Genomic DNA, 51,086 nt, shown 5'->3' on the forward strand with positions numbered 1-51,086 from the left:
AACAGGTGGTGTATGCCGACGGCGACCGTCGGATTGTCACCATGGACTCAGCCCGTTATGTGGACGCCCGCAACCGGGACACCGATGTGGTGGTGCCGTCTTCGTATCTCGGCGTGTTGCCCGCCCGTCTTATAGCCCCCCACCGGCCCAAGGGCGTGATCGGTCACGACGGCTGTATCGGCAAAGACGGGGCGGGCATCTCCGGGCTGTGGTTCTTGGAGGCGCTGGGCATCCCCGCGGCAACCGCCGACGGGATGAGCGCCGAGTTGGGCAACGGCCTCGACCTGTACGAGACCGGGCTCATCTCCCGGCTCAACATCTACGCCGAGCGGTGCGGGATTGTCGAGGGAATGCCGGTATCAGAGGCGGCCAAGCTGCTGTTGACCAACGATCCCGGCGAAGTGGACGAGGGCACCAAGATTCGCCGGGAGGTCAAAGCCACTTCCGACAGCGGGCGACAGCTCGTGGTCACCGACTCCATCGTGTTCGCCCTGCCCGAGGACTCCCGCAACGTGTTGGTTACCGCCGGCCACACCGGGCGCAGCGGGGCGGATTTCTTGCTGGAGGTGAGCCCCCACGGTTTCATCTGCTCCGACGGGGGCCGCAGCAAGAACGACGCGGGGATCGCCGGTCTGGCCATCACCGAGGCCCACGGACTGGCCGGAGCGTGCTGCGATGCGTGGAGTGCTCCAGTGGGAGATGCCTTCAAGGCTTACGATGAGGGCATCATCAGTGCGTGCAACCAGCCGGCCCGCGACCGAGGCGTCGAGGTGGGCATGTCCGTCCAAGACGCCGCCGCGGCTCTGCTAGAGGATTTGAAGGACTGAGCCAGATGTCTGAGCCGACACCCATCGTCATCACCGGCGGCACGGTGATCGACGGCACTGGCGCCCAACCCCAGCCCGACACAGCGGTGCTGCTGGAGGGCGACCAGATTGCCGCTGTCGGTGCCGAGGCGGAGTCGGCGGCTGCCGACCGGACGGGCGTCAACATGATCGACGCTACCGGCTGCACCGTGATGCCGGGCCTCATCGACGCCCACGTCCATTGCACCTTCGACGACGTGCAGTCCAACGACGAGCTGTTCTTCCACCGCGACCACACCCTGGCCGCACTGATCGCCGCTCAGAACCTCCAGAAGCTGCTCATGGCCGGGGTCACCGGGTTTTGCGACCCCGACACGCTGTTCTCCATGGGGCCGTCGCTGCGCGATGCGGTCGACGCCGGCGTGGTGGAGGGCCCTCGCATGGCCACCGGGGTGCAGGCGCTGGTCACTGCGGTGGGCGGCACTGCCGGGCGGCTCATTCCCGATGCCGGGGTGGTGGGCTACGCGCAGGTGGTGACCACCGTCGACGAGATGATCCAGATGACCCGCCGCCACATCAAACACGGCGCCGACTGGATCAAGATCCACGCCACCGGGTCGATTCCCCGCCACCAGGGCGAGCTGTTGGCCTGGAAGCCCGAAGAGCTGAAGGCGGTGTGCGACACCGCCCACGAACTGGAGACCCCGGTCATGGCCCACGCCCGCTCGGCGGGCAGCACCGAGGCCTGCGCCGAGGCCGGAGTCGACCTCATCCTGCACGCCTCGTTCATGGACGAAGCCGCCTTGGAGGCGGTGATCGAAGCCGGGGCCGCTCTGATGCCCACCTTCACCTTCTTGGCCAACCTGGCTGACTACGGGCATCTGGTGGGGGCCGGGGCGGGCATGCAGGATGTGTTCCGGGGCGAGATCGAGGCCACCGCCAAGATGATGGCCAAGGCCCACGACGCCGGCGTGCCGCTGTTGTGCGGCTCAGAATCGGGGTTCGCCCTCACCCCATACGGCCACTGGCACGCCCGGGAGATGGAGATGCTGGTGGAGTCGGTCGGGCTGAGCCCGCTTCAGGCCATCGCCTGTGCCACCGCCAACGGCGCCATCGCAATGCGCATGGAGGGCGAGGTAGGCACGCTGGCAACCGGCATGGCCGCCGACGTGCTGGTGGTGGACGGCGACCCGGCTGCCGACGTAACCGTGTTGGCCGACCGAACCAACCTGCGCCATGTGATCAGCCGCGGCCAGCTGGTCGACCTGGAACGCCCCTGGCCTAGCCGGGCCCCCATCCCCGGCGAGAAGGTAGCCAACTGGGCCGCTCAGATCCTCACCAGCGACCTGGTCAACTAAGCCGCGAACACCACCGGGTATCGGCCGAAGTAGGGGCGGGTGGTGGATGCGTCCATCTCGGGCGGGTGGCCTGGGTCGGGACGGCAACCGTGGTCGAACAGGGTCTGCACGGCCGCCGGAACCAGGCCGAACAAATGGGCGTCCACATCATCGCCGTCCACAAACGAGACCCCGGAGGCCAGGTCTTGGCCGATGCAGGCGTGCATCCCCTGTCCGAAGCTCAGCCCCCACGGGGCAATACCCTCGGGCAGGGTGCGGTCGGGATTGAAATCGGCCGCGTCGTCGCCGAATACCGACTGGTCCCGGTTCACCGACAGCAGATCCAGCGTGACCCGGTCGCCCTTGGCAATGTGTACGCCGCTGGACAAGTCGATGTCATCTAGCGCCCAGCGCATCCCGGTGGGGCTGGAGGGCTGGAGCCGGATGGTCTCGTGGGTGCACTTCTGCACAAAGAGCCGGTCGTCGCGCACCCGGTGCTCGTCTTCGGGGTTGTCGGCTAGCCAGCCGAAGATGTGGTGCACCACCCGATTGAAGGCGGTGGCCGAAGTGTGGGCTCCCGCCAGCATGTAGAAGGCGATCTCCCGCCGGATGGTCTCGTGGCTCAGCTCCAGGCGGTCTTGGTTGTGCATCAGCACCATCAACACGTCCTTGGGCAGATCATCGGCCTCGATCTCCCCGGCCTCAAGCTGATCCAACAGGGCCTGGCGCCGGCCCATGCCGGGGGAGAGGAACTCGGCGTCGAACGCATCGAGTGCGGCCTCGATCTCGACGACCTTGGCTTCCTTGTCGCCGGTGTAGTGGGCCAGGGTGGCCCCTTCTATGAACGTCGTGAGGTAGTCGTACAGCCGGAAGGTCTCCTCCGGGGTGCCTTGGGGCCGATCCACTCCGGCGGTGAATGCAGCCAGGTTCATCATCAGCTGGTGGCCGAGCTTGACCAGCTCGGCCTTGCCCTCGGCCAAGTGGGGAGCCAGCGTCGCCTCGATGATGGGAGGGAATAAATCCTGCTCGTACAGCGTGAAGGTGTCCCGGCGGAAGAGGCGATTCTCCAACCGGCGCCGATCCCGGTGCTCATCTCCGTGGAGGTTCACCACCACATCGCTCATGATCACCTCGCCCGCGTCGTACAGGGCTTGGCGCAGATGCTTGTTCCGGTAGCACTCCCGGGCATCGGCAAACGTGGTCACGGTGATTTCCGCCATCTCCGGTATCTTGCCATAGCCAACTGTCTGTTAGGGTCCCGAACTTGTGTACGTCCCATCAGTGCACATCCAACCAAGTGGAGGGGAATCCATGTCCAAGCTCTTGAGAGTTCTTGCGCTGCTGTTCGCGGTAGCCCTCGTAGCGGCCGCATGCGGCAACGATGACGACGACGGCGGTGCCGCACCAGCACCGGCAGCAACTGAAGCGCCTGCTCCGGCGGCTACCGAAGCACCTGCCCCTTCCCCGTCTGACGGCTGTGGTTGGGCAACTGACGGCGATGTCCGGGGCGTTGACAAGGAAAACGGCGTGATCACCATCGGTTCGTCCCAGCCGTTCACCGGTCGGGCTGCGGTTGCTGGCGAGGGGTTGATTGCTGGCATCATCATCGCCGTCGAAGAGGTCAACGCCAATGGCGGCATCGACGGATGCACCTTCGAGCTGGTTTGGGAAGACGACCGCTTCGAGATCGAGCAGATGGTCACCAACGTCCGCAAGATGATCGAGCAGGACAACGTGTGGGGTTTTGTCGGCACAGCAGGGTCTCAGGCAATCCCATCCACCTATCCCGATATCGAGGCTGCTGGCACCCCGCTGTGGGGTCCGGTATCGCCCGCCGACCAGGACATCCAACAGGTGTACCTGACGAACCCGACTCGCACTGAGCAGGGACGCATCTGCATCGACCACTTTGCCGAGCAGGGCGCCACCAAGGTGGCCGCCATCGGCCAGGACAACGAGCTGGGCGAGGAGGCATTCAACGCCATCGACATGCAGGCTCCGGTCCACGGCATGGAAATCGTGGCCAAAGAAGAGGTTGAGGTGCTATCCGACGCAGTAGCCCCTGCGGTTCTATCGGTGATCGACTCTGGTGCAGATGCAGTGCTCACCGCGCTCGACGGCACCCAGAACGGCCTGGTGCTCGACCAATTCCATGAGGCAGGCTTCAATCCTCTGGTTTGCTCGGATCAGGGATCAGCAGGTGCTGGCGGCCAGACCACGGTCGGTTTGGCCAACCCTGAGGCCTCTGACGGCTACTTGGGAGCTCTTCAGGGTGCTCTGCCCGATTCCGATATGGAGTTCGTGCAGCATTGGGCTGGTCTGTGGGAGGCCTACGAGGGCCCCGGTTCTGAGAGCCTGGCCCCCAATTTCAGCCTCCAGACCTATTCCATCAGCCGGGCTTTCTTCGAGCTATGGGACCGGTTGGACGGCGACTACTCCTATGAGAACTTCCACGCCACAGCAGAGTCGATGATGGACGACCCCATTCTGATTCCGGCGATGCCGGTGTTGGCCTGCGGGCCGCTTCCTGGCGGCCACAGCTGCGCCTCTGGCGCCGGTATTTCTGAGTACGACTCTGACACAGAGACGTGGACTCAGGTTCGGGACTTCCTCCCGCCAGCGAGCTAAGTCTCTAGTTGGTCCGGGGCTGGCATGTGCTGGTCCCGGACCTACGACTTCTAGGAGCACAGCAGGTGGATCAACTCCTCCAGCAGATTGTGGCTGGTCTTGAGACCGGTTCAAGTTACGCTCTCATCGGCTTGGCCGTCGTGGTCATCATGAAGTCCACCGATGTGCCCAACTTCGCCATGGCGGAGATGGGCCTGGTAGCTGCCTTTATGGCGTGGTTCTTATCGGCCGACCCCGATAAGGGCGGAGTTGGATGGCCTTTCTGGCTGGCCATTGTCTTAGCCCTGGCTTTTGCCGCAGTGTTTGGGGCCATTACCCAGTTCTTCTTGGTACGTCCCCTCACCGGCCTGTCCAATCAGCCTTTGGCCATATTCGCTGCTCTGGGCTTGGGTTGGCTGAGCGTTGGCTTCTTGCGAGACGAGGGTCTTCCCACATTCTTCGACTGGTTCCCCGTCACCGATGAGGGGTTTCCCCTCGGGGTAGCGATCATCTTGGCCATCTTGACGATAGGGCTCACCTACCTCATGATCCGCCACTGGGTAAAGCCTCTTACCAAGGTTGACCACTTCCCGCTGTTGTTGTTGACTATCGGGTTTAATTTCGCCCTCGGCTCTGTCATCGAGAACCTTTGGGGGTCTACTCCCAAGCGCTTCGATGCTCCCTGGTCGGGAGAGACCTTCGATCTTGGCGACACTCGGATTGGCTGGGATCAGGTGGTGACGATTGCCGTCGGCATCGCCATTGCCATTGGCATGGCGTTGTTCTTCTGGTCGAAGTGGGGAGTGCGGATGCGGGCCATTGCCGAAGACGGCGCAACCGCTCGTCTTCTGGGCATAAACGCTGGAATGGTGTCACTCATAGCCTGGGCCATCGGCACATTCGTTGCTGGAGCAGCAATGATATTGAACACCAGCTCAACAGTGCTGGAGCTGGGTAGTGCCGAAGGGTTGATTCTCAAGGGCTTCATAGCCGCGGTGCTAGGTGGATTTACATCTCTCGGGGGCACATTCGCAGGTGGCTTGCTTATTGGGGTCGGCGAGGCCCTCGCTGGCGGCCAGATCAGCACAAGCTTGCAGCCCACCATTGCTCTCTTAGTGGTGGTCGTGGTTCTGCTGGTTGCTCCCGGCGGCTTCAGCAGAACGGCTCGGACGCGAGAGGTGTAGCAAGTGGCTGATCGTGTTGCTACCCCGCTGTATGCGCCGAAGAGCAGATTCCGCCGATCTGTCCCGTCGTGGGCCACCTTCTTAGCGGTATTTGTCTTTCTCGCGTTACTGCCATGGCTTCCCATCTTGGGTTGGACCGACATCTTCGACAGCGGCAACGATTTTGGGAAAGGCAATCTGGCCTTTGTCTTCGCCTTCGCAATAGCTGCGGTGGGCTTCAACCTGCTGGTGGGCTATTCCGGGACCCTCGGCCTCGCCGTCGCTGGTCTCTTTGCGCTTGGGGCATACGGAACGGCGGTTCTCTCCGCCCCTAGCGGGGCCCGTGAGGCTCTGGCGGGCTATGACTGGCCGTTCCTTGTAGCGCTACCGGTGGTTTGCATTGCCGCAGCCATTATCGGAGTCTTGGTGGGATTCCCCGCTGCCCGGCTCAAAGGCTTCTTTTTGGCCATTGCCACCTTGGCATTGGGTGAATTGATCGTCACCATCATCCGCCTGGACGAAAAGGTGTGGGACGGCCTCAAGACCAACGGTGGGACTGGCAAGCAGGTCCCGCAATTCCGAGTTCCCGGGCTTGGACGTGTCGACAGCTATTACATGCTGTCGTTGGGCGCTCTGTTCCTGATGATGGTGGCCTACGTAGTGCTCACTAATCGGAGACTGGGCCGAACCCTCAAAGCCGTGAGAGATATAGACATTGCTACCGGCCCCGTCGGGATCTCTTCGACGTACTACAAGCTCGTGGCTTTTGGAATCTCGGCGTTCGCAGCTGCGTTGGCCGGTGCCATGTGGGCTCAGAACAGCTCCTTTGCCAACCCCGCAGCTTTCCGCACCCGGTTGTTGGTGTTCCTGCTCGTCGTTCTCATTGTGGGAGGGCTGAGCCACAAATGGGGTCCACTCATTGGCGCAATATTCTTCGTTTTCCTGCGCCAGAAGTTGCAGGACACCCAAAAGCTGCTCTTTTTGATCTTGGGTATCACCCTCATTCTGGCTGTGCTTATTCTGCCCAACGGAATTGCCGCTCTGCCTGAGCGCATGCGCGAAAGCCGATGGGTCAAAGACCTTCAACGCCGGCTACAGAGCTTGGCAGGATCCGTGGGGTCGTCAATATGAGCGCCGTCGACACTGCCGCGCCGGGTTCCAGCCCTTCAGAATCTCTTGCTTCGCTGGCCATCGAGGATTTGCATGTGGCCTTTGGCGGGAACCAGGTCTTGCAAGGAGTAGACCTGCAATTCACTCCCGGGTTCAACGGGCTCATTGGCCCCAACGGAGCGGGTAAGACCACGGTGTTCAACGTGATCTCGGGTTACGTCCGCCGCAACGAAGGGTCGGTACGCCTTAATGGAGAGGACATTGCTCCATTGTCACGAACTGGCCGGGTAAAGGCGGGCATCGGTCGAACCTTCCAAGCCCCTCGGCTCATCCTCGACGCCACGGTGATGGAGAACACCCTTTTGGGACGGCATCACCTCTTCCGCTGGGGGCACTTTGCCGAGCTGTTGCTTTGGCCGCCACAGCGCCGGGAGGAGACAGAGGCCCGGCAGATATGCATGGACATGCTGGACCGGTTTGGGCTGGCCGAAGTGGCTCATGAGGAAGCCGGTGCGCTGTCGCTGGGTTCGCAGAAGCTGGTGGAGGTGGTCCGGGCGCTGGTGGCATTTCCCTCAGTAGTGCTGCTCGACGAGCCCGCTGCCGGGCTCGGCGCCGACGACGTAACGGTTCTTTTGCGGGGGCTGCGGGAGATCCAGGCCGAGCGCAACCTCTGTGTGATCATCATCGAGCACGACTTGCAGCTTGTGACCAGCCTTTGCCCCAAGATCAGCGTGCTGCACTTCGGCAAGATCATCTCCGAAGGCAGCCCAGAGCATGTGACCACCGATCCGGTGGTCATCGAGGCGTATCTGGGCCACGGATTCGAAGCCGAGGAAGGCGGTGAGATTCACGAGGTGGAGAGTCCACTGTCTGAGCACCACCACATCGACCACGTCGAAGAAGAGGGCGAGCTCACAGAGGTGTGGACTGAAGACGAGGACGCCGAGCAGGGGGAGCCGTCTTGATGCTGCTCGAGATCAACGATCTGGTTTCGGGCTACGGCCGCCTCGAAGTACTGCATGGCGTCTCCTTGTCGGTGGAAGAAGGCGAGATCGTGTCTGTGCTGGGGGCCAACGGCGCGGGTAAAACCACCTTGCTGCGGGCCATCTCCGGGGTATTGGACACTTGGTCGGGATCAGTGGTGCTCGACGGCGAGACTCTGGGCAGCCTAGCCATCGAACGCCGGGCCATGCGTGGCCTCGGGCATCTGCCTGAAGGACGGGGCATCTTCCAGAACCTGTCGGTGAAAGAGAACCTGGACCTGGGTTTGGGACTGCGCTCTGACGGCGCGGCTGCCATTCGCCGCGACCGTGATCGCCTCTTGGACCTGCTTCCCGCGCTGGCCGAGAAGATCGGCGAGCAGGCCTCCTCTTTGTCGGGCGGCCAGCAGCAGATGCTGGCTTTGGCCCGGGCCATGATCACCCGGCCCAAGTTGCTGATGATTGACGAGCTGTCCTTCGGCCTGGCTCCCAACCTGGTAGACCAGCTTTTCGAGCTGGTAGTCGACCTGCGCGACGAGGGCGGCACCACCTTCTTGCTGGTGGAGCAGAACGCCGGGGTGCTGGAAGTTTCCGATCGCACCTATGTACTGCGCACCGGCAACAACGACATCAGCGGGCCATCTTCTGAGCTGCGGGCTTCCCACGATTTGGTCCGGTCGTATCTCGGCCACTGACAGCTGATGCCGGGTCGGGTTCTGGTGACCGGTGGGGCATCAGGAATCGGTGCTGAGACCTGTCGAGTGCTGGCGGGCGACGGTTGGGACGTGGTGGCGGCTGATCTCACCTCCGCCGCAAATGTGACCTTGCTGGACGTCACTGATGAAGCTGCCTGGGATCGAGTGTTCAACGATGTGGGCCAGCTTGCCGGGTTGGTGAACTGCGCCGGTATCCGCACCCGCGGCTCGATTGTTGAAACCAAATTGGATGATTTTGAGCGCCATTTGCGGGTCAACGTGGTTGGCACTTGGCTGGGCATCCGGGGATTCTTGCGCCGACACCGTCCCAACGCGATAGGTGGCATTGTCAACGTGTCTTCGGTAAACGCTGAGATCGCGGTGCCCGATCAGGCCCACTACGTCGCTTCGAAGGGAGCGGTGTCGGCCCTCACCCGGGCGGCCGCGGTGGAGGCAGCACCGCTGGGGGTGCGGGTCAACGCGGTGGCGCCGGGGCCGGTGCGCACACCGATGACCGCGGAGCGGCTTGGCGATCCCGAGCAGGCGGCCTGGCTGGATGCTCGGGTACCGATGGGCCGGGTCGCCGAGCCCGCCGAGGTCGCCGAGGTCATCTCGTTTCTGCTCAGCGAGAAGGCGTCTTATGTAACCGGCGAAGTTCTATTCACTGACGGAGGGTGGCGCGGCCATGCCTGATTCAACATCCAATTCACAGCATGATGCTCTTCGGGGGCTGGTGCCCCTGGAGGACTTCTATCATTTCGGCATCGTGGTGACCGATCTTGACGCAGCCATGGCCGAGTGGAGTGCCCTCCACGGATTCGAGTGGGCCCCCGTCCAGCATCGGGAGTTCATGGTGCGCCAGCCCAACGGGGTAGTCAAGGCCGATTTCCGGTTCACCTACTCCATTGATGGTCCCCCCCACGTCGAGTTCATCTCGGCCACGCCGGGCACGGTGTGGGACACCTCCACCGCCGGGGGCATCCACCACCTGGGCTATTGGAGCCACGACCTGGTGGCCGACGCCCAATGTCTGGCCGACGCAGGGTACGAGTGGCTGGCTTCCTATGAGGCCTCAGACGGCCGCCCGCTGGGCTTCACCTACCACTGGCTACCCACAACTGGGCTGCGGGTAGAGCTGGTGGACGCGGCCCGCCGCCAAGACTTCCTCAACTGGCTGGCCGGCGCCGACTTCCCCGCCGCCACCGATCGCGGTGGCTGAGCGGCTGAGCTAGTGGTCAATCCGGTGGAGACCGCTGATGTGGTCGTAGTGGGAGGAGGGCCCGGTGGCTCAGCAGCCGCCCTGGCCGCGGCCCAAAGCGGTGCTTTGGTAATTCTGCTGGAGGCAGATGAACTGTTGGGCGGCAACGCGGCCCGCTCCACCGGCTATGTGGCCTTCGCCGAGTTCGAGATGCAGGCTGAAATCGGTGTCGAAGACAGCCCCGAGCAGTACTTGGCCGACATGCAGGCCGAGATCAACCGCCAGAAAGGCCGCTACGGGCTGATCTTCGACGCAGACCTGGCCAGGCGCTATGCCGAGGAATCGGCGGGCACCTACCGGGAACTCACCGAATTGGGCTTCCGGTTCGATCGGTTCCTGCCCCGCCCGGTGCAGCACACAGTGGACCGGATGGTGAGCGTGGCCGATACCGCCATGTTCACCACCTGCTTCGAGTCTGCGCTGGCTGACGCCGGGGTGGACGTTCGCTATCGCACCCGGGCCGTTCGCCTTTTGCGGGACGGCGACCAGATCAGCGGGGTGGTCACCGAGGGCGGGCCTCGATTCGGGGCGGCCGACGGGGTTGTCCTGGCCGCAGGCGGCTATCAGGCCAACCCTGATCTGCGCTCTCGCTTTCAGCCCGAAGCCCAGGCGTCCACCCCCTATCTGGGTACCGATCTCTGTAGAGGTGACGGCCATATCATGGGCTCGGCAGTGGGTGGCGACCTGATCAATATGACCATGATCCCCCCGCTGGTAATGGTGGGTTCTGCACTGGTAGAAGACTCCATCGCGGTCAATCAGCAGGGCCACCGCTTCCACGATGAGGCCGGCCCCTACGACGACCGGGTTGCTGCTCTGGAGGCCCAGCAGGACCAACAGGCGTGGTACGTGTTCGACAACCGAATCGCCCAAGCCAAGGCCCAGTTGGTGGACGAGATGCCCAAGCCGGCCGTCTCCGGGACTACTCCCGCCGAGCTTGCTGCTGCCATCGGATGCGACGCCGATGGATTGGCCAAAACCTTGGACCGCTGGAACCAAACAGTGGTATCGGGCACCGACCGCGATCCCGAATTCGGCCGGGTGATCTTCGGCCACCCCCGAACCGGCATCGTCGAACCGCCCCTGTGGGCCGCGCCCATGGTGGTGGGCATAAATTTCCCCGCGGGAGGCTTCCAGGTGAATGCCGACATGCAAGTGCTCGACGTGTTCGGCGATCCCATTGCCGGCCTCTACGCGGTGGGCGACTGCGTAGGCGGAGTCAGCCCCGCCATTGGCCTCGGCGGAGTGAAGATCACCGCCGCCCTAACCCTGGGCCGCATCGCCGGCCGGGTCGCGGCCAACGGCAGGCGCTGATCAAGTCTGCTTGCGATTGAGGGCGTGTTCGACGGCGATCTGGCCGAAGCAGAAGGCTTCTGACAGGTTGGAGCCGTCGCCGGGGTAGAGCAAACCGGAGGCTTGGCCTAGTTCCCCGGCACCGTAGAGGCCACTGATGGGGTCGCCGAAGGCGTGGAGGATGCGGCCGTGGCGGTCGCGGCGGGGGCCTCCGGTGGTGTTGGATCCCCCGGGCCACAGGGCCACGCAGTAGTAGGGAGGCTCGGATATGGGTGCCATGGTGTCGGCTGGGCGGCCCAAAGGGTCGGGCTCTCCAGTAAGGCAAGAGCGGTTGTAGTCCCCCACAGTGGCTTCTGCTTTCTTGGCGGCTTCTTGTGTCATGCCGGCGGCCATGGCGGCTTCGGCGATGCTGGCACCGGAGGCGATCCAGCCGCGCTCGATCTCCGCAGCGTTGTCGTCGCTCCAGTCGTATAGGCCCACGGCCACCGCGCCGAAGTGGGCGTAGGTGAGGGGTCCGGCGCGCCGCCGGGACTTGTCGAAGAACCAGTAGCACGGCACCCGGGGGTGGGTGTTGGTGGCCGGGTCGTAGGCCAGCAGGTCGTAGTAGAAGTCGTGGCGCAGAAGCGCTTGATTGTGCTCGTTGGCGAAGCGGTTGCCGGCTTGGTCGCAGATCACATATCCGGGAGGGTCGATGCCGATGATGAAGTTGATCGGCTGACCGTCAAGGTCGAAGTGGCCGATGGCCCGGCCGATCATCTGGTTCATGTGCCACATGGAGGCCCCAGCCCCAGCGGCCATGCGCACCCCGTCGCCGGTGTTGTTGGGGTTGCCGTAGAAGTGCACCGGATAGGTCCGCAGGTGGTCGCGCTTGAGGTCTTCGTCGAACTCGTAGCCGCCGCAGGCCAGCACCACGCCGCATCGGGCACCCAGCGCCACAGTCTGACCGTTGCGGGTCGCGGTCAAACCGGTCACCCGCCCGTCTGCATCCTGGACTAGCCGAGAAGCAGCGGTGCCCCACTGAATGGGGATATCCCGCCGGGCCACCGCGGCGGCCAACCCCTCGAACAGCCGGGGGCCGCCCCCAGCCGCCGCTGCCAGCCGCTCGGCCACCCCGCCGGGCTGCACGGCCACGATCGCTGCTGCCCCTTCGAAGCCGGGATGCTCAGCCCCCGCTGAGGCCACCATGTCCAAGCCGCCGATGGCATCCTCGAACCACTGCGACAGGCAAGCGGCCCGCTCGGCCCAGGCGTGGGTTACATCGAAGGGCACCATGCCCGACGCGCATACGTCCAGATAGCGGGCTCCGGCGTCCACGTCGGTCACCGTCATCACCATGCCGCCCGACATCCGGGTTGACGGGGTGTGGCGGTGCTCGGGACTCTTCTCCACCAGCACCACTGAGGCGCCGGCATCGCTGGCGGTGACAGCCGCGGCCGTGCCAGCCGCGCCGTAACCCACCACCACCACGTCGTATGTCTGGTCGAACATCAGAAGTCCCCCCCGTCCAGGGTGACCGTCTGGCGGGTGATCAACCCGTTGGCCACCTCGAAGCGATCGGTGCCCGAGGCGCCGTCGCCAGGGCCGCCCACCAGCTTCCAGCCCACCGCCACCAACCCGTCCTCCAACCGGGGCTCAGCGAATTCCACCAGACCAACGCCCAACCGGGCGGGCACAGTGGCGAAGTATCCGGCAATGGCGTCGCGGCCCTGGTAGACCACATCGCGCACCAGCACGGCATCGTTGGCGTAGTCGGCGGCCATGGCCTCGGGGTCGCCAGTGTGCACCGCGTCCAGGTGGTCTTGAACTGTTCTCAGAGGGTCGCGCATCGGTCACGCATTGGTAATGCCGAGGCTGAGCCCGCCATCAACCGTCAGCACCGAGCCAGTGGCCCATTCGGCGCTGATCAGATACTCGAACGCCTCGGCTATCTCGGTGACGGTGCCGATGCGGCCCAAGGCGTGAGCCGGCCCCAGACCGTCAAGCCGGGCTTTGGCCTCGTCATCGCCCATCAGTCCGGCCCGCTGGTTTATCTCGGTGAACACCGCACCAGGCCTCACACAGCCCACCCGCACGCCCTGGGGCCCCAGCTCGGCGGCCAGCACCCCGGTGAGAGCCTCCAGCGCTCCTTTGGTGGCGGCGTACGGGGCCACTCCGGGAAAGGCACGCTGCGTGTGTACCGACCCCAAGAACAGCACGCACCCCTGGCGCTCCCGCAGATGGGGCAGCCCTTCGCCCACCAGCATCATCCCTGCCACCACGTTGGTGTGGAACACATCGAGCAGGGCCTGCTCCTCCAATTCGTCCACCGGACCCCGGTACATGTTGGCGGCGTTGCTGACCAAAGCGTCCAAGCCGCCGCCGTGCTCCACAGCGGCCTCGATCATCGCGGTGCGGTCGGCGGCCACTGTCACGTCCCCGGCCACAGCCCGACACCCGTCGCCCGACTGAGCGGCGACGGCCTCCACCCGGTCGCTGCGGCGCCCGGTGATGGTCACCCGAGCCCCCCGGCTGGCCAGATGCTGGGCCGCTCCTGCGCCGATGCCCGAGCCGCCTCCGGTGATTAATATGGACATGCCACCGATGGACTTCATCGACTTGCAAACTAATCGGGCATCGGCAACGCCACTAATGTCGTGAGATGGCTTACCGAGTGGAGATCGACCAGGACGAGTGCATGAGCTCGGGGAGATGCGTGGCCGACTATCCCGCCGCATTCGCCTTCGACGACGACGAACTGGCCACCGTGCTTGCCTCCGCGGGGAATCTCACCGATCAACAACTCCTTAGAGCCGCCCGCAATTGCCCCTCCCGGGCCATTCAGGTATTCGACGACAACGGCAGCCTATTGGAATAGCCCGAGAGGCCGAGGTTCACGGCCACCTCCGCTGACTCGCAGGTGGACCACTAAGGTTTGCGCTCGTGGCGAAATCGATGATTGTTACTGGGGCGGGACACGGGATCGGGGCGGAGATCGCCCGGCAGGCGGCGGCCGCCGGCTACCGGGTGGGGGTGCTGGACATCGACGCCGAGGCCGCCGGCCAGACTGCTCAGTCGCTGCCCGATGCGGTGCCCCTCGCAGCCTCCACCATTGACTCGGACGCGATCGAGGTTGCGCTCGATGCCTTCGGCACTCCGGATGCGCTGGTCAACAATGCGGGCATCGTGCGCTTCACCCCCCTGGTCGACCACTCGGAAGCCGATTGGCGGGCGGTGGTCGAAGTGAACCTCAACGGTCCGTTCGTGTGCGGCCGGGCTGTGGCCCGCCGCCTGATAGCAGAGGGACGCAGCGGGGCGGTGGTCAACATCTCATCCATAAACGGCATCGCTCCCGGCCCCAATTCGGGGGCGTACAGCCCGACCAAAGCGGCGGTGATCCAGCTCACCCGGCAGATGGCCATCGAATGGGGCCCGGCCGGAATCCGGGTCAACTCAGTGGCGCCCGGCATCATCGACGACGGTATGTCGGCCCCCGTTCTGGCCGACCCCGAAGTGCGGGCCATCCGTTCTGCCCGCACTCCCAGCCAGCGCCTAGGCACCGCGGAAGATATCGCCAAAGCGGTGATGTGGCTGTGCTCTGCCGACGCCGAATACGTCAATGGCCACAACTTGGTGGTGGACGGCGGTGTGGTGTCCACAGTGCTGGCCGGGATGCCCCGTCCGGCGTCGATCGACGGCGTCGCTGACGAAAGCTGATCGGCTCAAACTGATCCAAGGAGAGAATTCGCAATGACAGAGATCACCCTCACCCGGTTCGACGAGGTCCGCGACGCCTACCGCCAAAAGGGCCTCAAACAAGCGCTCTACGATGCGGCGGGGGTGATAATGGCCGACACCTTGCTCACCTTGTGGGGCGATGATCACCGCCGCCGCCGCCGGCTGGAGAACCGTCTGTTCCGCCGGGAGACGTTTGAGCATTACGAGCGGGATCTGCTGCCCATCGCAGTGGACGCAGTGCTGGACCCGGCCGCAGCCGCCGGCCGGGGCGACGTGGTGCCATTGGCCCGGCGGATCGTGGTCAACCTCACCGCCGCCGCTGCCGGAGTGGACTATTCGGAGGGCACGGCGGAGGAAACCGATCGGCTGTTCTCCTACGCGGTCAAGTTCAGCGAAGGAGCCACTGCGGTCCACAGCACCCGGGATCCCGAGGAGCTGAGGGCCGAGGTGGCCGAGGCCCTAGAGCGCTGGGACGAGGAGTTCTTCGCCCCGTCGCTTGCCCGCCGCACCGAGCTCTTCGAGAGGTTCGGCGCCGGCGAGGTCACCGAGGACGAGCTTCCCAAAGACGTGCTCACCGTGCTGGTGCGCAACCAGGACTCTTTGGACCTGCCCCGCGACGTGGTCCGCCGGGAGGTGGCCTTCTACATGCTGGCCGGAATGCACTCAACAGGGGCAGCCACCACCCACGCCGTCCACGGCGCATTCGGCTGGTTCGACGACCACCCCGACGACCGAGCCCGCATGATCGAAGATCCGGTGTTCCTCCAGCACTGCGTGCATGAGTCCATGCGCCTGCACCCGGCCAGCCCAGTGGCCCGCCGGGAGGCGGTCGAGCCGGTTACCCTGCGCGGCGGCACCGAAATGGCGGTGGGTGACACGGCGGTGTTCGACCTGTGGTCTGCCAATCGAGACACTGAGGTGTTCGGGGCCGATGCTGACAGCTTCAACCCGCTCCGCTCGATCCGCGACGACGTGCCCCGATGGGGCCACACCTTCGGCGGAGGGCGCCACGCCTGCATCGGAATGGAGCTCGACGGCGGCGTGCCGGCAGACGAGACCACCGGGGCCCCCATCTTGTTGGGCACGGTGGCGCTGATCCTTCAAGGCCTTCTTGCCCGAGGTGCCCGGCGCGACCCCGACAATCCCCCCCAGCAAGACCCCAACATCGCCCGGGTCTGGTGGGGCACATACCCAGTGGTGTTCTGATCGGCAGATCGCTGATGGACGGCTCGGCCGAAGAGCAGGAGGATCGGACCCAGCGCCCGCTGACCGGGGAGTTCTGGGCCGCGGTCGACCGGGGCGAGTTGGTCCGCCCGGTGTGCCAGGAGTGCGGGCAGAGCTTTTTCGTCCCCCAGTTCGCCTGCCCCCGATGCCAGAGCACCGACTGGTCCTTTCAGCCCAGCAGCGGGCGGGGCCGGGTGTACAGCCACACCACCATCCACCGACCTCCGACCCCGGCGTTCGACGCCCCCTATGTGCTGGCCGACGTTGATGTGGATGAGGGGTGGCACCTGCTCACCTGGATCGTGGACTGCGAGCCCGATCAGGTGGCTATCGACATGGCGGTTGCCGTGCGGTTCATCAGCGGCCCCGACGGCCACCGTCTGCCCGCATTCGCTCCCGATGAGGCGGCCCGGTGAACGTCGGGCTGGCCTTCGCCCGCAACGCGGCCCGCCACCCCGGCGACCCTGCCATCTTCGGAGAGCGAGAGCTGACCAACCGCCAGCTCGACGAGCGCACCAACCGCATCGCCAACGCCCTGCTCGGGGCTCATGGCCTGGGCAAGGGCGACCGGGTGGCCCTGTTGGCGGCCAACCGACCCGAGGTGGTGGAGGTGCTCGGCGGCATCACCAAGGCCGGCGGCTGCTATGTGGGGCTCAACTTCCGGCTCGGCCCGGTGGAGCTGGAGCAAGTGTTCGACAATGCCGACCCGACCCTGGCCATCACCGACACCGAGCACCGCGAGCAGCTCGACGGCTTCGACCTGCCGGTCATCGACATCGACCGCGACCTCGACCACCTGGCCGACGCCGCCTCGGCCGCGCCACCCGACACCCTGCACCAAGTGCGCCCCGACGATGACTTCTGCATCGTTTACACCAGCGGCACCACCGGGCGGCCCAAGGGGGTCCACTTCGACCACGCCCGGGTGCTCCAGCACGCCACCGTGGCCTGCCTGGAATACGAGATCGACCGCCACAGCCGCTACCTCATCCAGATCCCCCACAACTCCAGCGTGAACATCACCATCCTGCCGTGCCTGCTGATCGGTGCAGCCCAGGGCTTCGCCGACAGCCGCAACTTCGACCCGGTGAGCTATGCCCGCCTGGTGGAAGACCACGGGGTGAGCCATTCGTTTCTGGTGCCCACCCAGCTCATGCGGCTGCTCGACCGTCTGGAACGGGCCGACGACCACAAGCTGGGGTCGCTGCGCACGCTGGGCTACGGCTCGTCGCCCATCTCCCCCGACCGCCTCGCCGAGTTGGTGGAGCGCTTCGGCCCAGTGTTCAACCAGCTTTATGGAATGGCCGAGATCGCCTCCATCGGCACAATCTTGCGCAAAGAAGACCATGTGCGGGGGTTGCAGGAGCGCCCCGAGCTGCTGTCGTCGTGCGGCCAGCCGTCGTATGCGGTGGATGTGCGGGTGGTGGACCCCGAGGGCCGAGATGTCGAGGTGGGCGAGCGGGGAGAGGTGGTCTTCGGCGGCCCCCATGTGATGAAGGGCTACTTCCGCGATCCTGAGCGCACGGCGGAGGCGTTGCGGAACGGGTGGATGCACAGCGGGGACGTAGCCGAGGTCGACGGCGAGGGCTTCATCTACATCGTCGACCGGATGAAGAACCTCATCATCCGGGGAGGGTTGAACATCGCCCCCACCGAGATCGAGAACGTGCTGTACCGTCACCCCGCGGTGCTGGAGGCGTCGGTGATCGGCGTGCCCGACCCCGAGTGGGGCGAGGCGATTGTGGCCGTGGTGGCCCTCAAGCAAGGGGCCGAAGCCGATGGCCAGGAGATGCGGCTGTGGTGCCGGCAATCGGAGCTGACTTCCATCAAGATCCCCGAGCGGGTGGAGTTCGCCGACTCGCTGCCCAAGAACGCGGTGGGAAAGATCGCCAAAGAAGAGCTGCGCTCCCGCTACTGGGGAGAGGGCAGGAAGGTATGAACTGCTCCCGCTACTGGGGAGAGGGCCGGAAGGTATGAGCGGTGCTCATCCGCTTCACCGGGTGGCGATTGCCGGAGTGGCCGCCACGGAGATGGCCCGCCGGCTCGACACCACCTCGGCGGAGATCTCTTTGCGGGCCGCGTTGGCCGCGCTAGACGACGCTGGGCTGACGGTGGCCGATGTCGACGGGGTGGCTGCTCGCTGGCCGGGGCCGGGAGGCACCGTGTTCCAGCCCGGCTCAGCCGATTGGGCCGAGGTGTTCGGCCAGTCGCTTCGCTGGGTGTGCGACACCTATCCCCAAGGGGTGCCTGGCGCGCTGGACGCGGCGGGTGCGGTGGCCGCCGGGCTGTGCGAGGTGGCGCTGGTGTTCGGCGGCCAGGCCGGGGTCATGGGCGGGGCCAGCGTGGCCGACTACACCCGGCCCGACAACGAGTTCATCGCCTGCTGGGGATCGCTCACCGCGGCCCAGTTCGCCCTGGTAGCCCAGGTGTACCGTCACCGATTCGCCCCCGACCCCGAGCAGGTGGCCGCCATCGCGGCCGCCATCCGCAACGCGGGGTCGGCCAACCCAGCTGCGGTTATGGCCGGGCGGGGTCCCTACACCGCGGCCGATGTGCTGGCCTCGCCGATGGTGGCCGAGCCGTTCCGGCTGCTGGACCTGTGCTTGGCGACGGAGGGGGCCGCGGCCATGGTGGTCACCACCGCCGAGCGGGCCCGCGACCTCGCCAGGCCGCCGGTGGCCATCTTGGGCGGAGGTTCGGAGTGGCACCGCCAGCAATACGTGAATCCGCCCCGATACGACGAGGTATGGCGCCTCGGGGCCGACGCCGCCCGCCGGGCGTTCGAGCTGGCCGAGTTGGGGCCACAAGATGTGGACGTGTTCGAGCTCTATGACATCAACACCTACGAGGTGGTGCGCCAGTTCGAGTTGCTGGGCCTTTGCCCCGAAGGGCAAGGGGCCGACTACTTGGGCGAAGCGGGCATCGGCGCCGACGGCCGCCACCCTCTCAACACCGACGGCGGCCTGCTCAGCTACAGCCACATTGGCTGGGGCGGTCCCACCCTCAAGATCGTGGAGGCGGTAAGACAGCTCCGTGGCACCGCCGGCCCCGGCCAAGTAGCCGACGCAGAGGTGGCCCTGGTCACCGGCGCCGGCTCCGGCGCCCAATACCACAACGTCATGATCTTGGGCCGGGGCTGAGTCCGCATCGAGGACCCGGCAGCGGCGGAACCGATGCGTGATGATCCTGGACCGGGGCTGAGTCAGTCGGTTGCCCAGTCGAGCTCGGTTTTCATGGCCTGCTCGCCGCGGCGGCCGATGGTGAGCAGTCGGGGGTCGTCGGAGCGGCCATCCAGCCAGGCCCGGAGGGCTCGCATCGACGCAGTGAAGGAGCGGACCCGCTCGAAGCGGGCGGCATAGGCCAGGCGCTTCTGATCGATCGCATGGCCGTAGCCGGCGGAGTCGTCGACTGAGCACCAGCCGGAGAACCGGCGGGTGAAGGCCACGTCGCACATGGGGTCGCCGGCCCAGGCCCGTTCCCAGTCCAAGATCCCGCCCAGCTCTCCCGGCCCTGTCCAGCACATGTTGGCGAACCGGAAGTCGCCGTGGCACCACACCGCGGGATCATCGCAGTCGGGCCGATGGGCTCGAAGCCAAAAAAGGGCGGCCTCAAATTCTGGGTGGCGGTCGGGAGCGGCCCGTCGGTAGGCAGCCTCTGTCCGGTCGAGTTCGGCGTCGTAGGCATCGGTCACAGTGATGGGAGTTGTCAGAGCGTGGAGCCGGCTCAACGCATCGGCGGCAGCGGCGGTGTATTCCGAGCGGAGTTCGGTCACGCTCTCGAGCCGCAGAACCTGGCCCGGCACCCGGGAGTGAACGCCGAACGGTCGGCCGATGGGATTGCCGGGATTGGGCTGCACAGCCAGCACCCGGGGTGCTGGCACGATCCCCTGCACCCGTTGCAGGTTGGCGGCTTCAACCTCTGGGTCATACGGGTCAAGCGGCCCTCCTCGGGGCGCTACCCGTACTATCACGTCGTCCACCCCTAGCGTCACCCATGAGAACCCTCGCTCTAGGCGATCGATTCGGGGCTGGGCGTCCACCCCGTCGAACACCTCCGATACCGCACGGCCCACTGCTGCGGGCGACAAGTCCACCAAGCGAGCGTACCGGGCCACCCCAAGCCAGTAGACGCTCAATCGCAGGACCGGTTCTGCCGCCCGGTAACGTCGCCTGAAGTGCGGGATGGGGGAAGCGCATGAGCGCACAACCAGGAGCTGGTCGAGGTCCAGCCGTGGTGGCGGCCAGCATGCTGGCGCTGGGCATCGGCTCCAGCCTGGGCTTTTTCCCGGGTTATTTCGCCGGCGCGGTGCGCGACGACCTCGGCATCTCCCGAGCCCAGGTCGGCCTGCTGGTGAGCCTGCACTTCGGGTGTACCGGGTTGGGATCGATCACCGGTGCCCGCATCACCGAAAGGATCGGAACCCGCACCGCGGTGGTCGCCGATCAGCTGATCGTGGCGGTTGCTGCCTGGTCGGCCGCCCTCCTCGATAGCTATGCCGCTTTGATCGGGGCCGCGGTGTTAGCCGGCTTCGGCTACGCCCTGACCAACGCGGCCACCAATGAGGCGGTTGCCGCCGCGGTGCCCGAATCACGGCGTACGCTGGCGCTGTCGGCCAAGACCTCGGGAGTGCCGACGATGGCGCTGATCAGCGCAGTATTGGTGCCGTGGGCTTCTGACCGCTGGAGTTGGAACCTCATATTGATGATCGGGGGCACCATTGCCGCGGTTAGCGCCATCAATTCGGCGGTCGTCATCCCCGACATCCGCTCCTCCCGTTCACGGGCGCAACGCCAGGAATCGGCCCTTCCCCGTGGATTCTGGTGGTTTGCGGTGTCGGCATTCTTCCTGGTGGGCTCCTCGCAGCCGCTGTTCTCGTGGGCCGTGCCGTATTTGGACGAAGGGCTGGGCACTTCCAAACCGGTTGCGGGTGCTATCGCTGGAATAGCAGCAGGGCTCGGAGCGGTTTGCATGTCGCTGACTGCGTTGCGGGCCGACTATCTCGGTCGAACCAAACGGGTGCCGCTCATTGTCGGGCTGTGCGTGGTGCTGACCGCGTCGATTCTGGTGACAATGAGCGGTCTGACCTTTGGTTTGGCCGTGGCCACTATCGGCTTGTTCGCCGGCTTTATCGTCCAGTTGGCCGCCATCGGCATCATGCATGCCGCGGTGGTCGATCGGGCCCCGCAAGCTGTCGCCCGGGCCACCGGCCTCACCATGACCGGCTACTACATGGGCGCGCTGGCAACCCCGGTGAGCTTCGGCGCGCTAGTGGATTGGCTAGGCACCTACACCTGGGCCTGGCTGGCCATGGCCTTGGGCAGCACCGCCGCCGCCGTCTGCTTCGCCCGCGCCAACCAAGTGGGCGAGATGGGCTCTTGACCGAATTTGGCCTGACGACCAAGCTGGCTGGCGGGTTGACGCCATGAGTTACGAGCACGTTCTGGCACCGGTTGAGGTCAATGGGTTGGAGATCAAGAACCGAGTGGTGCGCACTGCGCACGGCACCAATATTGGGCAGGGGCGGGTCACCGACGAGCTGATTGCCTACCACGAGGCTCGGGCCGCGGGCGGGTGCGGGCTGACCGTTCTGGAGGCGGCGTCGGTTCATCCCACCGACATGGGCACGCTGAGGCTGCACGACGCCTCGGTGGTGGGCGACTATCGCCGCCTGATGGCTCGGCTGGCCCCCTACGGCATGGCCGTATTCCAGCAACTCGGCCATTTGGGTTATGAGGGGGTGACCGCTGACGATGGACCGCCGTGGTCGGCGTCGGAGCTGTCCGGACCCAGTATCCGCCGGCGGGCCAAGGCCATGGTTGCCGACGACATTGCCACCCTCACCGATGCCTTCGCCGCCGCGGCCCAGTGGAGCATCGAGGGCGGCCTTCACGGGGTGGAGATCCACATCGCCCACGGCTACCTGCTCCAGCAGTTCATGTCGCCGGCCACCAACCAGCGCACCGACGGCTACGGCGGCTCCTGGGAGAACCGCGTCCGGCTGGCCCGCGAGGTTGTGGGCGCGGTGCGAGAGGCGGTCGGGCCCGAGGTTCCAGTGGGCGTGCGGGTCGGATCAGAAGCAGTGGGCGACGGGGGAGTGACCGAGCACGATTGCGCCGAGTTGGTGAGAGTGCTGGCCGACTACGGGCTCATCGACTACGTGAACCTCACCTACGGGAGCTGTCTGCGGCCCCACAAGATCATGGGCGGGATGCACGAGCCCCCTGGCTACGAACTAGAAGCGGCCGCCCCGGTGGTGGCCGCTGTAGATCTGCCGGCCATTGTCACCGGCCGGTTCCGCACTCTGGCCGAGGCCGACGAGCTGATCGCCGGCGGAGTGGCCGAGATGGTGGGCCTCACCCGAGCCCACATCGCTGATCCCGACCTGGTGGCCAAGAGCATCGAAGGCCGAGAAGCCGAGATCCGCCCCTGCATCGCCGGCAACGACGGCTGCGTCGGCGGCCTCAACCGGGGTCGCCTCTCCTGCGCGGTCAACCCCGCAGTGGGCCGCGAGCTGGATTTTTCGCCGCTGCTACCGACCGCCCGGCTCCGAAAGGTGGCCGTGGTCGGCGGCGGACCCGGCGGCATGGAAGCGGCCCGACTGGCCGCCGAGCGGGGCCACTCCGTGGTCCTGTTCGAGGCCCGCGACCGCTTGGGCGGCGCTGTGCGGGAGGCCCAGGAGCTTCCCACTCGGGGTTTGCTGGGCGACATCTGCAATTGGCAAGAGCGAGAGCTAACCCGCCTAGGCGTCGATGTGCGGTTGAGCGAGACCGCCGATTTGCAAGCCATTTCAGCAACCCGACCCGGTTTGGTGGTGGTGGCCACCGGTGCCATCGGGGCCGAGATCCCCGACATCAGCGCAGCGCCTCAAGGGAGCACTGCGGTGGTGGAAGACCGCTTCGGCGGCTACGAGGCTCTCGGCCTAGCCGAGTGGCTGGCCTCCCAGGGGCTAGCGGTCACCCTGACCACCCCCGGCCGCCGAGTAGCCGCCAACGCCCTGCTAGATCTAGTGGTCCAACCCGCCCTAGAACGACTACAGGCCCTCGACGTCGGCATCCATACCAAGGTCGATCATCCGCCCGAAGCCGACCTCGCCCTCACCGTGGCCAAACACCCCTACGACCCCCTATCCACCGACCTCGCCAATGCCGCTCTCAAAGTCCAAGTGGTCGGCGACGCCCGGGAACCCGGCACAATCCTCACCGCCATCGCCGACGCCCACGGGATCGACTTCGACTAGCGGCCCTATTGGAAGGACACGAACACCGGGTTGGGGGTGAGTTCTAGGACTTGTTGGGGAGTGGCCATGGGGGAGTCTTCGTCATAGAAGTTCTTCCAGCCCCAATGGAATTGGCTGGCGTCGCGCTCGCCGGTCAAGGAGTTCCAGGTGTTGTACTTCATGTTCATGGTTCCTTGGCCGTCCATGTGGATCAATACCGCCAGCTCGGGAGGAGTCTCGACGAGTTCGCGGTTGGTGATCATTGAGAAGCTGAATTGGTGGAGGACCAACAGCTTCTGGGGCAGAGCCTCTTCGCGTACGATGCCGGCCAGCCACCTCACTACTTGGTTGACCTCGGCCGCGTCCACCGTGCCGATCTGCTCGAGGTGAACCTGGTGGGGCTTCAGCCTCCACTCGGGATCGATGGCCAAGCCGACGTGGGGAAGGCGGAGGAACTCCTCGTATACCTTCGCCTGGCTCAAGAAGTTGCTTCGCCCCGGTTGCAGATCGAGGACTACGTACACGTTGTTGGCAGCCGCGGTCTCGACCCAGGGTCTGATCACGTCCCGCGCCGTCATCGACGAATAATCACCGTCGCCGCCAGGACCAGCCGACGCCACGGTGGTGATGATCTCGAAGGTGGGCAACACCACTGCGCCGTCGGCGTCGTAGCCCTCGGCGATGGATCGGAGCCGTTCGACGCCCTCTTCGCGGCCTTGTTCTCCCAGCACCCCGAGACCTGGTCCCGACGGATGGCCGTAGATGGCCACCAAGCGGCGATCGAGGCCTTCATCGAACATGAGCAGTCCGCCTCCGGGGATCTCGTGACCTCGGCGGATTACCTCCAACTGCCAGAGCGTGTCCTCGTTTAGGCCAGGGGACAATTCCACCGTGGAGGCGTTGACGATCAGCTCCCTTGTTTGCGGGGGGAGGGCTCGGAGGTCGCCTGTGGCCACGATCAGCGTGTTGCCTACCTGGTAGCCGTGGGCCGCCAAGGTTGCGGCCTGCTCGTCGTCGGCTACCACCCACACGCGCTCAGGCTCCGCCGAGGGGGTTGAGGTGGCTATCGCCCCGGCGTTTGCGTTGGGCGCGGTGTTGACAATGGCCAGGGCCTCTCGAATGTCGTTGCGGTCGAATTCAGAGGGTGCAAGCCCGATCCCGGAAGCCCCTGATGCGTCTCGCGCTGTTGCCGCGGCATCGACTGTGGACGAAGCTGCTGCGGGGCTGCTCTCGAGTCGGTCTCCTACGGTGAGAACAGCGTCGGTGCTAGTCGATGCACTGCCAACCGGCAGGCACGACGATCCGACGGCGGCCAGGGCAATAAGACCTATGAACCGGGCAACACCACAGCCCGTCATGCGCTTGGAACGGGGGACTCGGGCACCCCGTGGCTCGCCCAACCCGCCGGGGTTGGGACGAATGAATTTTTGCACCAATGGCTCCTTCAGATTTCCTCAGGCCTGGGCGCCAACTCAGCGCGCTGCCCGTCTTGAAATCCGCATGCCCTGGTCCGAACCCGAACTGCCGAACAAGGACCCCCACTAAGCGGCAGGAAAAACGCTAGCCCAGCAATTGGTGCTGCTTAGGGCAATCGGCGAGATTCCCAGCGCCCCCCATCCGGGCTCTGGTCACCAGCGTGGGCGGCCGCTCGGCGTCATGCCTACTGCTCGGCGGTGCCCAGGTAGGAGGCCTGGAGGTCGGGGTGGGCGAGGAGGTTCTCGGCAGTGTCGTCGAGCACCACCCGGCCGGTTTGCAACACCCAGCCCCGGTCGGCGACAGATAGCGCCATATTGGCGTTCTGCTCCACCATGAACACGGTCAGCCCTTCTTCGTGGATCTGCTGGATGAGCTGGAAGTTCTGCTGTACTAGAGCGGGGGCCAGGCCCATCGACGGCTCGTCCATCAACAGCACCCTGGGGTCGGCCATCAACGCCCGGCCGATGGCCACCATCTGCTGCTCGCCGCCCGACAGCGTTCCCGACTTCTGGTTGAGCCGCTCTTTGACCCGGGGGAACAGCTCGAACACCCGCTCCATGTCGGAGGCGATCTGATCGGAGTCGGAGCGCAGATAGGCACCGAGGTCCAGGTTCTCGCGCACGGTGAGGCGCTTGAACAATCGTCGGTTCTCCGGAACCATGGTCACGCCGCGGGCTACCCGGTAGCTGGTTGGCTTGTCGTTGACCACCTCGCCGTCGAGCACGACGTCACCGGAGGTGGGCTTGAGCATGCCCAGCAGGGTCTTGAGGGTGGTCGACTTGCCGCTGGCGTTGCCGCCCAGCAGGCACACCAGCTCGCCGGGGTAGATGGCCAGATCGACGTCTTTGAGAATGTGTACCGCGCCGTAGTGGGTGTTCACCCCCCGCAGCTCCAATACCGGCTCAGCCTGGAGGGATCCCCCTTGCTGGTTTGGCGGAGCCGGGCTCCTCGTATCGTGCGAGTCCGGGCTCATTGGGGGCTCAATTGCCGTTGGCCGTCTGGCCCAGATAGGCCTCGATCACCTGCGGATTAGCCGAAACCTCGGCGTAGGTGCCCCGGGCGATGGCCTCGCCGTGGTCCAGCACCACCACCCGGTCGGAGATGTCCCGCACCACCGACATGTCGTGCTCGATGAGCACGATGGTGTAGCCCATCTCGTCGCGGAGCTTGCCGATGAGCTGGGTCAGCTCGGCCGATTCCACCGGGTTCATGCCCGCCACCGGCTCGTCCAGAAGGACCAGCTTGGGGCTGGTGGCCATGGCCCGGGCGATCTCGAGGCGGCGGCGGTTGGCGTAGGAGAGCACCGAGGCCGGCTGGTCGAAGCGGTACCCGGTCAGGCGGGTGCCGAAGAAGCCCAGCACCTCTTGGCCCCGTTCCCTCACCAGCGACTCCTCGGAGCGGAACCGGCGGGTTTGGAGCAGGGCGTCAAGGATGCGCTGGCGGGTGCGGCAGTGCTGGGACACCATCACGTTCTCCAGCACCGTCATGTTGTTGAACAGCCGCACGTTCTGGAAGGTGCGGGCGATGCCCCGGGCGGTGATCTTGTTGGGGTCGAGCCCCAGCAGCGAGCGGCCCTCGAAGAAGATCTGGCCCCCAGTGGGCTTCACCATTCCGCTGACCACGTTGAAGAATGTGGTCTTGCCTGCTCCGTTGGGGCCGATAACCGCAACGATCTCACCCTCTTCCACAGTGAAATCCAGATTGTTGAGGGCATGCAGACCCCCGAATTCCACGTGCAACCCGGTGATTTCCAGCATCGGTTGGGAGCTCACGGTTGGCCCTCCCCGCGGCTGTCACCGTGTTGTGCTTCGTCGGCGACAGCCTGGGCCCGCAGCCAGGCGTCCTGGTTCATCTCGTCGACATGCAGCTCGCGGACCCGTCGCGCGCTGGGGATCAGCCCCTCGGAGCGCTGAAGCATCATCCACACCAAGAGCGCGCCGTAGATCAGGATCTTGTACTCGGCGAACTCCTGGAGCAGCCCCGGTTGGTTGGGCCCGCCCAGCACGCCTATGAGAACCACGGCGCCGGCGATCACGCCAGCAATGTTGCCCATACCTCCGAAGATCACCACCACCAGGATCACTATCGACACGATGATGGCGAAACTGTGGGGGAACACCGACCCCACTTTGGCCGACAAGATCGCCCCGCTGAACGAGCCCAGAACGGCGCCGGTGACGAACGCCATGAGCTTGGCGCTAACCGTGTCCACCCCCATGGCCTCGGCCACGCTCTCGTCCTCCCGGATGGCCATCCAGGCCCGCCCGATCCGAGAGTTCTCCAGCCGCCACGACACATAGACGGCGATGGCGCAGAAGAACATCACCAGGTACAGCACCGAGCGGGGTTCGAATCCCCGCACGGTAGCCAGTCCGAACACCTCAACGCCGGGGATGTTGGTGATCCCCTGGGCGCCGTTGAATGTGCCCGACAGCCAGTCGGACAACAGCAGCACGCGGATGATCTCGCCGAAACCCAAGGTGACTATGGCCAGGTAGTCGCCCCGCATCCTGATCACCGGGGCGCCGATGAACAACCCGACCAGGCCGGCCAGCAGCATGGCCGCAAAAAGCGCGCCGAACCACGGTATCTCAGGGGCGAACCGGGGCGATCCCGGCGAGGTGAGCACGGCCACGCTGTAGCCCCCCACCGCGAAAAAGGCCACGTAGCCCAAATCGAGGATCCCAGCCAGCCCCACGATGATGTTGAGTCCCAGCGCCAGCAGGATGAACAGTCCCACATTGGCCAATATCTCGTTGGTTAGGCGGCCCAGAAACAGCGGCAGCACCACGATGGCGGCCACGGCGAGCACGAGGTTCACCAGCCGCCTGGTCGGGATGCGCCGCCACCCTGATAGAGGGGCTTTGGATCCTCCCTCGGTGGTTGCGCCCTGCCTGCGGGCAGCCTTCCCAGCTCGAGCCGGGGAGGCCCGATAGGCGGCCAGACCGGAGATCACACCGGCAACGGCTGCCGCTACCACGATGGCGGCGGGGTAGGTGAGCCCGCGCTGGGGGCCATAGAGCCAGTCCGACACGGCCTCGATGTGGAAGCCCTGGGTCAGATCGGTGATCACGCTCTCGAGCACCGCGGCGGCGAATACCGACATCAAGACGATGACCGTCGTTCGGGTAACCCGCGGGCTTGCCCAGTGCATCCCGCCGCCCAGCGCGCCGGTGCCCGCTCCGATCACCGGCCAGATGAGCGCCCCCAGCCAGACCGACTCTTGAAACTGCAATATTTCCAGAAGCTGGGGGCTCCAGTTGACCAGCGGGTCGCGGATGTCAAAGTGGGTGATCCCCACCACCAGCAAGGTGAGGCCGGCGTTGCCCAACAGCCCGGTTGTCGCACCGGCCAGGACGTCGCGACCGCCTCGGGCATGGGCTGTCATCCCCTCGAGCACCTGCTCACGGCCCACCCAAAAGCTGACCACCAGCGGCAGCCATATCAAAGACAGGTAGCCCAGGCTCAGTATCGGATCGATCAACAGGCGCCGGTCGAACGTGACCGGCATGCCAGACAGGGCGATGAACACCTGCCCTATGGCCAAGATGGCGCCTGCCCGCATCATCTTCGGCCAGTCTTGGTCCAGCAGCCGCCGACGGGGGGCAATGGCTTGGCCGGTGCACGCGGCGGTGGGGAAGGCAGCGGTTTGGGTCATGTGCGCTCCTCTGAGGGGAGCCGCTCGCCGAATATGCCGCTGGGCCGCACCAGCAGCACGATGATGAGCACGGCAAACGCCACCGCGTCGCGCAGCTGAGAGGGCCCGCTCACCCCCAGCGGCTCCAGGATCATCAGCGGTCCCAGTGACTCGGCCACCCCGATGGTGAGCCCCCCGGCCATGGAGCCCCCGAGGTTGCCGATGCCGCCCACCACCGCAGAGCTGAAGGCCTTGATTCCAGGGAGGAACCCGGTGGTGTGAATCACGCTGCGGAACAGCAGCCCCCACAAGATGCCGGCCACCCCGGCCATGGCCCCGCCCACCGCGAACGTCTTCACGATGATGCGGTTGACGTCGATGCCCATGAGCGAGGCAATTTCGGCGTCTTCGGCCACCGCCCGCATGGCCCTGCCGGTCTTGGTTTTCTCCACCAGATACCACAGGCCGACCATGGCCAAAGCGGCCACCACCAGAACCAGGATCTTGGAGCCTTGGATCTCCAGGAAAGTCCTCTTGTCGGTGAGCCAGCTGGGCAGATCGGGATACGACTTGACGGTTGACCCCAACAGCACCAGCACACAGTTCTGGAGGAAGAACGAAACCCCGATGGAGGTGATCAGCGGAATGAGCCGGGGTTTGCCCCGCAGTGGGCGGTAGGCCACCCGTTCCATGATCACGGCGGTGACCGTGCAAACCACCATGGACAGCGCCACTACCAACAGCAGGCATAGCACAAAGCTGCTTTCCCAATACCCGGCCTCGGCCAGCTTGTTGGAGGTTATGGCCCCGGTCATGGCGCCCACCATGAACACCTCGCCGTGGGCGAAGTTGATGAACCCCAGCACCCCGTAGACCATCGAGTAACCCAAGGCGATGAGCCCGTACATGGCACCCTGGGCCAGACCGGTTACTACGAGTCCTTGGAACTGCTCGCCGGTCAGATTGATGGCATCGGGGTTGGCCCACCGGGCGAAGGGATTATCGCTGTCGATGATCTGGGCGAGGAACGCCACGAAACCGGCGCCGATCACGAGCAATGCGATCACTCTAAGGACGGTGAGGAACCAGTCGACCCTCGTGCGTTGCTTGGTGGTCAGCTGCATGCCCGGCCGCCTCTTGCTCTTGCCGAAGCCAAGCCTACGACACCGCCATCTCTGCTTGGGGCGGTGTCGCAGGGGTTTCGCTAGCTTGCCAGGCGTGGCTCCTTAGGGATAGGAGAAGACGACGTTGTCCTTGCTGGCCTCGATGGCCGCTGAGCTGGTGTGGTGAATGATGGTGATTTTCTGGGAGGCGCAGTCGCCGAAGTCGTCGCAGCTCAGGGTTCCGGTGATGCCGCTGTAGCCGCTGACCGAGTTCAGATGCTGGCGCACGCCGGCCCGGTCGATATGAAGGTTTCCGTCTCCGTCAGTCCACGATGCCGCGACAATGGCGTCGAGGAGCAGCGTGGCGGCGTCGTAGGCGTGTCCCCAGAAGGCCGCCGAGGGCGCCTCGCCGTGGGCCTGGTTGTAGGCAGTCAGGATCCCTTCGGCGTTTTGGCCCGTGCTCTGGTTAATGTTGGTTCCGAACCGGACGTCGGGACCGGAGAAGTACATGCCCTCGGAGTCGCCCAGAGCCATGAAGTCGTCTACGAGCAAGCCGTCAGCGGCGAGCAGCAGAGTGCTCTCCAGGCCCGAAACTGTGGGTGCTTGGCCGGCGATGAAGTCGCCCTCTGGCTGGAAGATGGGGAAGAACAGGGCGCCGGGCGAGCCGGCGGCCACCTCGGTGAGGGCGGGCACCATGTCGGTGTCTCCCTTGTTGACGCCGGTGAAGCCGGAGACCGTGCCGCCAAGCTCCTCGAACGAGTTGCGGAAGGCCTGGGCCAAACCCTGGGTATATGGATCTCCGTCGTGGATGGCCGCCGCGTTGTCCACGTCTAGTTCGGAGAACACGAAGTTGGCCATGGCCGCCCCCTGCACCAGGTCGTTGTGGGCGGTGCGGTAGTAGCCAACGCTGTAGTTCTCTCCGGCGTTGCCCTCGAAGTCCGAGGTTAGAGCGGGTGAAGTGTTCGACGGCGAGATCATGACCATGCCCGCTTCGGTGACCAGCGGGGCGGCGGCCACCGCAGCTCCGCTGCAAGAAGTGCCGATCACGCCGATCACCTGCTCGTCGGCCACGATGGTCTGGGCCGCGGCCTGGCCTCCTTCTGATGAGCACAGGTCGTCGAGGGGCGTGCCCAGGTCAACGGAGAAACCAGAGATGCGTCCGTAGTCGGCAATGGCCAGCTCAACCGCGCGCTGATTGGGGAGGCCCAAGAAGGCCACCGGCCCGCTGATGGCGTTGAGCGAGCGGATCTGAATGGACTCGCCTTCGGCCACGGTCACGATGCCCAGCGAGCCGTCGCCCAAGGCGTCGCTTCGGCCGCCCGAGCCGTCGTCATCGTCGTTGCCGCAGCTTGTCGCCAGCAGAGCGAACACGGCCAGCAAGGCAACGACGATGGGAGCAAAACGCCGTCCAAGTCGAATCCGGCCCAGAATCTCAAAGCGGCTCATCATGAGTCCTCCCTGTCACGTCTGCGAAAGTCCAACCACCAGCGTAGCGCGCCCAATCGCGGCATTGACAGAGGCAATCCCAGGGAATTCGCTGGTCTTGCCAGTTCGCTATTCGGCAACCAGATCGGGGTCGATGTCGTCGAAGCGCCGCCGGCCGACTAAGGCCAGGGTGCGGTCGATGTCGCTGCGGTAGATGTCCAGCATCCGGGCCACTCCGGCCTCACCGCCAACGGCCAGCCCCCAGAACCAGCTTCGCCCGCCCATGGCCGCCTGCGCGCCCAAGGCTCGGGCCTTCACCACATCTGAGCCTCGCTGGCAACCGCCGTCCACCAGCACCTCGGCCCGGTCGCCCACCGCCTCCGCGATGCGGGGGAGCACGGCGAAGGCGCCGGGCACTGAGTCGAGCTGGCGGCCCCCGTGGTTCGACACGATTACGCCGTCGGCCCCCCACCGCACGGCGGCCTCGGCGTCGGCCACAGTGATAACCCCTTTGACCAGCAGCGGTCCGTCCCACTCCTGCCGTAGCCACGCCATGTCGTCCCAGGTTCGGGAAGGGTCGGCCAACTCCCGATCCACGTAGGCCCCGATGGCGCTGGCGTCGTCGCCGATGCCCAACTCCACCAGGCTGCCGAAGGTGATGTCGGGACCGGTGACCAGATGGCGCAGCCATCGCAGCCGTCGGGCGGTGTCCAGTGCGCTGTTCCAGCGGATGCGAGGGGGAAGCGACATGCCATTGTGCAGGTCGCGCTCCCGCTTGCCCACCACGGGCACGTCCACGGTGAGCACCAGCGCCTCGTAACCGGCGTCTCGGGCTCGTTTCACCAGCGACCGCACCACCTCGGGGTTCTTCCACAGATAGAGCTGGAACCAGCGGCGGCCCTCGGGGGCAGCCGCCGCGATGTCCTCCAGCGAGTAGCCCGACCCAGTGCTCACCGCAAACACGGTGCCTGCGGCGGCTGCCGCTCGGGCTGCGGCCAGTTCTCCCTCGCGGTGAACCAGGGTGGCCAGCCCGGCCGGAGACAGCAGGAACGGCAATGACACCGGCCGGCCCAGCACGGTGGTGGACACCTCCCGGTCGGCCACGTCCACCATGTAGCTGGGGGCCAGTTCCACGGATTCGATGGCGGACCGGTTGGAGGCGATGGTCACCTCGCCCTCCGCGCCCCCATCCACGAAATCGAACACCATCTTGGGGAGTCGCCGTCGGGCGGCCTCCCGCAGGTCGGCGTAGGTGTGCCAGCGATCGGCCCCCTTGGGAGCTCGGGCCAGCATCCCGGGCAGTCTGCGCAGTTTCATTGTCTTTTCATCCCCGTGGCATGGCTGCCGTCAAAAGCCGGGTGGCGGTTCTCAAAATGGGCACTTCGAGTGAGTGGCCGTCGGCAATTTCCACTAAGTCGCCGAAGACAGCCTGAACCTCGAAGGGCCGTCCCCGGTCGATGCTTTGCAGGATGGATACGCGAACCTCGGTCTCGCCGGCGGCTTGCATGGCCTCTCCTACGGCGCGAAGCCGCTCGTGGGCCTCTTGCCGGCCCACGCTGGACAGGGTGCGGGCCTGGAACGGCCCGTCACCGTCGATCAGCTCTACCCCTTCGGCTGCGGCGATGGAGGCGCCTTCTCGCATGATGTCGTAGAACACATCTCGGGCCTCGGGCTCGAGGAACACCCGGTGGTACACCAGCCGGGTCAGCCCCACCACCCCCATGGCCGCCGCGGCCAGTACCCCCTTCGACCAGAGGGCGGGTGCGATATCGGCGTGTACTTCCACTCCTCTGTCTGGCAGGGTGTCGGCGACGGCGGCGGCTGTGCCCGGGGCGGTGGTGGACATGTCGCCCAAAAGGGTGGCGCCGCCAAATGTGTGGTGGGCAAGGCCGGGCTCGCCCAGCGTGGCCCCCACCAAAGACACGCAGCCCACCGCGGCAACGCCGAACCGGGCCCCCAGCGGCTCGGCTTGGCGCACCCCGTTCTGCACCGAGAAGGCCGCTTGCGCCGAGCCCTGGTAGCCGCCCAGCAGCTCCTCGTTGTCGAACGCCTTGCTGGCCAGCACCAAGATGTCGCAGTCTTCGGCATCGGCGGCATCGGTGATGGCCCGCACTGCCACGGGAGGATGATCGTCAATGCGCAATCCAGCCCGATTCACCGCCTCGGCGTGGGCAGGACGGGCTACCAATGTCACCTCAGCTCCGGCTTCGGCAAACCACGCCCCGTACACCGACCCCAGCGCTCCTGCGCCCAGGACAACCACAGTCGTCATTGATGCCGTACTCTAGGGCCATGAGCACTTCGAAAGCTGATGCCGGCGGGGCGAACGAGATTGTGGACGATATTGTGTTGGCCTGTCGGGCACTGACCGTGCGGGGTTGCGACACCGGCATCGGCGGCCATGTGAGCGTGAGGGCTACCGGCGAGGACGCCTTTTGGATCAACGCCTTCGACCGGACGCTGGGCGAGGTCACCGTCGACGATGTAATGAAGCTCGACTACGAGGGCAACCTGCTGGAAGGCAACCGGGAGGTGAGCTTGGGGTTCGAGTTCCACGCCGGGGTATATCAGCGCCGAAGCGATGTGAACGCCATCGTCCACAGCCACGGCCGGTGGATCACCGCTTTGGCCTCGCTGGCCCGCCCGCTGAAAATGCGCCACAACCTGTGTTGCATCTTTCACGACGACCAGGTGCTCAGCCCCGACGACCGGTTCGAGTCGATCGGGCCGGCCATCGAGACCAACCACACCGTGATAATCCCCTGGCATGGGGCCATCTGTGTGGGCGTCAGCCTGGCCCGGGCCGCTGCCCTTCACGCCACCTTGGAAGACCAAGCTCAGCTCGACGTCACCCTAGAGCCCACCGACGCCCCAGAAATCCCCGAGCATCTGCGCCTCGGGCTGAAGAAGCTGGTGGACGACCAGGCCGGATACCTGGAGCAGACCTGGACCCTGATGCGCCGCCAAGGCCAGCGCCATCTCGACGCTCACCCCAGCGGCTGATCACCCAGTCAGGTCCCCCATGGAGGCCAGCTCGTACGGCTGGCTGGCCAACCATTCCTTCCAGCCATCGGTGCCGAACAGCTCGTACTCGTCGGTGCGCACATGGAAGGTGTCGGGCTCAATCACCTCGATTTCGGCCCCGCCTCGCGCATTGGGGTGGAAGGCGCAGAACACCAAATCGGCGTCCAGTTTGCCGAGCATGGCCTCGTAGTCGGCCGGCAGGTGCGGCGGCCGGGAGAAATCAGTCTCCAGAACCGCGTCGAAAACCGGCATTCCTGCTTCCCGAGCGGTAGCGGCCGCCGCCTTGATGGCCTCGTCGGCCGCCTGGGCATCAACAGGGCTGGCCACATGGCGATTGGGGCCGTAGGCGGCCAGCGACTCGGTGATGAGTACCGGCACGCCGTAGTCCATGCCCACCGCCACGTAGCGATCGCACCACTCCGGGGCCAGGGCTGAGCCCATATGGGCGTCCAGGTGGGTCACGTTGATTCCTGCGGCCAGGGCCCGATCGATCTGGGCCCGCCATTCCTGCTCCACGGCGTTTAGGTGGGCGAAGCGACGCACCTCAGCCACAGTGCGCCAAAAGTAGCCGTGCTCATCCACCAGTCCCGACGAGGGACCTGCCGAGCTGACCGGTCCCCAGCGGTAGTGGGCCTTCTCGGCATTGAGTGTGAGGTGGATACCGCAGTCGAGGGCGTCGTCGTTGGCTGCCATTTCGGCAATTTCGCTGAACCACGGGCACGGCACCATCACCGAGCCCGACGTGATGGTGCCGAAGTGCGACAACTCCACGTAGGCCCGATTGGCGCCGTGGCACATCCCCACGTCGTCGGCGTGGATCACCAGTCGAGTCACTGTTTCGAAACTAGTCCGCTTGCCCTCGTCTAGGCCGCTTGCCACCTGCTAATCCGCTTACCATCTTGTCGTGGCACTGAGTCATTTCCCGCCCACCGCCGACCCGGCTGAGGTAAGCAACCACCTGCGCCGCTTCGGCTACGCCATCGTCGACGACGTGGCCGACTCGGCCACCATGGACCGGCTCGAAGCCGAGGCCGTGCCATTCATCGAAGCCTCTGACGCAGGGCGAGACGAGTACGACGGGCGCTACACCCGCCGCACCGGCGCCCTGGTAGCCCGCTGTCCGACGGCCAGGGATTTGGTGATGGATCCGGTGGCCGTAGGCGTGGTCAGCCAATTCCTCAGCCATGTCAGCGCGGTGCAACTTCACCTGACCCAGATCATCTCAGTGGAGCCAGGGGAGACCCGCCAAAAGCTCCACCGCGACGAGATGGCTTTCGACTTCTTCCCCTTCGGGACCGACTACCACGTGCAGTGCAACACCATGTGGGCGCTCACCGACTTCACCGCCGAAAACGGGGCCACCCACATCCTGGCTGGCACCTCCGGGATCGACGACGAACAAGCCCTACGCATGCCCGAAGCCCAGGCGGAGATGCGCCGGGGGAGCGTCCTGTTCTACGACGGCAAGGTGCTGCACGGTGCCGGGGCCAACACCAGCGATGGCGTGCGCCGGGGGGTGAACATCACCTATGCCGTGGGCTGGGTGCGCCAAGAAGAGAACCAATACCTGGCTTGTCCTCCCGAGATCGCCCGCACCCTCGACGACGACCTGCTGCGAATGATGGGATATACCCAAGGCGCCTTCGCCCTCGGCTACGTCGGTGACCAGACCGACCCGCTGGCCGCGCTGCGGGGCAGCACCGCCAAGGCCAAGACCATCGGCGCGGTGGCAGAATTCAATGAGGACGCCCGTCAATTCGTCACCGACATCGGTGACCTGGGCGGCTGATACCGTGCCGCCATGGCATTGATCACCGACCCATTCCATGCCGGCATCGTCGTCGCCGATGTCGAAGAGGCTATGGCTGAGATATCGGCCGCTACCGGGGTGTCGTGGCACTCCTTGCAGTCGCTCGACCTCGACTTGCTGGTTGAAGGCGAAGTGGTGTCCACCAGCGTGCGCTTCTCCTACACGGTCGAGGGCCCGTTGCAGCTCGAGTTGGCCGACGGTCCCAAGGGCTCGTTCTGGGACGTCGACCTCTACGGGGGTCTCAATCACCTTGGTTATTGGACCGATGACCTCCACGCCGACATCGACTCGCTGATGGCCGGGGGGTGCGAGCTGACCTACGGCGGGGCCAGTGCCGACGGTGGCATTGAGGGCTTCGCCTTCTTGGTTCCGCCCAGCACCGGCCAGAGGATCGAGCTGATCGACGTGGCCATGCGGCCCGCCTTCGACCGCTGGTTCGCGGGCGGTGAATTCGGCTGATGGCTTTCCAGGGGCCGAGGCGATGACCGTTACTGTTGGCAGCATGACGACCCCCGCCGCGTTCGATCAGATTCCGGTGGTGGACCTCGGCCCGCTTTCGGGATCGCTCGACCAGCGCGAAGCCATGGCCGAGGAGCTGTGCCGGATCTGCCACGAGGTCGGCTTCTTGCTGGTGGTCAACCACGGCGTATCCGACGACCTGAGCGACAACATCTTCGCCATGTTGCGGAAGTTCTTCGCCTTCTCCGACGAGCAAAAGGCCTTGATCGACAAGCGGCGCTCCCGACACTTCCGGGGCTGGGAGCCGGTAGGGGCCGAGTACACCAACTACCGCCCCGACATCCGAGAACAGATCGACTGGTGGACCGAGTGGCCCGCTCATCCCAAAGACGTCGAGCCCTACCATCTGCGACTGCTGGGCCCCAACCAGTGGCTGCCCGACGACCTCCTCCCCGGACACCGGGAGCTGGCCAACCAGTGGTTCGACGAGCTGGGCGGTTTGGCCAACCGCTTGATGGGCGCGATTTCGCTGGGGTTGGGCCTGGCCGAGAACCACCTGGAGCAGTACTTCGGCACCCAGACCATGTCGCTGGCCAAGTTCATCCACTACCCCCCCACCCCCGAAGGGGAAGCCGGGGTAAATCCCCACCACGACACCGGGTTCTTGACCGTGCTCGACCCCGGCCCCACCGCCGGACTGCAAGTGCAGAACCAAGACGGCGAGTGGATAGACGTGCCCTCGGTGGAGGGGGCGTATGTGATCAATCTGGGCGAGACACTGCAAGCCATGACCGGTAACTACCTGGTGGCAACCGCGCATCGGGTAATCACTCGTGAAGAGCGCTACTCGGCGGGCTATTTCCACGGTCCGTCGTTGGACGTCTGCCTGTCCCCACTGCCGCTCGACGAGAAATTCGCCGCCGCCGTGGCCGCCAGCCCCCACCACAACAGCGCAGGTTTCATGGCCAGCATCGACGAGACCACCGCCGGAGTGGCCGAGATGTCCAGCTCCTACCGCCCCTCCACCTACGGCGAGCAACTCTGGAACTACTTCTCCCGCAGCTACCCCGAAAACGTCGCCGCCCACTACGGCTGATTCATTGTGGCAGTTCAAATTTTTGTAGCCATGGCCACTAGCTATGGCTACACTTGAGTCCGAAGCATCGGAGGTCTCGGCATGCCAGCGAAACAGCGCACGATTCCCGCCGGAGAGTTCAAGAACCGTTGTCTGGCACTAATGGATGAGGTGAACGAGTCCGGTGAGGAGATCGTGATCACCAAGCACGGCAAACCGGTGTCGCGGCTGGTGCCAGCGGAAGAGCGGAAACCAATTTTCGGGATGTATCGAGATCAGATCAGGATCACCGGCGACATCATGTCTCCAGCTGTACCACTGGAGGACTGGGAGGCCATTAGCAATCCCGACCGGGTGCTAGACCCTGATATTCCACCTATCCGATGATTCTTCTTGACACCCACACCTTGGTGTGGACTGTGATGGGTTCTCAACGCCTTGGCAAGCAATTCAGGGCCACACTTGAATCAGCATGGAACGAAGGGTCTGTAGCCGCCTCGTCATTCGTGTTTTGGGAAATCGCCTTCTTGCAGTCCAAAGGAAGGCTTGAGGTAGTTCAGCCTCCCCGGCACATGCGCGACCAGTTGTTGGCCAACGGCATGAGCATTATCCCGGTGGATGATGAGATTGCCATTCGCTCTGTGGAACTGGGCACGGAGGGATTCCACCCTGATCCCGCTGACCGAATCATCACCGCCACCGCAATCCTCGGCGGATATCGATTGGCCACGGTCGACCGCGCCATCACCGAGTGGGCCGATCGGACCAGGCTCGTCTCGATTCTCGACCCCAAGACCTGAAACAGCGCAGCTTCGGCCTCCGCAAAGGGTACGGCCCGGAGCGGGGTTGGGCTTCGCTCCGGGCCGTGGGGGGTGGGTGGTGGTCGGGACCGGCGTCGATCCGGTGACCTTCCGCTTTTCAGGCGGACGCTCTGCCAACTGAGCTACCCGACCATGTTCTGTTATGCGGTCCCGACGGGATTTGAACCCGCGACCTCCGGCTTGACAGGCCGGCGTGCACTCCAAACTGCACCACGGGACCTTGTTGTCGCTGCCCCGGCGGGGCAGATTTGTCGCCGCTCGTTACGAAACGAAACGCCGAACACTGCACCCCCCACAAGCATCGGCGTGCGATGCCAGGCCACGGGCAGGCCGCGACCGGCGGGGGCTCACGTACTCTACCCGCGTATCGGGTGGTCTGATCTACTCAATATTCCCACGCACCGCCGACTGCGGAGACGCCGAGGGCAAGCAGCGTGTCGCCCACCCATTCCTGCCATTGCCCCCTATCGTCCATTCCGAAGGTGGCCAAGGGACAACCACGACCACCGCGATGACCGCCGTCGGAGCCTCAGTGAACCGCCCGGCACTCCTATTCAAAGCTCTTACGTAGTCTAGACATTGCTCCTCCTTATAGAGCATGTCTCCACAAAGGGGGGGAACCTCAAGTCGAGCTGGTCGCCGGGCCGCAGCAGGGGCAGAAGGTCGTGGGCGGCGGTGTTGTCGGGGTGGGGGACGGTTTCGGCTGCCCTGTGCGGTGCTATTGGCCGGCGGCACCGCGGATTGCGGCGAGTTTCGCGGCCAGGGCGGGCACGTCCCGGGTGATGGTGTCCCTCAAGATGTCGGGGTCTGCGATGAAGTACTCGTGGGCCAGCTTGTTGCGAAGAGACTTGGCCTGCCTCACGGGTAGGTCGCTATGGCGGGCGGTGAACTCGTCTGAGAGGCTGTCGAGCGCCTCCCCGATGACCGCGAGGTTGTAGCTCGCGGACCCAGTCGCCGTCGTATCCGGACCGGCCCCGGGCCGCTATCTCGGCGAGCCGGCCACAAGCCCCGAGGACGTCGTGTATCCGCTCGTCGTCCCTTCGGGTCACAGCGGGATGGCGTCGGCTAGCATCCCGCGGCAGCTCTCTCGCACACATGAGCGGGGAACAACGTCGACTCGGGCCCCCAGCAGGTCTTCGAGGTCCGCTTCCAAGCCGCCGATGTCGAACAAGGTGACGCCTTGTTCGAAGTCCACTAAGAAGTCGTAGTCGCTGTTGGGGGAGTCTTCGCCGCGGGCCACCGACCCCACCAGCGCGATGGCGCGGGCATGGTTGCGCTCGGATGCGGCCCGGATCGCGACCCCGTACTTCACCAACACGTCGCCGCGGCGGCTCACGCCCACCATGGTAACCCGCCCCGGCGCCAGCCAGCGCTCCCGAAAACTAGGTGGAGCCCTGAGTGGGAACACCCGGTAAGGGGGAAGAACCTCGATTAGTACCCCCAACGGGATTCGAAGGCTGATTGTTTCCCCAGGTCAGTCGCCTGAATTGAGCCAATCTGCCTTTTCGTCCCACAATCGGTCCCACACAGGGATCGGCGTGCGATACCGGTCCACGCGCGGTCCGCGACTGGCGGGGGCTCACGTACTCTACCCGCGTGCTGGGCGGTCTGATCCATTTGTATTTGTACGCATTGTCGGCTGCTGAGACGGATCGAGCGGCTTGCGACCGCTTGCGACCGGCGCGGTATTGCAGATTGGCGGGCATGGAAGCCGATGCTCGAGAAATCCATGAAATCCTGTTGACCCGCCGTTAGGTCGAGGCGCGCTGCGGGCTGTCCACCAGTTCGATCTTCCGGTTTACGCGAGATGGCCTGTTCCCCGAGCCGGTCCGCATCGGCAGGCGCGCTGTGCGCTGGCATGCGTCGGAGACCGGCGCATGGCTCTCATCGCGTCCCCGCGCCACCGGCGACCGCCCCGCCGTATAGGCAGCCGATTATCCGTGTCGAATCCCAGCGCTAGTGCCGCAAGAGGCGGCCAATGGCTAGGCTGTGGGGTGAGCAGGCAGCGGCAGCCGCCAGCAGGGAGACAGTCGGATATGGGCGTGAGGCACTCATCGGCGCAGCGGAAGCGCTTGGCGTTGAAGGCAAAAAAGCGCGGCGTTGAAGCCGTGGCCAAGCAGGTTGGCGTCAAGCCCGGCACTGTGCGGGACTGGTGCGCCGAGTTCGGCGTGGGCATTGGAACCGGGGGCAGCAGCGAGGCTGCGACCGCTCCTGTTCACGAGGTTGACTTGCTTGGGGAAGCGGCTTGCGGCCTCGACGACTTCGCGGATTCCAATAACATCCAAGAAATGGACGGTTTGGTCAACAAGGCGGGGGACGCGCTGTCTTGTGAGCTGTCGGCTTGGCTTGCCGATGCCGACAGCAGGGAGCTTGCCTCAAAGAGGCTGGGAGAAGTGATCTCCGACTGGGAGGCTGAGCACGGCACGATTACCGCCGAGGAGCTTGACGAGGCGCGAGCCCAACTCTTTGGATGACGGTCTTCGTATTGGACGCCGGTGAGCTGATCGGACTCGAGAACGACAGCCGGGCTGCGTGGGCGAGGCTCCATGCGGCGCGCAGGAATTCCGATGGTCTCATTGTCCCGACCGGGGTGATCGGGCAAGTCTGGCGCGGCACTCCTCAGCAGGCGAGGCTCAATCAGGCACTCAAGCAATGCAGGCCGATACCGCTGGACGAGGACACGGCACGCCTGGCTGGCTATCTGTGCGGGCGTGCCGGTACCTCCGATGTGATAGATGCCGTCGTCGCTGTTGTTGCGCACAGTGCTGTGAGACACGGCGAGGCGTCGGTCCTAACCTCAGATCCCGAAGACATCAGCGCGCTGCTCGCGATTCTGAACTCAACGGCGAGAGTCGTGCCGGTCTGACGCGAAAGCGGACGGCCTGCCAGACACGGGTGCTCAAGACGAGTCACAAGGCCATCCAAGAACTTTGCGCCTGGCGATTCCAAGGCAGAATCAGGTGTCGTGGCGTGGGCCCGGTGGTTTGCTCCGGCGTTCCCCGTTCTTTTCCCCTAGGGGCCTCGGCGCTTCGGGCAGTGCGGGTCTAGTCGGCGCTTGGTTCTTCGGGTGTGCCGTGGGTGTGGCCGCCCAGCTCCGGGGTCTGCTGGCACAGGGGATATTCGCTGGCGCGCTGGTTGTCGGGGGTGCGACGGTGGTCCGGTGGGCAGGTGGTACACGTCCGATCAGCATTTCGGGCATACCAACATCATCGGGTACTGCGGGCGCCCGTTCGCCGATGCCGATGCCATGGACAAGGAGATGGTCGCCCGCTGGAACGATGTGGTGGCCGACGAGGACGAGGTGTGGATCCTGGGGGACCTGGTGATGGGCGGGAAGGCGCAGGGCCTCGCCGGGCACGTAGCGCGCCTCAAGGGGCGAAAGATCCTCGTGCCCGGAAACCACGACCGGTGCTGGCAGGGCCACAGAGACCACCGCTGGGAGCGGGCCGACTACTACCGCATCGGCGGTATGGACAAGATCATCGACAATCCCGAGCCCCACTCCATCGCCGGGCACACTGCGCAGCTCAGCCATTTCCCCTATGTGCTCGACGCCCGCCACGACATGAGATACGACCAATGGCGCCCCCAAGACGACGGTGACTGGCTGCTGCACGGCCACGTCCACGAGAAATGGCGCCAACAGCACCGGCAGGTAAACGTCGGCGTCGACGCCTGGCGCTTCGCCCCCGTCGCCGAGCACACCATCGCCGACCTCATCGCGAAAGGACCCTCGAATACCCCCATTCCCGACCACACATGAGCAGCCCGCCGAACAGCCGCCCAAGCCGCTGACCCCGAACCACCCCGCGAGATCGACGGTGCAAGAGCCCCGGTCTGGCCAGTCCCCACGATCCACAGGCTGCGATGGCATTGACGGGGAAACAGGCCGCCGGGCAGGTCTAGGCGGCCTGTCGGTCTCGGTCGAAGACAGGGTTGCCCCTGTCCGGAACAACCGGTCGAACAGGCGACACACAGGGGCTGTGGCGGCTTGCGACCGGTGTTCGGGTGGTTGGCGACCGGTTGCGACCGGTGGGGTGTCGCATAGTGGCGGGCATGGAAACCAACATTGGAGAACAGCACGACATCTTGTTGACCCGACCGCAGGTGGAGGCCCGCTGCGGCCTTTCGACGAGTTCGGTCTACCGGCTTATGCGCGAGGGCCTGTTCCCCGAGCCGATCCGCGTCGGCCGGCGGGCCGTGCGCTGGCCCGCGTCGGAGATCGACGAATGGCTCGCCACCCGGCCCCGCGCCACCGGCGACCGCCCCGCCGCCTAGACCGCCGGTTGCGCGCGGCAGGTCGTTTGCCCGACTGCCGGGCATCTACAAGAATCCGCCACGGCGAGCCTTCTGCTAACCGCGGGGAGGATGCTCTCGACCTTCACGGCTCTGGGCCGGTAGCTGCTGTTCGATGCTGGCGCATCGTCGCAGCGCCTGTTGGGCTTGGGCGGGCTGGTGGCCGAGGGCTTGTTCGATGAGAGAGATGGCGGTGGCGGCGAGTTGGACGGCTGCTGCGGCCATCTGCGCGGCGAACTCGGGGGTGGCGGCGTTGGGGTCGGCACCGGGCAGCGGGGTAGCGGGGTAGGTGCTGGTGTGCCGCCATATTGAAATCTGGTCGGGGGCGAGCGGTCCCAAGGTGGCGTCGATGAGGGCGGCTTGGGCGGGGTCGAGATGGCGGCGGGCGGCGTCGATGAGGCCGCAGATGCTGCGGGTGTTTTCGAGATGGGGTGCTCGGCGGGCGCAGATGAGGGCTTGCAGCGAGGTTTCCATGGCGATCTGGGCGTGCTCGCAGACGCTGAGCAGCCGGCTGTGTTGCATTTGGTGCGCGAGGTCGGTGTCGTCTTCGGCGAGGGCGTCGGCCTCAGAGGGAGGCGGGCGCAGGTAGGCCAGGATTGTGTTGAGCGAGTGAGTGGTCTTCGCGAGGATCGCGACCGCTTGCTGCTCGTCGGTTGCGGGCTTGCCGATCTTCTTGTCCCAGTCGATGGGCGACTTGGGTGGCCGGGACATGAGGGTGATGGCACAGGAGGCGATATGGGCCTCGAAGCTGGAGCGGCACTGTGTGGTACGGACGCGCCACTCGGCTCGGTCGGTCACCCGCGCATCGCACGCGAACCCGTCTGCTTGCTCCGCGGCAGTGCGGGCCTGGTGGGCGAGCTCGCGGCGCTGCGTGTAGTCGCCGAGATCGTCGAACATCACCACCAAGTCCACGTCTGAGCCAGCCGTCGCACAGCCGCGCGCCACCGAGCCGAACACGAGCACCTCCGCTGGGTCCAAGACCCTGCTGATGCGCTCGGCGGCCCTGCGGGCGTCTCCCACAGAAGGCGACAGGTGATCGGGGGCAGTCACAGCGTCAGGCTACGCCGCCTGCCAGCGGGCCCGACTCGGGTTTCAGGGGGCGGTCAGGCAGTCGGTGTCGTTGCGCACCTGGTCGAAGCGGGGCCGGTTTGAGGCCGGTGTGGTGCGGTCTGACATTGTTGGTTGGTGCGGGTAGGGTGTTTGCACCGCGAACCGCGCATGGAGGCTGGCAATGGGCACAAAGCACGCCCGAAAAGGAGCTGCGGCGTTCCGCTCCCAGACCGAGGAGTTCATCGAGTCGATGGACGGGCTGCGCTGGCTGGCCCACCTCGACGAGGACGACATTGACGCCATGCTCAACGAGGTGGGCGAAGCGCTCGCCGCCCACACCGGCGCTGAGTGCCGAGCGCAGTTGGCCTATGCGCTGTGGGACTGGAAGGCGACCGCCGAGGCCCAGGCCGATCCCGAGTTGCGCCGCCGCCTGAGCGAGCCCATTGCCGCGGTGTCGGGAGAGCCCGTTCCCATTCCCGCCGCCTGAGCGCGGATGGCAAAGCGCAAAGACCGGGTGGCCCCGCCCCCGGAGAAGGGCGGATGGGACATCCGCTTCGCCAGCAACCAGGCCGCCCGCGAGTGGGACGAGCTGTGCAACACCGCTTCGGCCAACACCCGGCGGGCGTGGAACGACATCACCCGCGACCCCCGCCGCCACAGCAGCCGCCAGGCCAGGCTCAGAAAAGAGTTCGGCGCCAAGCAACTGGAGGGCAAGGTGCTGGAGCAATGGCAGCACGAGGTCACCGCCGGCGGTCGCATCTGGTACTGCCCCGACGACGACACCAAAACAGTGTGGGTGACCGCCGTCTACATCGGCCACCCCAAATCAACCGAGTAGCGGCCCCCGACGAGTCCGACCCCACGATTCCCCACAAGACTCGAAGACCCCCCACGAGCAGCCTTCGCCGGCGGTCGCAGCCCCTTGCGACCGCTGGCGGCTCCGGTCGGGGCAGTTGCGACCGGTTGCGACCGGTGGGGTTTCACAGGATTGGCGCATGACGAAGAATGCTGTAGTCCATGACAAGAAGCCTGCAACGCCGCCCGCGGCAGGGGGAAAGCTGTTGATGTCGCCGGAGGTGGTGCCCGAGCAGAGGCTGGGGTGGTGCCGGCACCTGCCGCCGATGCCCGCCGCCTTCGGGCTGCCGTCTGTGCGACAGCGCTGTGTGGGTTCGTCGCAGCCACTGGTGGAGGTGCGCGGCATCGACGTGTTGGACGCCTATGAGCACTTGGGCATCTTGGGGGCGCGCCGGATGCTGGTGCGCTCTGATGTGGCCAAGCGACTGTTGTTGGCCGAGCGGCTTTTGCCGAGTGGGTTCTCTCTGGTGGTGCTGGACGCGTGGCGGTCTCCCGACGAGCAGCAGGCGCTGGTGTGCTTCTACGGCGACGGTGCCGCCGAAGACGGGTTCGTCGCCCCGGTGTCAGACGACGGGTGCCGCCCGCCGCACACCACCGGCGGAACCGTTGATCTCACCTTGTCGTGGCTCGATCAGCCCCTGGCGCTGGGCACCGACTACGACTCGTTCGACGCCGAGGCCGCCGTCCACGCATTCGAGGCCCCTAGCGCTGATGCCCGTGTGCGGCTGTTGCGCCGCGGGTTCGCCTACGCCATGTCGACCGCGGGATTCGTGCCCTACGACAAGGAGTGGTGGCACTGGTCCCACGGCGACGACGTGTGGGCCCAGGCGATGGCACGGCCCGCGCTGTACGACATCGTGGAGCACCCGCCTCTCGAGCGAACCCGCTCAGCGGGAATCTGTTTGGACTGAGGCCGCCCTGGTCGACGGCGCGCACCCCCCGCCGGGCGTCCGCGCCTTCGCGCCGTCTGGGAGGGAGGTCGCGGGGCGTGGTGGCGGGCGGTGTGTCTGTGGCGGGCGCGGGGCGAGCTGCCCGTGGTGGAGTCTTGGGGTGGTTCGGGCGGCGCTCGGCGGGTTCCCGCCAGGACGCGCGAGGCCTCTTCTGCGAGGCCGAACTCTTCAGGGGGCAATTCATGGCGACAGTGCTTCCGGGTTCGCATTTGGCGGGACATTCGTGCTTTGCAAGCGAGCGAATGTTATCGGCATTCGCAGCAGTCATGGGCGTTGGCCAGGCCAATGGGTGACATGCGTCGTCGCAATATCGAGATATAAGGGATTATTGCCGCATTTGTGGGTGAATGCCGGGGCGATTATGAGGACGCTGTTGCAAGCGAGCGGAAACTAGCTAGCATTTCGGGCGTTTGTGCGCAGATTGTGTGCAGAAGCAGGTGCCCAGTGAATTGGAGGTGGCGCTGGTGAGCCGCATTGACGTTGAGTACAGGGCCGATGGGATTTCGCTCATTTTGGCGAGTCAAGGGTTCTCGATGAGCGTGGAGCTGTCGCATTCCCAAGCTGACGATTTGCTGGAGCAGCTGATCTCGCAGCAGTCGGCGTCGACCGGCCAGAGAACCGACTCCGAGGGTGACTGCCGGGAGTTCGCCCAACCGGAGGGGGAGGCGTCGGGGGTTGGCTGCCAGGAGGTTGGCAGCGAGTAGGCCGGGGGCTGTGGCGGGGCCGCCTTGTCCAGGCCTGGGGCGCGGAGGGGGCCGGTTGCGCCGCTGCGGCCCGAGATGACCGTAAGCGGCCCCGCAGACAGGGGCGAGCGGAATGCCGAAAGGCGGCATGTGCGGTGTGTTGTCGGTATCGTGCTAGTGCAGCGGTTTCGGGGGAGTCCGGGTGTTCCTCTGTAGACTGGATGCATGGCAGCAACGCAGTAGCTGCGCGGGTCTGAGGAGGAATGCTCTCCAAGTTGAACGGAGGTGGTGGTGAGCGGAGTCACCGTAAAGCAGGAGCCTGACGGCACATCGCTGGAATTCGACAGCGGGGGCATAACGGTGAGCGTGCGGCTGACCCCGAAGCAGGTGGACCAGCTTGTGACGAAGCTGGTCGGCCGCTCGGAGGGGGAAGTGGGAAGGCTGGTGGACTCGGGTCGGGTGCTCAAGCAGACGGAGAGGACACGCGCCGCGACGAACAAGGGAATTGCCGCGGTGCTCCCGCTGCTGGACGCCGGGATGCTCCGGGCGGGGGAAACGCTGACGATGCGGTCCGAGGGCGAGGAGCACTCCGCGGTTGTCCGGGGAGATGGGTCGTTCGACATTGACGGCCACGTCGAGGGGTCGCCGACAGAGGCCGCTACCTACGCGGCCCAGGCACCGAGGTCGGGGTGGAGGATCTGGAAGAACGCCGCCGGGGAGACGCTCGAAGAGCTGCGGTGGCGCCTTCGCGCGTCGGACTTCCGCGACACCGGGGGCGAGGCGAGCAAGACGGTCGAGGAGTGGGTCGACTTCTGCATCCGAAAGAGGCTCAAGCCCAACAATGATCGGCCCGGCACCGTGGCCGCGTTCTTCAGCGACACGGGAGTCGAGGACACCGGCAACGCCCGAGCAGTCCTCGACCAGTGGTTCAGGTGGTGCATCAACCAGAAATGGACCCGCGCCGTCGGCCGTGCTTGAGCCCGCAGCAGCCGGCTTCTGCTCAAGCACCAGCAGGCGAGAGGCCCACGACGCAGAATCGCCGAACTCTCCCCGATGCAACGTAGCCGACAACATCATGGCGACTCTCAACTTCGGCTAGACAGCCCAGCTCTCGCTGTTGGGCCCGGTGCCCTCCTGTTGTGACACCGCATCGGGACAGTCGCGGCGAGGCGGCCCGCGTCGGCTGTCTTGGGCTCCGGCCTCAGATAACTTGAGTCGCCCATATTTTCCGCTCGCTTGCAAACACTGAGGGGGCGCACTCGACTGAACGACGATGCGGCCAGCTCGCTTTCTTGCCGTGCTGCGCCGCTGTCCCGTTTGGCCGTCGGGGCGGGTGGGAAAGACGCTCCCCTGAGCGTGTGACACAATATCCCTGATAATACGGCAACTTCCAATGCTGTGGCCGTCTTGTCTCAGACCGCGGGTAGGCTGGTGCGAGCAGCTCTCCCACAGTGTTCAAAGGCTTCGAGCTGTAGCCGCCAGCGGCGGGGGCAGAGGACCCCGCACGACAACGGAAGCCGCGATGCGTTGACGATTTTTCCTTCGCTCGCTTGCAACATACTCTTGGAGGACCCTATGAGGATTCGCATTCGGACACTCGCTATCGCCGCGGCGGTCGCAATCGCTTGGGCGGGATGCGGCGCAAAGGACGCCGCCGAGCCGGTCGCGGGCAGCGTCGGCGAGCCCGGACCGCCTGAGGCGACCCTGTCGCCCGCCGGCGAGCCGGCCCTACCCGGCGAGGCGGCGGAACAGGCGGATGGCGGGACCGGCGCGGGCTCCATCCCCCCGGCCCGAGTTGAGCCGGTCCCGACATCTGCTGTCGCAGCGACGCCGACCCCGGCATCGCCCCCGCAGCAGCCGGTGGTGGTCGCCGACGACCCGCTGGCGTGCGAGCCGGTCGAGGTCCACGGCCAACCCCACGACACCGAGCCCGCCGACACCGACGGCGACGGGGCCGACGACGCCTGCGTCTATGGCGGCGACGCCGAGCACACCCACGAAACCGGGCCGGTGGTCGTCGTCTCGCAGCCCGAGCTCGAGCCGGTGGAGGCCGAAGTGCCGGTCCCGTCGAGGATCGGCCAGCCAGACGAGGGCTGCGCCGAGCTGGACTCGGGCGGCTGGGACTGCCCCGAGGACCAGACCGAGACCCCGGTGCTGCCCACCCCTGAGCCGACCGCGGAGGCCTGGGGCGGCGGCGGCACCGGCTGGCACTGGGACGGCCACGGCCGGCCGGTGGCCGAGCGGGTGTGGTCGCAGGCCGAGACGGCCAGCCCGTGGCCGCCCGCCGGGGAGGGCCAAGCCGAGCTGGACTGGATGACCCAGTGCATGCGCGAGCGCCAGGAGCACGCGTCGGAGATGGTGGGCCGCGGCTGGGTTCCCGAGTCGGCGGCATCGCACGAGGCGGGCGCCAGGGACTGCTCCATCTACCTGTCCGAGGCGTGGGGGCCCGTCGTGCTCGACGGCAGGGACTGGGATTGCGTGCTGGAGAGCCTGCTGGCCCGCAACGTCCGCACCATCTCGGGGGTCAACCGCTCCCACACCATGTGGGACTGCCCGACAGCACCCGAGGGCACCGACCCCGACCCGCTGCGCCCATTCGAGGCCCGCTGCGACGAGTTGGTGGCAAGGCTGGCCGATGCCGGCCGCGACACAGAACAGGTCCAGCACTGGTGCGCCAGGCCAGCCTCGAACCCCTACGGCCAGCCGGGAGGCCCCCTGCCCGACCGCGACCCCGCCGACCCGTGCGACTCTCAGAGGTACGCCGCGAAGAACTTGCGCGAGGTCTACTGGCTTGCCGTCGGAGAAAACGGGCAGTCGGCCCGCTACGACTGGAGGCCCTGCTAGATGCCAAAGCGCGGGCGGCGGGGGCTCCGGCGGTGCTGGCGATGGCGACTGGCGCTGGCGTTCGTCGCGTTCGCTTTGTTGACGACCGCCCACCAGTGCGAGGACGACGACGGCAACCCCATCGCCCACGACCACTGCTGGGACGGGACTGAGGCCTTCCCGGGGGGCTGCCCGCCCCGTCCCACCCCGGAGCCCACCCCGAGGCCGACGCCGGAGCCCACCCCGAGGCCGACGCCGGAGCCCACCCCGAGGCCGACGCCGGAGCCCACCCCGAGGCCGACGCCGGAGCCGCCGACTGAGGTCGCGGTGACGGACTGCTCGGGGCATCCGGCAATCGTCCACGGCGAGCCGCACCAGACGTTCCCCCACGACGGCAACGGCAACGGCATCCAGGAAACCTGCGCGTATCCCGGCCGGATCCCCCACACCCACTCCTTGGAGCTCGTGAGCCACACCCACACCTACTACCCCTACGACCGGGAGGGGTCGGGCTGCACCCACTCCCACCAGGCGCCGACCGGCACCGCCCACTGGGCGGCGGGGTCGTGCCAGGCCCAAGTCCGACCGCAGAGACCCGACGACGCGTCGCCCCCGCCGTTCCCGCCGACCGGCGCGGGCACGCAGTCGAACCCGATAGACACCCCGGCGTTCCACAGCCCAGAGTGCACGTGGGCGATGTTCGACAACAACGACTACGTGGTCTGCTACGAGGCCCGCTCCCCGACGGTCACCCTGGAGCACCACAACCTGTGGCGCGACGAGGAGCTCATCGAGGGCCAATGGGTGATCGCGTCGTGGGGCATCAGCAGCTGCGGGGTCGGCCAGGGCGAGCCCAGCAACTGCGGCCACACCCCCCGCCCCGGAACCCTCACCCGCCGCCAGATCTGGCACACCCACGCCGACTCCGAAACCTGGGAGCGGCTCTGGGTGCGCGTGCAGCGCGACTGCCAGCCCCAGACCGGCGAGCACAACCACGGCCCCGAGGTGTGCGAGGCCGACCACCCGCCGGTTCCCGACTGCGCGCCCGGGCTGCCCGACGACCAGACCCAGACGTTCACCGCCCACGACGCAGGAGGCGACAACACCACCGTAGAGGTGCCCGGCTGCGACCCGTCGGACACCGACCGCGAACCCCAGACCGGCGAGCACAAACACGGCTCTGTCTGCGAGAGCGACCACCCGCCGCCGCCGGGCTGCGTGGCCGGGCTGCCCGACACCCAGACCCGCTCCTACACAACCCACAACGCAGACGGGCAGAACACCTCGGTCGAGGTCCCAGGATGCGACACGACGAGCTGCGCGCCCCGGCCCGGCGAGCACACCCACGGCTCTAGGTGCGAGGCCGACCACCCGCCGGTGCCGGGCTGCGTGGCCGGGCTGCCCGACACCCAGACCCGCTCCTACACAACCCACAACGCAGACGGGCAGAACACCTCCGTCAGCGTGGTGGGCTGCGTGACGACCAACACCAACTGCGCGCCCCGGCCCGGCGAGCACACCCACGGCTCTAGGTGCGAGGCCGACCACCCGCCGGTGCCGAGCTGCGTGGCCGGGCTGCCCGACACCTCGTCGCGCGCCTACACAACCCACAACACGGCGGGCCAGAACACCACGGTCTCGGTGCCGGGCTGCGTGCCCACCTCCATCCCCCCGCCGACGGTGAACCCCGACCCCGATGACCCGGTGTGCGACTCGAACTGGGGGGCGGGCCGGTTGGCGGCGCTGGCGGGCAGGGTGCGGTGGGAGTCCTATCTCGGCGCGGGCCACAGCCCGCCCACCCCCGAGATCGCGGGCGGCGGCACCTTCGCCCTCGCCGCGTCGGACGTGCAGGGCGGCACCCACCACCCGGCATGGATGTGGCTGGCGCTGAACGGCACGAGGCTCAACCGGGGCACCCTCGACGTGAACGACCAGCGCGACGGCCATGAGTGCTACTGGGAGGCCACCGGCGTGCGCGTCGAGATGCGCGAGCTGATCCCGGCCCGCGGCGGCGACGCGGAAATGAGGATGCTCGCCGCCCGCTCCGGCGTCGGCGCGGCCCAAGCCCTGGCCACCGCGCTGGCCACCTGGGACCGCTGGACGGCCGGCGAGCAGGCCGATTGGGCCGCGGCGTTCGCCCCCGCCCGCCGGGTGGCGCCAGCGTGGTGCGACGGCGACGACCTGCCGGTGTGGCGC

The 51,086-nt window shown here is 66.1% G+C and carries 51 protein-coding genes, 2 tRNA genes and 2 pseudogenes (1 of these 55 running past the window's edge); 36 read left to right on the plus strand and 19 right to left on the minus strand.

Annotated features, from left to right (window positions below; genetic code table 11):
• Positions 1-827 carry the 3' portion of a hypothetical protein gene (locus ACOOGG_RS11005; RefSeq protein WP_420435133.1) on the plus strand. Its footprint begins 46 nt before the window's first position, so 827 of the gene's 873 nt are visible here — the last part of the coding sequence; its start codon lies off the left edge, out of view; its stop codon occupies positions 825-827.
• A gap of 5 nt (positions 828-832) precedes the next feature.
• On the plus strand, positions 833-2,164 hold the full coding sequence (locus ACOOGG_RS11010; RefSeq protein WP_420435134.1) for an amidohydrolase family protein: 1,332 nt from the start codon (positions 833-835) through the stop codon (positions 2,162-2,164).
• Here ACOOGG_RS11010 and ACOOGG_RS11015 read toward each other — a convergent pair.
• Positions 2,161-3,363 carry a cytochrome P450 gene (locus ACOOGG_RS11015; protein WP_420435135.1) on the minus strand — a complete coding sequence of 401 codons (1,203 nt, stop codon included), beginning with the start codon at positions 3,361-3,363 and terminating at the stop codon, positions 2,161-2,163. The two genes, ACOOGG_RS11010 and ACOOGG_RS11015, sit on opposite strands and share 4 nt — an antisense overlap.
• Positions 3,364-3,454: 91 nt before the next feature.
• Here ACOOGG_RS11015 and ACOOGG_RS11020 point away from each other — a divergent pair, with 91 nt between their 5' ends.
• From ACOOGG_RS11020 to ACOOGG_RS11055, 8 genes are all read left to right on the plus strand, one after another.
• Positions 3,455-4,771: an ABC transporter substrate-binding protein gene (locus tag ACOOGG_RS11020; protein WP_420435136.1), complete on the plus strand. Its 1,317-nt coding sequence runs from the start codon at positions 3,455-3,457 to the stop codon at positions 4,769-4,771.
• Between the two features lie 65 nt (positions 4,772-4,836).
• Positions 4,837-5,934 (plus strand): branched-chain amino acid ABC transporter permease, encoded by a 1,098-nt coding sequence (locus ACOOGG_RS11025; protein WP_420435137.1) that lies wholly within the window; start codon positions 4,837-4,839, stop codon positions 5,932-5,934.
• Positions 5,935-5,937: 3 nt separating this feature from the next.
• Positions 5,938-7,044: a branched-chain amino acid ABC transporter permease gene (locus tag ACOOGG_RS11030; RefSeq protein ID WP_420435138.1), complete on the plus strand. Its 1,107-nt coding sequence runs from the start codon at positions 5,938-5,940 to the stop codon at positions 7,042-7,044.
• Positions 7,041-7,988 carry an ABC transporter ATP-binding protein gene (locus ACOOGG_RS11035; protein WP_420435139.1) on the plus strand — a complete coding sequence of 316 codons (948 nt, stop codon included), beginning with the start codon at positions 7,041-7,043 and terminating at the stop codon, positions 7,986-7,988. Before ACOOGG_RS11030 ends, ACOOGG_RS11035 begins: the two co-directional genes overlap by 4 nt.
• Positions 7,988-8,698, plus strand: coding sequence for an ABC transporter ATP-binding protein (locus ACOOGG_RS11040; RefSeq protein ID WP_420435140.1), 711 nt, complete (start codon positions 7,988-7,990; stop codon positions 8,696-8,698). Before ACOOGG_RS11035 ends, ACOOGG_RS11040 begins: the two co-directional genes overlap by 1 nt.
• A 6-nt stretch (positions 8,699-8,704) precedes the next feature.
• Positions 8,705-9,391 carry an SDR family NAD(P)-dependent oxidoreductase gene (locus ACOOGG_RS11045; RefSeq protein WP_420435141.1) on the plus strand — a complete coding sequence of 229 codons (687 nt, stop codon included), beginning with the start codon at positions 8,705-8,707 and terminating at the stop codon, positions 9,389-9,391.
• Entirely contained in the window at positions 9,384-9,917 is a 534-nt protein-coding gene (locus tag ACOOGG_RS11050) for a VOC family protein (RefSeq protein WP_420435142.1), read from the plus strand. The genes ACOOGG_RS11045 and ACOOGG_RS11050 overlap by 8 nt, the downstream gene beginning before the upstream one ends.
• Positions 9,918-9,941: 24 nt before the next feature.
• Positions 9,942-11,270 carry an FAD-dependent oxidoreductase gene (locus ACOOGG_RS11055; protein ID WP_420435143.1) on the plus strand — a complete coding sequence of 443 codons (1,329 nt, stop codon included), beginning with the start codon at positions 9,942-9,944 and terminating at the stop codon, positions 11,268-11,270.
• Here the strand turns inward: ACOOGG_RS11055 and ACOOGG_RS11060 are convergent, their stop codons facing one another.
• Genes ACOOGG_RS11060 through ACOOGG_RS11070 form a run of 3 tightly spaced genes read right to left on the minus strand, consistent with a single transcriptional unit; the run spans position 11,271 to position 13,840 of the window.
• On the minus strand, positions 11,271-12,737 hold the full coding sequence (locus ACOOGG_RS11060) for an FAD-dependent oxidoreductase (protein ID WP_420435144.1): 1,467 nt from the start codon (positions 12,735-12,737) through the stop codon (positions 11,271-11,273).
• Positions 12,737-13,075: a nuclear transport factor 2 family protein gene (locus ACOOGG_RS11065; protein ID WP_420435145.1), complete on the minus strand. Its 339-nt coding sequence runs from the start codon at positions 13,073-13,075 to the stop codon at positions 12,737-12,739. Before ACOOGG_RS11065 ends, ACOOGG_RS11060 begins: the two co-directional genes overlap by 1 nt.
• Before the next feature lie 3 nt (positions 13,076-13,078).
• Entirely contained in the window at positions 13,079-13,840 is a 762-nt protein-coding gene (locus ACOOGG_RS11070; RefSeq protein WP_420435146.1) for an SDR family NAD(P)-dependent oxidoreductase, read from the minus strand.
• Between the two features lie 47 nt (positions 13,841-13,887).
• On the opposite strand from ACOOGG_RS11070, the gene ACOOGG_RS11075 reads away from it, so the two are divergent.
• From ACOOGG_RS11075 to ACOOGG_RS11100, 6 genes are all read left to right on the plus strand, one after another.
• On the plus strand, positions 13,888-14,103 hold the full coding sequence (locus tag ACOOGG_RS11075) for a ferredoxin (RefSeq protein WP_420435147.1): 216 nt from the start codon (positions 13,888-13,890) through the stop codon (positions 14,101-14,103).
• 65 nt (positions 14,104-14,168) lie between these two features.
• The gene (locus ACOOGG_RS11080) at positions 14,169-14,942 is read left to right on the plus strand and encodes an SDR family NAD(P)-dependent oxidoreductase (protein WP_420435148.1); all 774 of its coding nucleotides are present in this window, start codon (positions 14,169-14,171) and stop codon (positions 14,940-14,942) included.
• 33 nt (positions 14,943-14,975) lie between these two features.
• A complete protein-coding gene (locus ACOOGG_RS11085) occupies positions 14,976-16,169 on the plus strand; it encodes a cytochrome P450 (RefSeq protein WP_420435149.1) in 1,194 nt (397 codons plus the stop codon).
• Between the two features lie 14 nt (positions 16,170-16,183).
• Positions 16,184-16,603 (plus strand): Zn-ribbon domain-containing OB-fold protein, encoded by a 420-nt coding sequence (locus ACOOGG_RS11090; protein WP_420435150.1) that lies wholly within the window; start codon positions 16,184-16,186, stop codon positions 16,601-16,603.
• Positions 16,600-18,126 carry a class I adenylate-forming enzyme family protein gene (locus ACOOGG_RS11095; protein ID WP_420435151.1) on the plus strand — a complete coding sequence of 509 codons (1,527 nt, stop codon included), beginning with the start codon at positions 16,600-16,602 and terminating at the stop codon, positions 18,124-18,126. Before ACOOGG_RS11090 ends, ACOOGG_RS11095 begins: the two co-directional genes overlap by 4 nt.
• A 34-nt stretch (positions 18,127-18,160) precedes the next feature.
• Complete coding sequence (locus ACOOGG_RS11100) at positions 18,161-19,327, plus strand: thiolase family protein (protein WP_420435152.1); 1,167 nt, start codon at positions 18,161-18,163, stop codon at positions 19,325-19,327.
• A gap of 62 nt (positions 19,328-19,389) precedes the next feature.
• Here the strand turns inward: ACOOGG_RS11100 and ACOOGG_RS11105 are convergent, their stop codons facing one another.
• Entirely contained in the window at positions 19,390-20,280 is an 891-nt protein-coding gene (locus tag ACOOGG_RS11105) for a phosphotransferase family protein (RefSeq protein WP_420435153.1), read from the minus strand.
• A 101-nt stretch (positions 20,281-20,381) separates the two neighbouring features.
• Between ACOOGG_RS11105 and ACOOGG_RS11110 the strand changes: the two genes are divergently transcribed.
• Positions 20,382-21,566, plus strand: a complete 1,185-nt coding sequence (locus tag ACOOGG_RS11110) for an MFS transporter (protein ID WP_420435154.1) — start codon at positions 20,382-20,384, stop codon at positions 21,564-21,566.
• A gap of 43 nt (positions 21,567-21,609) precedes the next feature.
• Positions 21,610-23,424 carry an NAD(P)-binding protein gene (locus tag ACOOGG_RS11115; RefSeq protein ID WP_420435155.1) on the plus strand — a complete coding sequence of 605 codons (1,815 nt, stop codon included), beginning with the start codon at positions 21,610-21,612 and terminating at the stop codon, positions 23,422-23,424.
• 5 nt (positions 23,425-23,429) lie between these two features.
• Here the strand turns inward: ACOOGG_RS11115 and ACOOGG_RS11120 are convergent, their stop codons facing one another.
• From ACOOGG_RS11120 to ACOOGG_RS11155, 8 genes are all read right to left on the minus strand, one after another.
• Positions 23,430-24,836, minus strand: coding sequence for a hypothetical protein (locus tag ACOOGG_RS11120; protein ID WP_420435156.1), 1,407 nt, complete (start codon positions 24,834-24,836; stop codon positions 23,430-23,432).
• 227 nt (positions 24,837-25,063) lie between these two features.
• The gene (locus ACOOGG_RS11125; protein WP_420435157.1) at positions 25,064-25,852 is read right to left on the minus strand and encodes an ABC transporter ATP-binding protein; all 789 of its coding nucleotides are present in this window, start codon (positions 25,850-25,852) and stop codon (positions 25,064-25,066) included.
• A gap of 7 nt (positions 25,853-25,859) precedes the next feature.
• Positions 25,860-26,651 carry an ABC transporter ATP-binding protein gene (locus ACOOGG_RS11130; protein ID WP_420435158.1) on the minus strand — a complete coding sequence of 264 codons (792 nt, stop codon included), beginning with the start codon at positions 26,649-26,651 and terminating at the stop codon, positions 25,860-25,862.
• On the minus strand, positions 26,648-28,537 hold the full coding sequence (locus tag ACOOGG_RS11135; RefSeq protein ID WP_420435159.1) for a branched-chain amino acid ABC transporter permease: 1,890 nt from the start codon (positions 28,535-28,537) through the stop codon (positions 26,648-26,650). The genes ACOOGG_RS11130 and ACOOGG_RS11135 overlap by 4 nt, the downstream gene beginning before the upstream one ends.
• On the minus strand, positions 28,534-29,640 hold the full coding sequence (locus ACOOGG_RS11140) for a branched-chain amino acid ABC transporter permease (protein WP_420435160.1): 1,107 nt from the start codon (positions 29,638-29,640) through the stop codon (positions 28,534-28,536). The genes ACOOGG_RS11135 and ACOOGG_RS11140 overlap by 4 nt, the downstream gene beginning before the upstream one ends.
• A gap of 102 nt (positions 29,641-29,742) precedes the next feature.
• The gene (locus ACOOGG_RS11145; protein ID WP_420435161.1) at positions 29,743-31,065 is read right to left on the minus strand and encodes a branched-chain amino acid ABC transporter substrate-binding protein; all 1,323 of its coding nucleotides are present in this window, start codon (positions 31,063-31,065) and stop codon (positions 29,743-29,745) included.
• Between the two features lie 108 nt (positions 31,066-31,173).
• The gene (locus ACOOGG_RS11150) at positions 31,174-32,361 is read right to left on the minus strand and encodes an alpha-hydroxy acid oxidase (RefSeq protein WP_420435162.1); all 1,188 of its coding nucleotides are present in this window, start codon (positions 32,359-32,361) and stop codon (positions 31,174-31,176) included.
• A 7-nt stretch (positions 32,362-32,368) separates the two neighbouring features.
• On the minus strand, positions 32,369-33,316 hold the full coding sequence (locus tag ACOOGG_RS11155) for a ketopantoate reductase family protein (RefSeq protein ID WP_420435163.1): 948 nt from the start codon (positions 33,314-33,316) through the stop codon (positions 32,369-32,371).
• A gap of 20 nt (positions 33,317-33,336) precedes the next feature.
• On the opposite strand from ACOOGG_RS11155, the gene ACOOGG_RS11160 reads away from it, so the two are divergent.
• Positions 33,337-34,047 (plus strand): class II aldolase/adducin family protein, encoded by a 711-nt coding sequence (locus tag ACOOGG_RS11160; RefSeq protein ID WP_420435164.1) that lies wholly within the window; start codon positions 33,337-33,339, stop codon positions 34,045-34,047.
• On the opposite strand, the gene ACOOGG_RS11165 is transcribed toward ACOOGG_RS11160, so the two are convergent.
• Entirely contained in the window at positions 34,048-34,902 is an 855-nt protein-coding gene (locus ACOOGG_RS11165) for a polysaccharide deacetylase family protein (RefSeq protein ID WP_420435165.1), read from the minus strand.
• Positions 34,903-34,972: 70 nt separating this feature from the next.
• On the opposite strand from ACOOGG_RS11165, the gene ACOOGG_RS11170 reads away from it, so the two are divergent.
• The 5 genes from ACOOGG_RS11170 to ACOOGG_RS11190 all read left to right on the plus strand — a co-directional run bounded on the left by ACOOGG_RS11170 (position 34,973) and on the right by ACOOGG_RS11190 (position 38,212).
• Entirely contained in the window at positions 34,973-35,857 is an 885-nt protein-coding gene (locus ACOOGG_RS11170) for a phytanoyl-CoA dioxygenase family protein (RefSeq protein ID WP_420435166.1), read from the plus strand.
• A gap of 12 nt (positions 35,858-35,869) precedes the next feature.
• The gene (locus tag ACOOGG_RS11175; RefSeq protein WP_420435167.1) at positions 35,870-36,337 is read left to right on the plus strand and encodes a VOC family protein; all 468 of its coding nucleotides are present in this window, start codon (positions 35,870-35,872) and stop codon (positions 36,335-36,337) included.
• 43 nt (positions 36,338-36,380) lie between these two features.
• Positions 36,381-37,433, plus strand: a complete 1,053-nt coding sequence (locus ACOOGG_RS11180; protein ID WP_420435168.1) for an isopenicillin N synthase family dioxygenase — start codon at positions 36,381-36,383, stop codon at positions 37,431-37,433.
• An 81-nt stretch (positions 37,434-37,514) separates the two neighbouring features.
• The gene (locus ACOOGG_RS11185) at positions 37,515-37,799 is read left to right on the plus strand and encodes a type II toxin-antitoxin system Phd/YefM family antitoxin (RefSeq protein ID WP_420435169.1); all 285 of its coding nucleotides are present in this window, start codon (positions 37,515-37,517) and stop codon (positions 37,797-37,799) included.
• Complete coding sequence (locus ACOOGG_RS11190) at positions 37,796-38,212, plus strand: type II toxin-antitoxin system VapC family toxin (RefSeq protein ID WP_420435170.1); 417 nt, start codon at positions 37,796-37,798, stop codon at positions 38,210-38,212. The genes ACOOGG_RS11185 and ACOOGG_RS11190 overlap by 4 nt, the downstream gene beginning before the upstream one ends.
• Positions 38,213-38,289: 77 nt before the next feature.
• Here ACOOGG_RS11190 and ACOOGG_RS11195 read toward each other — a convergent pair.
• From ACOOGG_RS11195 to ACOOGG_RS11210, 4 genes and pseudogenes are all read right to left on the minus strand, one after another.
• Positions 38,290-38,365: transfer RNA gene (locus ACOOGG_RS11195), tRNA-Phe, on the minus strand.
• Between the two features lie 13 nt (positions 38,366-38,378).
• Positions 38,379-38,453 (minus strand) — tRNA-Asp (locus tag ACOOGG_RS11200).
• A gap of 498 nt (positions 38,454-38,951) precedes the next feature.
• Positions 38,952-39,170, minus strand: a pseudogene (locus ACOOGG_RS11205) (DUF86 domain-containing protein); the annotation flags it as partial.
• Between the two features lie 108 nt (positions 39,171-39,278).
• Positions 39,279-39,569, minus strand: a complete 291-nt coding sequence (locus ACOOGG_RS11210; RefSeq protein WP_420435171.1) for a nucleotidyltransferase family protein — start codon at positions 39,567-39,569, stop codon at positions 39,279-39,281.
• Positions 39,570-40,000: 431 nt separating this feature from the next.
• Here ACOOGG_RS11210 and ACOOGG_RS11215 point away from each other — a divergent pair.
• The 5 genes and pseudogenes from ACOOGG_RS11215 to ACOOGG_RS11235 all read left to right on the plus strand — a co-directional run.
• A pseudogene (locus ACOOGG_RS11215) lies at positions 40,001-40,159 on the plus strand (helix-turn-helix transcriptional regulator); the annotation flags it as partial.
• 116 nt (positions 40,160-40,275) lie between these two features.
• Complete coding sequence (locus ACOOGG_RS11220) at positions 40,276-40,707, plus strand: hypothetical protein (RefSeq protein WP_420435172.1); 432 nt, start codon at positions 40,276-40,278, stop codon at positions 40,705-40,707.
• The gene (locus tag ACOOGG_RS11225) at positions 40,704-41,099 is read left to right on the plus strand and encodes a twitching motility protein PilT (protein WP_420435173.1); all 396 of its coding nucleotides are present in this window, start codon (positions 40,704-40,706) and stop codon (positions 41,097-41,099) included. Before ACOOGG_RS11220 ends, ACOOGG_RS11225 begins: the two co-directional genes overlap by 4 nt.
• A 294-nt stretch (positions 41,100-41,393) precedes the next feature.
• On the plus strand, positions 41,394-41,996 hold the full coding sequence (locus ACOOGG_RS11230) for a metallophosphoesterase (RefSeq protein WP_420435174.1): 603 nt from the start codon (positions 41,394-41,396) through the stop codon (positions 41,994-41,996).
• Positions 41,997-42,289: 293 nt separating this feature from the next.
• Positions 42,290-42,511, plus strand: a complete 222-nt coding sequence (locus ACOOGG_RS11235; RefSeq protein ID WP_420431933.1) for a helix-turn-helix transcriptional regulator — start codon at positions 42,290-42,292, stop codon at positions 42,509-42,511.
• A 75-nt stretch (positions 42,512-42,586) separates the two neighbouring features.
• Here ACOOGG_RS11235 and ACOOGG_RS11240 read toward each other — a convergent pair whose 3' ends face one another.
• Positions 42,587-43,579, minus strand: a complete 993-nt coding sequence (locus tag ACOOGG_RS11240) for a nucleotidyltransferase domain-containing protein (RefSeq protein ID WP_420435175.1) — start codon at positions 43,577-43,579, stop codon at positions 42,587-42,589.
• A 181-nt stretch (positions 43,580-43,760) separates the two neighbouring features.
• On the opposite strand from ACOOGG_RS11240, the gene ACOOGG_RS11245 reads away from it, so the two are divergent.
• From ACOOGG_RS11245 to ACOOGG_RS11275, 7 genes are all read left to right on the plus strand, one after another.
• A complete protein-coding gene (locus tag ACOOGG_RS11245; RefSeq protein ID WP_419923997.1) occupies positions 43,761-44,066 on the plus strand; it encodes a hypothetical protein in 306 nt (101 codons plus the stop codon).
• 6 nt (positions 44,067-44,072) lie between these two features.
• The gene (locus tag ACOOGG_RS11250; protein WP_419925436.1) at positions 44,073-44,417 is read left to right on the plus strand and encodes a type II toxin-antitoxin system RelE family toxin; all 345 of its coding nucleotides are present in this window, start codon (positions 44,073-44,075) and stop codon (positions 44,415-44,417) included.
• Positions 44,418-44,574: 157 nt separating this feature from the next.
• Complete coding sequence (locus ACOOGG_RS11255; protein WP_420431929.1) at positions 44,575-45,345, plus strand: M15 family metallopeptidase; 771 nt, start codon at positions 44,575-44,577, stop codon at positions 45,343-45,345.
• 503 nt (positions 45,346-45,848) lie between these two features.
• The gene (locus ACOOGG_RS11260; protein WP_420431927.1) at positions 45,849-46,088 is read left to right on the plus strand and encodes a hypothetical protein; all 240 of its coding nucleotides are present in this window, start codon (positions 45,849-45,851) and stop codon (positions 46,086-46,088) included.
• A gap of 270 nt (positions 46,089-46,358) precedes the next feature.
• Positions 46,359-47,045 carry a hypothetical protein gene (locus ACOOGG_RS11265; protein ID WP_420431925.1) on the plus strand — a complete coding sequence of 229 codons (687 nt, stop codon included), beginning with the start codon at positions 46,359-46,361 and terminating at the stop codon, positions 47,043-47,045.
• Positions 47,046-47,642: 597 nt separating this feature from the next.
• Positions 47,643-48,911, plus strand: coding sequence for a hypothetical protein (locus ACOOGG_RS11270; protein WP_420435176.1), 1,269 nt, complete (start codon positions 47,643-47,645; stop codon positions 48,909-48,911).
• On the plus strand, positions 48,912-51,086 hold a 2,175-nt coding region (locus ACOOGG_RS11275), incomplete at its 3' end, for a hypothetical protein (RefSeq protein ID WP_420435177.1).

The sequence above is a fragment of the Candidatus Poriferisocius sp. genome, from assembly GCF_965214065.1.
Classification (GTDB): Bacteria; Actinomycetota; Acidimicrobiia; order Acidimicrobiales; family Bin134; genus Poriferisocius.

Bases quoted from the DNA above. Each gene is read 5' to 3' on its own strand.
- ACOOGG_RS11090 (WP_420435150.1), top strand. From the start codon at position 16,184: ATGGACGGCTCGGCCGAAGAGCAGGAGGATCGGACCCAGCGCCCGCTG.
- ACOOGG_RS11190 (WP_420435170.1), top strand. From the start codon at position 37,796: ATGATTCTTCTTGACACCCACACCTTGGTGTGGACTGTGATGGGTTCT.
- ACOOGG_RS11140 (WP_420435160.1), bottom strand. From the start codon at position 29,640: ATGCAGCTGACCACCAAGCAACGCACGAGGGTCGACTGGTTCCTCACC.
- ACOOGG_RS11115 (WP_420435155.1), top strand. From the start codon at position 21,610: ATGAGTTACGAGCACGTTCTGGCACCGGTTGAGGTCAATGGGTTGGAG.
- ACOOGG_RS11145 (WP_420435161.1), bottom strand. From the start codon at position 31,065: ATGAGCCGCTTTGAGATTCTGGGCCGGATTCGACTTGGACGGCGTTTT.
- ACOOGG_RS11035 (WP_420435139.1), top strand. From the start codon at position 7,041: ATGAGCGCCGTCGACACTGCCGCGCCGGGTTCCAGCCCTTCAGAATCT.
- ACOOGG_RS11060 (WP_420435144.1), bottom strand. From the start codon at position 12,737: ATGTTCGACCAGACATACGACGTGGTGGTGGTGGGTTACGGCGCGGCT.
- ACOOGG_RS11175 (WP_420435167.1), top strand. From the start codon at position 35,870: ATGGCATTGATCACCGACCCATTCCATGCCGGCATCGTCGTCGCCGAT.
- ACOOGG_RS11180 (WP_420435168.1), top strand. From the start codon at position 36,381: ATGACGACCCCCGCCGCGTTCGATCAGATTCCGGTGGTGGACCTCGGC.
- ACOOGG_RS11245 (WP_419923997.1), top strand. From the start codon at position 43,761: ATGGGCACAAAGCACGCCCGAAAAGGAGCTGCGGCGTTCCGCTCCCAG.
- ACOOGG_RS11250 (WP_419925436.1), top strand. From the start codon at position 44,073: ATGGCAAAGCGCAAAGACCGGGTGGCCCCGCCCCCGGAGAAGGGCGGA.
- ACOOGG_RS11135 (WP_420435159.1), bottom strand. From the start codon at position 28,537: ATGACCCAAACCGCTGCCTTCCCCACCGCCGCGTGCACCGGCCAAGCC.
- ACOOGG_RS11085 (WP_420435149.1), top strand. From the start codon at position 14,976: ATGACAGAGATCACCCTCACCCGGTTCGACGAGGTCCGCGACGCCTAC.
- ACOOGG_RS11150 (WP_420435162.1), bottom strand. From the start codon at position 32,361: ATGAAACTGCGCAGACTGCCCGGGATGCTGGCCCGAGCTCCCAAGGGG.
- ACOOGG_RS11235 (WP_420431933.1), top strand. From the start codon at position 42,290: ATGGAAACCAACATTGGAGAACAGCACGACATCTTGTTGACCCGACCG.
- ACOOGG_RS11185 (WP_420435169.1), top strand. From the start codon at position 37,515: ATGCCAGCGAAACAGCGCACGATTCCCGCCGGAGAGTTCAAGAACCGT.
- ACOOGG_RS11050 (WP_420435142.1), top strand. From the start codon at position 9,384: ATGCCTGATTCAACATCCAATTCACAGCATGATGCTCTTCGGGGGCTG.
- ACOOGG_RS11075 (WP_420435147.1), top strand. From the start codon at position 13,888: ATGGCTTACCGAGTGGAGATCGACCAGGACGAGTGCATGAGCTCGGGG.
- ACOOGG_RS11070 (WP_420435146.1), bottom strand. From the start codon at position 13,840: ATGAAGTCCATCGGTGGCATGTCCATATTAATCACCGGAGGCGGCTCG.
- ACOOGG_RS11125 (WP_420435157.1), bottom strand. From the start codon at position 25,852: ATGAGCCCGGACTCGCACGATACGAGGAGCCCGGCTCCGCCAAACCAG.
- ACOOGG_RS11155 (WP_420435163.1), bottom strand. From the start codon at position 33,316: ATGACGACTGTGGTTGTCCTGGGCGCAGGAGCGCTGGGGTCGGTGTAC.
- ACOOGG_RS11020 (WP_420435136.1), top strand. From the start codon at position 3,455: ATGTCCAAGCTCTTGAGAGTTCTTGCGCTGCTGTTCGCGGTAGCCCTC.
- ACOOGG_RS11045 (WP_420435141.1), top strand. From the start codon at position 8,705: ATGCCGGGTCGGGTTCTGGTGACCGGTGGGGCATCAGGAATCGGTGCT.
- ACOOGG_RS11010 (WP_420435134.1), top strand. From the start codon at position 833: ATGTCTGAGCCGACACCCATCGTCATCACCGGCGGCACGGTGATCGAC.
- ACOOGG_RS11015 (WP_420435135.1), bottom strand. From the start codon at position 3,363: ATGGCGGAAATCACCGTGACCACGTTTGCCGATGCCCGGGAGTGCTAC.
- ACOOGG_RS11225 (WP_420435173.1), top strand. From the start codon at position 40,704: ATGACGGTCTTCGTATTGGACGCCGGTGAGCTGATCGGACTCGAGAAC.
- ACOOGG_RS11270 (WP_420435176.1), top strand. From the start codon at position 47,643: ATGAGGATTCGCATTCGGACACTCGCTATCGCCGCGGCGGTCGCAATC.
- ACOOGG_RS11065 (WP_420435145.1), bottom strand. From the start codon at position 13,075: ATGCGCGACCCTCTGAGAACAGTTCAAGACCACCTGGACGCGGTGCAC.
- ACOOGG_RS11110 (WP_420435154.1), top strand. From the start codon at position 20,382: ATGAGCGCACAACCAGGAGCTGGTCGAGGTCCAGCCGTGGTGGCGGCC.
- ACOOGG_RS11160 (WP_420435164.1), top strand. From the start codon at position 33,337: ATGAGCACTTCGAAAGCTGATGCCGGCGGGGCGAACGAGATTGTGGAC.
- ACOOGG_RS11040 (WP_420435140.1), top strand. From the start codon at position 7,988: ATGCTGCTCGAGATCAACGATCTGGTTTCGGGCTACGGCCGCCTCGAA.
- ACOOGG_RS11255 (WP_420431929.1), top strand. From the start codon at position 44,575: ATGACGAAGAATGCTGTAGTCCATGACAAGAAGCCTGCAACGCCGCCC.
- ACOOGG_RS11100 (WP_420435152.1), top strand. From the start codon at position 18,161: ATGAGCGGTGCTCATCCGCTTCACCGGGTGGCGATTGCCGGAGTGGCC.